Source organism: Erythrobacter sp. JK5 (assembly GCF_018205975.1).
Taxonomy (GTDB): Bacteria; Pseudomonadota; Alphaproteobacteria; order Sphingomonadales; family Sphingomonadaceae; genus Erythrobacter.
Genome location: NZ_CP073577.1, coordinates 3,161,276 through 3,215,770 on the forward strand (window position 1 = coordinate 3,161,276; position 54,495 = coordinate 3,215,770).

The 54,495-nt window shown below is 64.6% G+C and carries 60 protein-coding genes (2 of these 60 only partly in view); 25 read left to right on the forward strand and 35 right to left on the reverse strand.

All coding sequences use genetic code 11. The annotated features are described in order from the left end of the window. The 3 genes from yidC to KDC96_RS15430 all read left to right on the forward strand — a co-directional run. A protein-coding gene (gene yidC / locus KDC96_RS15420) for a membrane protein insertase YidC (protein ID WP_212449325.1) crosses the window boundary here: on the forward strand, window positions 1–1,137 show its 3' portion. It extends 654 nt beyond the left edge of the window; 1,137 of the gene's 1,791 nt are visible here — the last part of the coding sequence; the start codon falls outside the window, past its left edge; it ends in the stop codon at window positions 1,135–1,137. Window positions 1,138–1,258: 121 nt separating this feature from the next. Beyond that, window positions 1,259–1,927, forward strand: a complete 669-nt coding sequence (yihA, locus tag KDC96_RS15425) for a ribosome biogenesis GTP-binding protein YihA/YsxC (protein WP_371815502.1) — start codon at window positions 1,259–1,261, stop codon at window positions 1,925–1,927. Between the two features lie 62 nt (window positions 1,928–1,989). Continuing rightward, window positions 1,990–2,196, forward strand: coding sequence for a dodecin (locus tag KDC96_RS15430; protein ID WP_212449329.1), 207 nt, complete (start codon window positions 1,990–1,992; stop codon window positions 2,194–2,196). A 21-nt stretch (window positions 2,197–2,217) separates the two neighbouring features. Here KDC96_RS15430 and KDC96_RS15435 read toward each other — a convergent pair whose 3' ends face one another. Next, on the reverse strand, window positions 2,218–2,637 hold the full coding sequence (locus KDC96_RS15435) for a VOC family protein (protein ID WP_212449331.1): 420 nt from the start codon (window positions 2,635–2,637) through the stop codon (window positions 2,218–2,220). Window positions 2,638–2,920: 283 nt separating this feature from the next. Here KDC96_RS15435 and KDC96_RS15440 point away from each other — a divergent pair, with 283 nt between their 5' ends. Next, window positions 2,921–3,583 (forward strand): glutathione S-transferase family protein, encoded by a 663-nt coding sequence (locus KDC96_RS15440; RefSeq protein WP_212449333.1) that lies wholly within the window; start codon window positions 2,921–2,923, stop codon window positions 3,581–3,583. Then, window positions 3,550–4,458 (forward strand): S1/P1 nuclease, encoded by a 909-nt coding sequence (locus tag KDC96_RS15445; protein ID WP_212449335.1) that lies wholly within the window; start codon window positions 3,550–3,552, stop codon window positions 4,456–4,458. The genes KDC96_RS15440 and KDC96_RS15445 overlap by 34 nt, the downstream gene beginning before the upstream one ends. Here KDC96_RS15445 and KDC96_RS15450 read toward each other — a convergent pair. Further along, window positions 4,455–4,922, reverse strand: a complete 468-nt coding sequence (locus KDC96_RS15450; RefSeq protein WP_212449337.1) for a cupin domain-containing protein — start codon at window positions 4,920–4,922, stop codon at window positions 4,455–4,457. The genes KDC96_RS15445 and KDC96_RS15450 overlap by 4 nt on opposite strands. Window positions 4,923–4,951: 29 nt before the next feature. Between KDC96_RS15450 and dapE the strand changes: the two genes are divergently transcribed. Both dapE and KDC96_RS15460 read left to right on the forward strand, forming a co-directional pair. After that, window positions 4,952–6,091, forward strand: a complete 1,140-nt coding sequence (gene dapE / locus KDC96_RS15455) for a succinyl-diaminopimelate desuccinylase (RefSeq protein WP_212449339.1) — start codon at window positions 4,952–4,954, stop codon at window positions 6,089–6,091. A 1-nt stretch (window position 6,092) separates the two neighbouring features. Beyond that, the gene (locus KDC96_RS15460) at window positions 6,093–7,418 is read left to right on the forward strand and encodes a dicarboxylate/amino acid:cation symporter (protein WP_212449341.1); all 1,326 of its coding nucleotides are present in this window, start codon (window positions 6,093–6,095) and stop codon (window positions 7,416–7,418) included. A 340-nt stretch (window positions 7,419–7,758) separates the two neighbouring features. Here KDC96_RS15460 and KDC96_RS15465 read toward each other — a convergent pair whose 3' ends face one another. The 4 genes from KDC96_RS15465 to dapB form a co-directional block, all read right to left on the reverse strand. Next, window positions 7,759–8,166: a hypothetical protein gene (locus KDC96_RS15465; protein WP_249171827.1), complete on the reverse strand. Its 408-nt coding sequence runs from the start codon at window positions 8,164–8,166 to the stop codon at window positions 7,759–7,761. A gap of 64 nt (window positions 8,167–8,230) precedes the next feature. Further along, the gene (gene nth, locus KDC96_RS15470; protein WP_212449346.1) at window positions 8,231–8,881 is read right to left on the reverse strand and encodes an endonuclease III; all 651 of its coding nucleotides are present in this window, start codon (window positions 8,879–8,881) and stop codon (window positions 8,231–8,233) included. A 10-nt stretch (window positions 8,882–8,891) separates the two neighbouring features. Continuing rightward, entirely contained in the window at window positions 8,892–9,407 is a 516-nt protein-coding gene (locus KDC96_RS15475) for a hypothetical protein (protein ID WP_212449348.1), read from the reverse strand. Beyond that, a complete protein-coding gene (gene dapB, locus KDC96_RS15480; protein WP_249171828.1) occupies window positions 9,404–10,150 on the reverse strand; it encodes a 4-hydroxy-tetrahydrodipicolinate reductase in 747 nt (248 codons plus the stop codon). Before dapB ends, KDC96_RS15475 begins: the two co-directional genes overlap by 4 nt. 29 nt (window positions 10,151–10,179) lie before the next feature. Here dapB and KDC96_RS15485 point away from each other — a divergent pair, with 29 nt between their 5' ends. After that, window positions 10,180–10,881 carry an NAD-dependent deacylase gene (locus KDC96_RS15485; protein WP_212449350.1) on the forward strand — a complete coding sequence of 234 codons (702 nt, stop codon included), beginning with the start codon at window positions 10,180–10,182 and terminating at the stop codon, window positions 10,879–10,881. A gap of 30 nt (window positions 10,882–10,911) precedes the next feature. Then, a complete protein-coding gene (locus KDC96_RS15490) occupies window positions 10,912–11,559 on the forward strand; it encodes a protein-L-isoaspartate(D-aspartate) O-methyltransferase (RefSeq protein WP_249171829.1) in 648 nt (215 codons plus the stop codon). Here the strand turns inward: KDC96_RS15490 and KDC96_RS15495 are convergent. The 5 genes from KDC96_RS15495 to mutM form a co-directional block, all read right to left on the reverse strand. Further along, on the reverse strand, window positions 11,556–12,323 hold the full coding sequence (locus KDC96_RS15495; protein WP_212449353.1) for a HesA/MoeB/ThiF family protein: 768 nt from the start codon (window positions 12,321–12,323) through the stop codon (window positions 11,556–11,558). The two genes, KDC96_RS15490 and KDC96_RS15495, sit on opposite strands and share 4 nt — an antisense overlap. After that, on the reverse strand, window positions 12,320–12,745 hold the full coding sequence (locus KDC96_RS15500; RefSeq protein WP_212449355.1) for a DUF983 domain-containing protein: 426 nt from the start codon (window positions 12,743–12,745) through the stop codon (window positions 12,320–12,322). Before KDC96_RS15500 ends, KDC96_RS15495 begins: the two co-directional genes overlap by 4 nt. Window positions 12,746–12,868: 123 nt before the next feature. Continuing rightward, window positions 12,869–14,329: a chromosomal replication initiator protein DnaA gene (gene dnaA / locus KDC96_RS15505; RefSeq protein WP_212449357.1), complete on the reverse strand. Its 1,461-nt coding sequence runs from the start codon at window positions 14,327–14,329 to the stop codon at window positions 12,869–12,871. 436 nt (window positions 14,330–14,765) lie between these two features. Beyond that, complete coding sequence (gene rpsT, locus KDC96_RS15510) at window positions 14,766–15,026, reverse strand: 30S ribosomal protein S20 (protein ID WP_212449359.1); 261 nt, start codon at window positions 15,024–15,026, stop codon at window positions 14,766–14,768. Window positions 15,027–15,174: 148 nt separating this feature from the next. Beyond that, complete coding sequence (mutM, locus tag KDC96_RS15515; protein WP_212449362.1) at window positions 15,175–15,990, reverse strand: bifunctional DNA-formamidopyrimidine glycosylase/DNA-(apurinic or apyrimidinic site) lyase; 816 nt, start codon at window positions 15,988–15,990, stop codon at window positions 15,175–15,177. Window positions 15,991–16,045: 55 nt separating this feature from the next. Between mutM and KDC96_RS15520 the strand changes: the two genes are divergently transcribed. Both KDC96_RS15520 and ubiB read left to right on the forward strand, forming a co-directional pair. After that, window positions 16,046–16,801 (forward strand): class I SAM-dependent methyltransferase, encoded by a 756-nt coding sequence (locus KDC96_RS15520; RefSeq protein ID WP_212449363.1) that lies wholly within the window; start codon window positions 16,046–16,048, stop codon window positions 16,799–16,801. Between the two features lie 4 nt (window positions 16,802–16,805). Further along, window positions 16,806–18,368, forward strand: coding sequence for a 2-polyprenylphenol 6-hydroxylase (gene ubiB, locus KDC96_RS15525; protein WP_212449364.1), 1,563 nt, complete (start codon window positions 16,806–16,808; stop codon window positions 18,366–18,368). On the opposite strand, the gene KDC96_RS15530 is transcribed toward ubiB, so the two are convergent. Then, a complete protein-coding gene (locus KDC96_RS15530) occupies window positions 18,365–18,772 on the reverse strand; it encodes a hypothetical protein (protein ID WP_212449365.1) in 408 nt (135 codons plus the stop codon). The genes ubiB and KDC96_RS15530 overlap by 4 nt on opposite strands. 253 nt (window positions 18,773–19,025) lie before the next feature. Here KDC96_RS15530 and KDC96_RS15535 point away from each other — a divergent pair, with 253 nt between their 5' ends. Beyond that, the gene (locus tag KDC96_RS15535) at window positions 19,026–20,753 is read left to right on the forward strand and encodes a phosphopantothenate--cysteine ligase family flavoprotein (RefSeq protein ID WP_212449366.1); all 1,728 of its coding nucleotides are present in this window, start codon (window positions 19,026–19,028) and stop codon (window positions 20,751–20,753) included. Beyond that, the gene (gene dut / locus KDC96_RS15540; RefSeq protein ID WP_212449368.1) at window positions 20,750–21,208 is read left to right on the forward strand and encodes a dUTP diphosphatase; all 459 of its coding nucleotides are present in this window, start codon (window positions 20,750–20,752) and stop codon (window positions 21,206–21,208) included. The genes KDC96_RS15535 and dut overlap by 4 nt, the downstream gene beginning before the upstream one ends. 106 nt (window positions 21,209–21,314) lie before the next feature. Here the strand turns inward: dut and KDC96_RS15545 are convergent, their stop codons facing one another. The 4 genes from KDC96_RS15545 to secB form a co-directional block, all read right to left on the reverse strand. Further along, window positions 21,315–21,986 (reverse strand): DUF4136 domain-containing protein, encoded by a 672-nt coding sequence (locus tag KDC96_RS15545; RefSeq protein ID WP_249171830.1) that lies wholly within the window; start codon window positions 21,984–21,986, stop codon window positions 21,315–21,317. Between the two features lie 186 nt (window positions 21,987–22,172). After that, window positions 22,173–23,192 (reverse strand): tryptophan--tRNA ligase, encoded by a 1,020-nt coding sequence (gene trpS / locus KDC96_RS15550; RefSeq protein ID WP_212449370.1) that lies wholly within the window; start codon window positions 23,190–23,192, stop codon window positions 22,173–22,175. 35 nt (window positions 23,193–23,227) lie between these two features. After that, a complete protein-coding gene (murJ, locus tag KDC96_RS15555) occupies window positions 23,228–24,793 on the reverse strand; it encodes a murein biosynthesis integral membrane protein MurJ (RefSeq protein ID WP_212449372.1) in 1,566 nt (521 codons plus the stop codon). A gap of 25 nt (window positions 24,794–24,818) precedes the next feature. Beyond that, entirely contained in the window at window positions 24,819–25,355 is a 537-nt protein-coding gene (gene secB / locus KDC96_RS15560; RefSeq protein ID WP_212449374.1) for a protein-export chaperone SecB, read from the reverse strand. Window positions 25,356–25,593: 238 nt separating this feature from the next. Between secB and KDC96_RS15565 the strand changes: the two genes are divergently transcribed. The 3 genes from KDC96_RS15565 to KDC96_RS15575 all read left to right on the forward strand — a co-directional run bounded on the left by KDC96_RS15565 (window position 25,594) and on the right by KDC96_RS15575 (window position 28,074). Continuing rightward, window positions 25,594–26,253, forward strand: a complete 660-nt coding sequence (locus tag KDC96_RS15565) for a Tim44/TimA family putative adaptor protein (RefSeq protein ID WP_212449376.1) — start codon at window positions 25,594–25,596, stop codon at window positions 26,251–26,253. Window positions 26,254–26,374: 121 nt separating this feature from the next. Next, window positions 26,375–27,532, forward strand: coding sequence for a murein transglycosylase A (locus tag KDC96_RS15570; protein ID WP_212452788.1), 1,158 nt, complete (start codon window positions 26,375–26,377; stop codon window positions 27,530–27,532). Beyond that, window positions 27,529–28,074: a Smr/MutS family protein gene (locus tag KDC96_RS15575; protein ID WP_212449378.1), complete on the forward strand. Its 546-nt coding sequence runs from the start codon at window positions 27,529–27,531 to the stop codon at window positions 28,072–28,074. The genes KDC96_RS15570 and KDC96_RS15575 overlap by 4 nt, the downstream gene beginning before the upstream one ends. A 48-nt stretch (window positions 28,075–28,122) precedes the next feature. On the opposite strand, the gene KDC96_RS15580 is transcribed toward KDC96_RS15575, so the two are convergent. Continuing rightward, the gene (locus KDC96_RS15580) at window positions 28,123–28,572 is read right to left on the reverse strand and encodes a DUF2306 domain-containing protein (RefSeq protein WP_249171831.1); all 450 of its coding nucleotides are present in this window, start codon (window positions 28,570–28,572) and stop codon (window positions 28,123–28,125) included. 246 nt (window positions 28,573–28,818) lie between these two features. Between KDC96_RS15580 and KDC96_RS15585 the strand changes: the two genes are divergently transcribed. Further along, window positions 28,819–29,619, forward strand: a complete 801-nt coding sequence (locus tag KDC96_RS15585) for a LytTR family DNA-binding domain-containing protein (protein WP_212449382.1) — start codon at window positions 28,819–28,821, stop codon at window positions 29,617–29,619. On the opposite strand, the gene KDC96_RS15590 is transcribed toward KDC96_RS15585, so the two are convergent. Together KDC96_RS15590 and KDC96_RS15595 are read right to left on the reverse strand one after the other, a co-directional pair. After that, entirely contained in the window at window positions 29,616–30,212 is a 597-nt protein-coding gene (locus KDC96_RS15590) for a hypothetical protein (protein WP_212449384.1), read from the reverse strand. The two genes, KDC96_RS15585 and KDC96_RS15590, sit on opposite strands and share 4 nt — an antisense overlap. Beyond that, window positions 30,199–30,825: a hypothetical protein gene (locus KDC96_RS15595; RefSeq protein ID WP_212449385.1), complete on the reverse strand. Its 627-nt coding sequence runs from the start codon at window positions 30,823–30,825 to the stop codon at window positions 30,199–30,201. Before KDC96_RS15595 ends, KDC96_RS15590 begins: the two co-directional genes overlap by 14 nt. Before the next feature lie 123 nt (window positions 30,826–30,948). Here KDC96_RS15595 and KDC96_RS15600 point away from each other — a divergent pair, with 123 nt between their 5' ends. Beyond that, window positions 30,949–31,416 (forward strand): hypothetical protein, encoded by a 468-nt coding sequence (locus KDC96_RS15600; protein WP_212449386.1) that lies wholly within the window; start codon window positions 30,949–30,951, stop codon window positions 31,414–31,416. Window positions 31,417–31,588: 172 nt separating this feature from the next. Here the strand turns inward: KDC96_RS15600 and katG are convergent, their stop codons facing one another. Both katG and KDC96_RS15610 read right to left on the reverse strand, forming a co-directional pair. Beyond that, window positions 31,589–33,790 carry a catalase/peroxidase HPI gene (gene katG / locus KDC96_RS15605; RefSeq protein ID WP_212449387.1) on the reverse strand — a complete coding sequence of 734 codons (2,202 nt, stop codon included), beginning with the start codon at window positions 33,788–33,790 and terminating at the stop codon, window positions 31,589–31,591. 165 nt (window positions 33,791–33,955) lie between these two features. Then, complete coding sequence (locus KDC96_RS15610) at window positions 33,956–34,528, reverse strand: hypothetical protein (RefSeq protein ID WP_212449388.1); 573 nt, start codon at window positions 34,526–34,528, stop codon at window positions 33,956–33,958. A 4-nt stretch (window positions 34,529–34,532) separates the two neighbouring features. On the opposite strand from KDC96_RS15610, the gene KDC96_RS15615 reads away from it, so the two are divergent. Next, on the forward strand, window positions 34,533–34,727 hold the full coding sequence (locus tag KDC96_RS15615) for a hypothetical protein (RefSeq protein WP_212449389.1): 195 nt from the start codon (window positions 34,533–34,535) through the stop codon (window positions 34,725–34,727). A 42-nt stretch (window positions 34,728–34,769) separates the two neighbouring features. Here the strand turns inward: KDC96_RS15615 and ahpF are convergent, their stop codons facing one another. From ahpF to aroC, 4 genes are all read right to left on the reverse strand, one after another. Continuing rightward, window positions 34,770–36,359, reverse strand: a complete 1,590-nt coding sequence (gene ahpF, locus KDC96_RS15620; RefSeq protein WP_212449391.1) for an alkyl hydroperoxide reductase subunit F — start codon at window positions 36,357–36,359, stop codon at window positions 34,770–34,772. Window positions 36,360–36,484: 125 nt separating this feature from the next. Continuing rightward, window positions 36,485–37,051, reverse strand: coding sequence for an alkyl hydroperoxide reductase subunit C (gene ahpC, locus KDC96_RS15625; protein ID WP_212449393.1), 567 nt, complete (start codon window positions 37,049–37,051; stop codon window positions 36,485–36,487). 170 nt (window positions 37,052–37,221) lie between these two features. After that, entirely contained in the window at window positions 37,222–38,625 is a 1,404-nt protein-coding gene (locus KDC96_RS15630; RefSeq protein ID WP_212449395.1) for an NAD(P)/FAD-dependent oxidoreductase, read from the reverse strand. A 41-nt stretch (window positions 38,626–38,666) separates the two neighbouring features. Then, window positions 38,667–39,749 (reverse strand): chorismate synthase, encoded by a 1,083-nt coding sequence (aroC, locus tag KDC96_RS15635; protein ID WP_212449397.1) that lies wholly within the window; start codon window positions 39,747–39,749, stop codon window positions 38,667–38,669. Between the two features lie 196 nt (window positions 39,750–39,945). Between aroC and ruvA the strand changes: the two genes are divergently transcribed. The 4 genes from ruvA to ruvB all read left to right on the forward strand — a co-directional run bounded on the left by ruvA (window position 39,946) and on the right by ruvB (window position 42,929). Beyond that, complete coding sequence (ruvA, locus tag KDC96_RS15640; RefSeq protein ID WP_212449399.1) at window positions 39,946–40,554, forward strand: Holliday junction branch migration protein RuvA; 609 nt, start codon at window positions 39,946–39,948, stop codon at window positions 40,552–40,554. 419 nt (window positions 40,555–40,973) lie between these two features. After that, window positions 40,974–41,519 carry a DsrE family protein gene (locus KDC96_RS15645; protein ID WP_212449401.1) on the forward strand — a complete coding sequence of 182 codons (546 nt, stop codon included), beginning with the start codon at window positions 40,974–40,976 and terminating at the stop codon, window positions 41,517–41,519. Further along, window positions 41,519–41,884: a hypothetical protein gene (locus KDC96_RS15650; protein ID WP_212449403.1), complete on the forward strand. Its 366-nt coding sequence runs from the start codon at window positions 41,519–41,521 to the stop codon at window positions 41,882–41,884. Before KDC96_RS15645 ends, KDC96_RS15650 begins: the two co-directional genes overlap by 1 nt. Next, complete coding sequence (ruvB, locus tag KDC96_RS15655) at window positions 41,877–42,929, forward strand: Holliday junction branch migration DNA helicase RuvB (RefSeq protein ID WP_212449405.1); 1,053 nt, start codon at window positions 41,877–41,879, stop codon at window positions 42,927–42,929. The genes KDC96_RS15650 and ruvB overlap by 8 nt, the downstream gene beginning before the upstream one ends. Window positions 42,930–43,082: 153 nt before the next feature. Here the strand turns inward: ruvB and KDC96_RS15660 are convergent, their stop codons facing one another. From KDC96_RS15660 to KDC96_RS15685, 6 genes are all read right to left on the reverse strand, one after another. After that, window positions 43,083–43,460 carry a hypothetical protein gene (locus KDC96_RS15660; RefSeq protein ID WP_212449407.1) on the reverse strand — a complete coding sequence of 126 codons (378 nt, stop codon included), beginning with the start codon at window positions 43,458–43,460 and terminating at the stop codon, window positions 43,083–43,085. A gap of 348 nt (window positions 43,461–43,808) precedes the next feature. After that, window positions 43,809–44,717, reverse strand: a complete 909-nt coding sequence (locus KDC96_RS15665) for a hypothetical protein (protein WP_212449409.1) — start codon at window positions 44,715–44,717, stop codon at window positions 43,809–43,811. Between the two features lie 61 nt (window positions 44,718–44,778). Further along, a complete protein-coding gene (locus KDC96_RS15670) occupies window positions 44,779–45,333 on the reverse strand; it encodes a rhodanese-like domain-containing protein (RefSeq protein WP_212449411.1) in 555 nt (184 codons plus the stop codon). A 51-nt stretch (window positions 45,334–45,384) separates the two neighbouring features. Next, complete coding sequence (locus KDC96_RS15675) at window positions 45,385–45,858, reverse strand: rhodanese-like domain-containing protein (protein ID WP_212449413.1); 474 nt, start codon at window positions 45,856–45,858, stop codon at window positions 45,385–45,387. A gap of 7 nt (window positions 45,859–45,865) precedes the next feature. Then, window positions 45,866–48,538, reverse strand: a complete 2,673-nt coding sequence (acnA, locus tag KDC96_RS15680) for an aconitate hydratase AcnA (protein WP_212449415.1) — start codon at window positions 48,536–48,538, stop codon at window positions 45,866–45,868. 161 nt (window positions 48,539–48,699) lie between these two features. Continuing rightward, on the reverse strand, window positions 48,700–49,605 hold the full coding sequence (locus KDC96_RS15685; RefSeq protein WP_212449417.1) for a DMT family transporter: 906 nt from the start codon (window positions 49,603–49,605) through the stop codon (window positions 48,700–48,702). Window positions 49,606–49,818: 213 nt separating this feature from the next. Between KDC96_RS15685 and KDC96_RS15690 the strand changes: the two genes are divergently transcribed. Beyond that, on the forward strand, window positions 49,819–51,144 hold the full coding sequence (locus KDC96_RS15690) for a L,D-transpeptidase family protein (protein WP_371815565.1): 1,326 nt from the start codon (window positions 49,819–49,821) through the stop codon (window positions 51,142–51,144). Between the two features lie 6 nt (window positions 51,145–51,150). Here KDC96_RS15690 and KDC96_RS15695 read toward each other — a convergent pair whose 3' ends face one another. From KDC96_RS15695 to KDC96_RS15705, 3 genes are all read right to left on the reverse strand, one after another. After that, on the reverse strand, window positions 51,151–51,648 hold the full coding sequence (locus tag KDC96_RS15695; RefSeq protein ID WP_212449422.1) for a hypothetical protein: 498 nt from the start codon (window positions 51,646–51,648) through the stop codon (window positions 51,151–51,153). Window positions 51,649–51,651: 3 nt separating this feature from the next. Beyond that, the gene (locus KDC96_RS15700) at window positions 51,652–52,350 is read right to left on the reverse strand and encodes a murein L,D-transpeptidase catalytic domain-containing protein (RefSeq protein WP_212449423.1); all 699 of its coding nucleotides are present in this window, start codon (window positions 52,348–52,350) and stop codon (window positions 51,652–51,654) included. Between the two features lie 95 nt (window positions 52,351–52,445). Further along, complete coding sequence (locus KDC96_RS15705) at window positions 52,446–53,897, reverse strand: NAD(P)-binding protein (protein ID WP_212449424.1); 1,452 nt, start codon at window positions 53,895–53,897, stop codon at window positions 52,446–52,448. A 71-nt stretch (window positions 53,898–53,968) separates the two neighbouring features. Between KDC96_RS15705 and KDC96_RS15710 the strand changes: the two genes are divergently transcribed. Next, window positions 53,969–54,454: a hypothetical protein gene (locus KDC96_RS15710; protein WP_212449425.1), complete on the forward strand. Its 486-nt coding sequence runs from the start codon at window positions 53,969–53,971 to the stop codon at window positions 54,452–54,454. 10 nt (window positions 54,455–54,464) lie between these two features. Here KDC96_RS15710 and KDC96_RS15715 read toward each other — a convergent pair whose 3' ends face one another. After that, a protein-coding gene (locus tag KDC96_RS15715) for a TIGR02281 family clan AA aspartic protease (RefSeq protein WP_212449427.1) crosses the window boundary here: on the reverse strand, window positions 54,465–54,495 show its 3' end. 491 nt of this gene lie beyond the right edge of the window; only the last 31 of its 522 coding nucleotides appear in the window; the start codon falls outside the window, past its right edge; its stop codon occupies window positions 54,465–54,467.

Genomic DNA, 54,495 nt, shown 5'->3' on the forward strand with positions numbered 1-54,495 from the left:
ACGCAGGACCAGTTCATCATCCATTCGGGCCCGATCGGGGTCTTCGACGGCACGCTGCACGATCCCAACAATTACGAGGAACTGGCCGAGATCGGTCGCGATGCGCCGCAAGGCAGGGCCGCCTGGCTCGGCTTTACTGACCGCTACTGGCACTCCGCGCTGGTTCCGGGAGAGGGCGATACCGATACGGTCGGATTCCGTTCGCTCGGCAACCAGCTGTTCCGCAGCGATCTGATTTATGACGCGCAGACCGTTCCCGCGGGTGGATCGCTCTCCCAGTCCACCCGGTTGTTCGCCGGGGCCAAGGACAGCGTCATCCTCAACCGGTATGAAGACAGCGGCATCACCTATTTCGGCAAGGCGATCAGCTGGGGCTGGTTCGAATGGTTCGAAAAGCCGATGCTGTGGCTGCTGCGCACCCTCAACGGGCTGATCGGCAATTTCGGCCTCGCGATCATCGCGCTGACCTTCATCATTCGCGGGCTGATGTTCCCGATCGCGCAGAAGCAGTTCGCGAGCATGGCGCAGATGAAGGCCGTGCAGCCGAAGATGAAGGCGATCCAGGAACGCTTCAAGGACGACAAGCAGAAACAGCAGCAGGAAATCATGAAGCTGTACAAGGACGAGAAGGTCAATCCTCTCGCCGGGTGCCTGCCGCTGATCATCCAGATCCCGATCTTCTTCGCGCTTTACAAGGTGCTGATGCTGGCGATCGAGATGCGGCATGAGCCGTTCATCTCGTTCTGGATCAGGGATCTTTCCGCGCCCGATCCGTGGACGATCCTCAACCTGTTTGGCCTGCTGCCGTTCGAGGTGCCCGGGTTCCTCGGCATCGGCGTGCTCGCGGTGCTGCTCGGGATCACGATGTGGCTGACCTTCAAGCTCAATCCGAGCGCGATGGACCCGGTTCAGCAGCAGATTTTCAACTTCATGCCGTGGATCCTGATGTTCGTCATGGCTCCGTTTGCCGCCGGGCTGCTGATCTACTGGGTGACCTCGAACCTGTTGACGCTCGCGCAGCAGACCTACCTGTATTCGAAGCACCCGCAATTGCGCGCGGCGGCGGAGAAGGAGAAGGCCGAGATGGCAAAGAAGAAGGCGCGCGAGGACGCGGACAAGGCGAAGGGCGGGGCCTAGTTTCCCGATTCGAAAAACCCGTTCGTGCTGAGCCTGTCGAAGCACCGCTCTTCTTCTTCTTGAGCAACGGTCCAGATAGAAAGGGCGGCCCTGCGACAGGCTCGGGGCGAACGGTGGTTTGGTGGACGACGAGAAAGCACAACAGAAGCGCGAAGACGCCGCCTCCCGGCTTTTCTCCGGGCGGGTGGAATTCCTGCTGTCCGCGCCGCAGCTGAAATTCCTGCCCGAACCGACCGTGCCCGAAATCGCGTTTTGCGGTCGCTCGAACGTGGGCAAATCCTCGCTGCTCAACGCGCTCACCGGGCGCAAGGCGATCGCCCGCGCCTCGGTGACGCCGGGCCGCACGCAGGAATTGAACTTTTTCGAAGTCGGCGAGCCCACGAAATTCCGGCTGGTCGACATGCCCGGCTACGGCTTTGCCAAGGCGCCGGTAAAGGTAGTCGAGCGCTGGAAGAATCTGGTGAAGAGCTACCTGCGCGGGCGGCCGGTGCTGGCGCGCAATCTTGTCCTGATCGACAGCCGTCACGGCATCAAGGATGTCGACCGCGAGATGATGAAAATGCTCGACGAGGCGGCGGTCGGATACCGCATCGTCCTGACCAAGACCGACAAGATCAAGGCGAGCGAGCTCGAGAAGGTCGCGGCGAAGGTGGCCGAGGAAGCGAAGAAGCACGTCGCGGCCTATCCCGAACTGCACCTCACCAGCAGCGAGAAAGGCATGGGCATCGCGGCGCTAAGGGCGGCGGTGGTGGCGGATGCGCTGGGCGAGGAGTGGCTGCGCGAGGTCTGACGGTGCCATCTCGCCGCTTCGTGCGTTGGAACAGGTGAAACCCCAAAACGGAGGAGAGCACCATGTCCGACAATACCTACAAGATCATCGAAATCGTCGGCAGTTCGACCGAGTCGATCGAAGACGCCATCCGCGGCGCAGTGAAGAAGGCTGCGAAGACCGTCCACAATCTCGGCTGGTTCGAAGTGGTCGAGACGCGCGGCCACATCACCGACGGCGACGTCGCGCATTTCCAGGCGCATCTGCGGGTTGGCTTCACGCTCGATTGAGGTGGCTGTCGGTCGTTCGCTCTACGTTGCAAACAGCAGCGCTACATCCGCGAACGCCTTGAACTCCAGGGCATTGCCCGCCGGGTCGCGCAGGAACATCGTCGCCTGTTCGCCGGGCTTGCCCTTGAAGCGCACCGTCGGCTCGATCACGAACTCGGTGCCCGCCGCGCGCAGCCGATCAGCCAGCGCTTCCCAGTCCGCCATGTCGAGCACCAGCCCGAAATGCGGGACGGGGACGCCGTGGCCGTCCACATGGTTGCTGGCACGGTCCCCGGCTTTGCCCGGCGCGAGGTGCGCAACGATCTGGTGGCCGTGGAAATCGAAGTCGATCCACTCCTCGGACGAGCGCCCCTCTGCGCAGCCCATCACGCCGCCATAGAAGGCGCGCGCCGCAGCGAGATCGTCGACCGGGAAGGCGAGGTGGAACGGCGGCATGCTCATGGCCAGGCTGTCTATCTCCAATCGCGCGAACGCCAAACCGATTTCCTACACGGCGTCAATCGGACATACACGGGCCTGCCCGACCCGCCGAAAAAAGGAAAAGTGTCGGAGAAGTGTCAATTTCGATTTTTGGGCACTAGTTTCTGAAAACAAATGGAGAATTCCTGATTCCTCCGATTGACACTGTGTCATGTGTGTCAACTTTGCCGTTCAGGCTCGACAGCGAAAGGCTGAATATCTAGGGATTCTCCCATCGCAGTCCCGCAAGGTGGAGCAGGCAGGCATGAAACTGATTGTCGGCAACAAGAACTATTCGAGCTGGTCGCTGCGCGGCTGGCTCGCGACCAAGCAATCGGGGCTGCATTTCGAGGAGATCACCGTCCCGATCCTGGGCGAGCACTGGGACCAGCAGAAGCAGGAAATGGGCGACGTCCAGCCTTCGAGCGGCAAGGTCCCGATCCTGTGGGATAACGAGATCGTCGTGTGGGACAGCCTCGCGATCCTCGAATATCTGGCCGACAAGGTCGGGCGCGAGCGGTTCTGGCCCAAGGACGATGCCGCGCGCGCCATGGCCCGATCGATGGTCGCCGAAATGCACTCGGGCTACACCGCGCTGCGCAACGACCTGCCGATGAACGTGCGCCGCCGGGTTCAGCTCGAGGAGATTTCCGAACAGGCGAAGCACGATATCGTGCGGATCCTGGGCCTGTGGGCGGAGGCGCGCGCGCGCCACGGCAAGGCCGGGCCATATCTGTTCGGCACCTACGGCGCGGCGGATATTTTCTTCGCCCCGGTCGTTACGCGGTTCATTACTTACGGCATCGGTGTTCCCGGTTTCGCCCAAAGCTACATGCAGGCGATCTGGGAACATGACTGGATGCAGGAATGGATCGGCGCGGCAGAGGAAGAAGAATGGGTGATCGAGCAATACGAGACCATCGGCTGATCCGCCTGCTTGCCGCGCTGGCCGCGCTCGCGATTCTCGTTCCGGCACCGGCGCACGCGTGGGGGTTCTACGCGCACCGGAAGACCGCCGCGATCGCCGAAGCCAACGTCTCGCCCGAAACGCGCGCAAAGATCCGGCGGCTGATGCGGTCCGAGCGGCTGCTGGGTACGCCCGAATGCAAGCTGGCCACGATCGCGGATGCAAGCGTCTGGCCCGATTGCGTACGCCGCAGCTTCTGGCGCTGGGGCTACACCGCCGCATGGCATTATCGCACGACACCGATCTGCGAGGCCTACGATCCGCGCGCAAACTGCGCGGGCGGGAACTGCGTCACCGCGCAGATCGAGCGCAACCATCGCATCCTTGCCGATGAGAGCCTGCCCGATCACATTCGGCTGGAGGCGCTGGCATTCATGGTCCACTTCGCCGGCGACATTCACATGCCGCTTCATTCGGGCGACCGCGACGATCGCGGCGGCAACGATCGCGAGACCGACTACGGGATCGTGCCGAGCCTCAACCTCCACTGGATCTGGGACGGGCCGCTGGCCGAACGCGCCATCAGCGATCCGGCCGACCCGGTGGTGCGGCGTTATTCTTCCGCCGAGCGTGCCGATCTCGGCGGGGGCGTGGCCGCCGACTGGGGCCGCGAAAGTTGGGCGATCAGCCGCGATTTCGTCTACCCGACCGCCTTCGATACCGAGGATGTGTGCGGGCAGGACCTGCCAATGAAGACCGCCTTGTCGCAGGAGGACATCGTTCGCGGAGTGCCGATCGCCAGGCGCCGCGTGCAGCAAGCGGGGGTCCGGATCGCCGAATTGCTCGAAAGCGCCTTCGCGCCGGGGCCTTTGCCTGTGGCCGAGGACGAGCGCTAGGGTATGCGTTCGGTATCGTACCGAGACCCGTCCTTGCGGGCATATCCTTCCGCGTCGAACACCATGTCGATATCGGGATATTCGCCGCTGTCTGCCTCGCGGTCGCCGCCGCTGATCGCCACGAACACGCACGGCGCATTGGAGCGATTGTGCAGCCGATGACCGTTCTCGACCCCCGCCGCCCAGGCGAGAATGTCACCGGGGCGCACGGTTGTTTCCCCGTCATCCTCGATCAACACCGCCTCGCCTTCGAGCATGACCACCAGTTCGTCCTGCCCGCGATGCCAATGCCGCTGCGACGAAGAGGCTCCCGGCTCCAGCACGACATGGCTGGCACCGAGGTTGGTCAGACCCGCCACCGGGGCGAGCCGCCGATACCACCGGCCCGCGACATCGGCATCGAACGGCGCGGGGTAACCCGTCGCATTGGATTGAAGAATCGCATCGAGATCGAGCTTGGGCATCGGCAAATACTCCTGCTAGACGGCACATGATGTCCGAGGTTCTCGATTTCGCCAAACAATTGATTGCCGCGCCCAGCGTCACCCCGGCCACCGGAGCGGTGTTCGATGCACTGGAGGCGATGCTCGTGCCGCTCGGTTTCGCCATCCACCGCTTCCGGCGCGGCGACGGACCGGAAGGCAGCGACGAGGCTCCGGTCGAAAACCTGTTCGCAATCCGGCGCGGCCCGGAAGGATCGAAGCACTTCGCCTTCGCCGGGCATCTCGACGTGGTGCCTCCGGGGGAGGGCTGGGCGAGCGACCCGTTCGAGCCGACGACCCGCGGCGAATTGCTTCACGGTCGCGGCGCGGTCGACATGAAGAGCGCGATCGCGGCGATGGTGCGCGCGGTCGCCGATGTGCCGCAGGATGCCGGAACGATCAGCTTCATCATCACCGGCGACGAGGAAGGTCCCGCGCTGCACGGCACCCGCGCGCTGATCGACTACATGAACGCGGAGGGCATCCAGCCCGACCTGTGCCTCGTCGGCGAACCCACCAGCGTCAATCGGCTGGGCGACATGATGAAGATCGGGCGGCGCGGCTCGGTCAATATCTGGATCACGGTCGACGGCACGCAGGGCCACGTCGCCTATCCGCACCTCGCCGACAATCCGATCCCCAAGCTGGTGGCGATCCTTTCCGAGCTCGACGCGCTGATGCTCGACACCGGGACCGAGTGGTTCCAGCCGAGCAATCTCGAAATCACCGATCTCGAAGTGGGCAACACAGCGCACAATGTCATCCCGGCGCAGGCCAAGGCGCGCATCTCGATCCGTTTCAACGACCTCCACACCGGCAGCAGCCTGTCCGAACGGGTCTGCGCCATCGCCGAGCGACACGGCGGGCGCGCGCTGCCGATCATTTCGGGCGAGCCGTTCCTGACCGAGCCGGGCGCCTTCTCGAACATGCTGGCCGCCGCGATCGAGGCCGAAACCGGTATCAAGCCGGAGCAGTCGACCACTGGCGGGACCTCCGATGCGCGGTTCCTGCGCGCGGTCTGCCCGGTGATCGAATTCGGCCTGTGCAACGCGACCATGCACAAACGCGACGAGGCGGTGGCCATCGCCGACCTCGATACGCTAGCCCGGATCTACACCCGCGTGGCGTTGGCCGCGCTCGAAGGACACTGACATGAGCGATACCGCACCGCCGACTTCGACCGCCGCCGACGGAACGGCCCACAAGCCGAAACGCGGCCTCTTTGGAAGCTGGTTCGCGATCTCCTTGTGGCAGCGGGTAATCGCTGCGCTGATCCTCGGCATCATCGTCGGCTATGTCTGGGGGCCGGGCGCGGAGAGCATCAAGATCGTCGGCGACGTCTTCATCGCCTTCATCAAGATGCTCGTCGTCCCGCTGATCTTCTTCAGCCTCGTCGCCGGGGTCGCCTCTATCGGCGATCTCAAGAAGCTCGGCAGCGTCGGCTGGCGGGCGCTGCTGCTGTTCGTGGTCACGGGCCAGATGGCCGTGTGGCTGGGCCTTGCGCTTGGCACGTTGGTGCAGCCGGGTTCCGGCCTCGATGCGAGCGGGATGGACCTCGATGCGGCCGCGCTCGAACGCGCGCAGGAGCGGCAGGAAACCGGCGTCACGATCCAGCAGATGATCCTCGAAATGGTCCCGTCCAGCCCGGTGCAGGTGATGGCAGACGTCAACGTCCTGCCGCTGATCATCTTCTCGCTGCTGATCGGGATCGGCATCCTGATGGCGAAGGAAGAGGGTGAGCCGGTCCTGAAGATCTTCGATAGCGGCAGCATCGTCATGCAGAAGGTGACGATGATCGTCATGGAACTCACCCCGTTCGGCGTCTTCGCGCTGATGGCGTGGGTCGCGGGCACGCTCGGGATCGAGGCGCTGCAGGCGCTCGGGATCGTCGTGATCCTCAACTATGTCGGCTGCTTCCTGATCATCGGCCTGATCTATGCCGGGATGATCAAGTTCATCGCGCGCCTGCCGGTGATCGATTTCTTCCGCGGCATCGTCGATGCGATCGCGGTGAGCTATTCGACCGCGAGTTCGAATGCGACGCTGCCGGTGACGCTGCGCTGCGTGCGCCGCAACCTCGGCGTATCGAATTCGGTGGCGAGTTTCGTGGTCAGCCTCGGCGCGACGATCAACATGAACGGCACCGCGATGTATCTCGGCCTTGCGACGCTGTTCGGCGCGCAGGTGTTCGGGGTCGACCTCAGCTGGGGCGACTACGTGATGATCTCGGTACTCGGCACGCTCGGCGCGATCGGCGCGGCGGGCATTCCGGGGGCGGGCCTGATCATGATGGTGCTGGTGTTCGGCGCGGTCGGCGTACCGCTCGAAACGATCGCGCTGGTCGCGGGGATCGACCGGATCATGGACATGATGCGCACCACGACCAACGTCAGCGGCGACGCGGCGGTGGCAACGACGGTGGCAGCGCTGACGGGCGAGATCGACCGGGCCGAGATGATCTCGGCCGATGACGTCTAGTGGCTTGTCCAAATTGCGAGGCCTACGAGGAGCCGATCGAAATTCGGAGCCCCGAGCATCTGACCCGAGCGATTCGCCTTGCCAGAAGTGCTGTCGATGCGCGGCATCTGGCTGAAGTCCCTCACAGCGGCAGGTGGGGCGCGCACTTTTGCGAGGTCAATCCAGAGGGCCCGTGGGACGATCTCATGTCGCACGATTTCAAATGCACTGTCTGCGGCCAGCAATTCAGCCTGTCGGCCGAAACCTATCGCGGCAGGGGCGGGGGATGGGGAACCGCCACATCGCAGGGTTAGCGCCGTCGCCCGACGACTCATCGCCCCGTACGGGACTGGAAGACGCCCTAATCGTCTTCGACTTCCACATACTCCACCGGCACGAACCGGCCCAGCCCGCAGCCGGGGCCGCGACTGAGCTTGCCGCCGATCTCTTCGAGCACGTAGATGATCTCGGGCGTGCACAGCTGGTTGGTCGAGGTGGTGTAGGTGAACGCCTCTTCGAATCCGAGCCGCGGACAGGGGCTGCGCAGCACGTTGCGATAGGTCTTGCCGCCGAGCATTTCGAAATCGATCACCTGATCGCTGCGCACCAGCGTGTTGCGGATTTGCGAGCGGCTGATGCAGCTTTCGGCCTCGCCCACAACCTTGACGGCCGGCCCGGCGAGGGCGGGGTCGGCGCGGCTTGCGGGGTCGACCGGCGCGCAGGACATGGCGGCGGCAGCTGCGGTGAACAGGACAACAGTGCGGATCATCGGGAATCTCCCTCTCAATGACCACCCCGCGCGCATCTAACGCCCACGCACCTGAACCTCCGGTTTAGCGCCCCTTCGGCTTCTCCAGCACCTTCTTTCTGAAACTGCACAGGTCGACTACCGGGCACCGCCAGCATTCGGGCGTGCGCGCCTTGCAGACATAGCGACCATGCAGGATCAGCCAGTGGTGCGCGTGGAGGCGGAACGGCTCAGGGACGCGCTTCTCCAGCTTCGCCTCGACCTGCTCCGGGGTCTTGCCCTTGGCCAGCCCGGTGCGATTGCCGACCCGCAGGATATGCGTATCGACCGCGAAGGTCTCTTGCCGGAACCAGCAATTGAGCACGACATTGGCCGTCTTGCGCCCCACGCCGGGGAGCCGGACGAGGTCGTCGCGCGTGTCCGGCACCTCGCCGCCATAGTCGTCGATCAGTAGCTGCGAGAGCGCGATCACGTTCTTGGCCTTGGAGTTGAACAGCCCGATCGTCTTGATGTGTTCGATCAGGCCCTCAAGGCCCAGATCGAGCATCTCCTGCGGGGTCTCCACCTTGGCGAACAACGCGCGCGTCGCCTTGTTCACCCCGACATCGGTCGCCTGCGCCGACAGCGCGACCGCGACGACGAGCTGGTAGGCATTGCCATATTCCAGCTCGGTTTCGGGTTCGGGATTGTCTTCGGCAAGACGGCGGAAGAACTCGAAAATCTGATCTTTGGTCATCTCCTGCGTGTTAGCGCAGCCAGCGGATCATGGAAGGGTAAGGGTGTTTGCCCGCAATCCCGTGAGGGTCGGTCATGCCGAAATAGCCCAGCATAGGTGCGCCGATATAACCCTGGTCGGCAAAAGCGGTGCGCAAGGTTTCGCTCTCACCGCGATAGCCGCCATCGTGAAACAGCTGTTCGAGGCTGACGTCGCAAGCGCACGCGGCGGCATAGGACCACGCGATGGCGGCCATTTCGTCTCCGCCATCGGGCCCGATCGGTCCGAGCGATGATCGCTCTTCCGGCGCAGCGATCGCGATATGCCCCGCCTCGTGCAGCAGGTCACCGGGCCAGACCGCAATGGCGGGATCGATCAGCAACCGCCCGCCGACAATCGCAAGCCCATCGAGCAATTGCGCCTGCTCGTCGCCAATCGGTGCGCATTCGATCCCGATCCCGGTCAGAAAGTCGAGACAGCGCGCGGCGACCGCATCCCCGCCGCCATGCTCGCGCCAGCGGAACCGCGCCGCATCGATGGTGGTCACAACCCCAGCACGTCTTCCATCCGGTACCGCCCCGGCTCCCGTCCGATCAGCCACGCCGCCCCGCGCACCGCACCGCGGGCGAAGATTGCGCGGTTCTCGGCCGAATGCGACAGCGTCAACCGCTCCTCGACCCCGGCGAAGATCACGCTGTGTTCGCCCGCTACCGTGCCGCCGCGCAGCGTGGCAAAGCCGATCGCGCCCTCGCGGCGTGCACCGGTGTGGCCATGGCGGCCGCTTTCCATGTGGCTCGAAAGCTCGATCCCGCGCGCTTCGGCGGCCGCCTGGCCCAGCAACTTGGCGGTGCCCGACGGCGCATCGACCTTCGCGCGATGGTGCATTTCCAGCACTTCGATATCCCAGTCCGGTCCCAGCTTTGCCGCCGCCTCGCGCACCAGATGCGCTAGCAGCGTCACGCCGAGCGAGGTATTGCCGGTTTGCAGGACCGGGATCGAGCGCGCCGCTTCGGCGAGCTGGACGAAGTGCGTTTCTTCGAGTCCGGTGGTGCCGACGAGGATTGGCACGCCCGCGACCTTGGCTGCATCGAGATTGGTCTTGAGCGCCTGCGGGACCGAGAAATCGACCAGCACATCGCATTGCGCGGCCAGCGGACCGGGATTGCCGCCTTCGTCGACGCCGACCTGCAGGACGTGCCCTGCTTCCTCGATCGCCTCGGCGATTGCCTGGCCCATCCGGCCCTTGTGCCCGATCACTCCGAACCGCTTGTCCGACTGCGACATTGCCATGCCTCCACCATCCGTGTTTCAACACGTTCATGACAGGAATCAACCGCATCGTCATCCTTACCGGCGCCGGAATTTCGGCCGAGAGCGGGATCGATACCTTCCGCAGCGCGGGCGGGCTGTGGGAACAGCACCGCGTCGAGGATGTCGCGACGCCCGAAGGCTTCGCCCGCGATCCGGACCTGGTGCTGGGCTTCTACGATATACGGCGAGAGGCGCTGGCCAAGGTCGAGCCCAATCCGGCGCATCGCGCGCTGGCGCGGCTGGAGGCGGAGTTTGCGGGCGAATTGCTGCTGGTCACGCAGAACGTCGACGATCTGCACGAACGCGGCGGATCGAGCCGGGTGCTGCACATGCACGGTGAGCTCAAGAGCGCGCTGTGCCTCGCCTGCGACATGCGATCCGCATGGGATGCGCCCATGGCGCACCACCCGCCATGCCCGGTGTGCCGGTCGCCCAGCCTGCGCCCCGACGTCGTGTGGTTCGGCGAGATGCCGTACCAGATGGAGCGGATCTACACTGCGCTGACCGCGACCGACCTGTTCGTCAGCATCGGAACCAGCGGCGCGGTCTATCCGGCGGCGGGGTTCGTGCAGGAAGCGCGCATGGCGGGCGCACACACGCTCGAACTCAATCTCGAGCCGAGCGAAGGCAGCCACTTCTTCACCGAATCGCGCCACGGCCCGGCGGGGCGATTGGTGCCCGAGTGGGTGGATGAGCTTTTGGGCGGCTAGCGACCCCGGCGCGTGTGCTATCGTTGCGGGGTGACTACGGCGATGGAGCAGCTGCGCGAACGCATGGTGGATCGCCAGATCCGCGCCCGCGGGATCGACGATCCGCGCATCCTCGCGGCGTTTCGCGAAGTCCCGCGCGAGACCTTCGTGCCGGAGGAGCTGCGCGAACCGGCCTATCATGATGGCGCGCTGCCGATCGGCGCGGGGCAGACGATCTCGCAGCCCTATGTGGTCGCCGCGATGATCGCGGCAGCGGCGATCAGGCCGGGCGACAGCGTGCTCGAAGTCGGTGCCGGATCGGGCTACGCTGCGGCGGTGATCGCGCGACTGGCCCGCAGGGTCCACGCGATCGAGCGGCACGAAACGCTTGCCAGAGCGGCCGCAGAACGGATCGCGGCGCTGGGCTGTTCCAATTGCACAGTCATGGCGGGCGACGGGATGAAAGGTCTGCCCGAACACGCGCCGTTCGATGCAATTCTCGTGCCCGCTTCGAGCGACCACGTACCCGAAGCGCTCAAGCGGCAGCTAGCGCTCGGTGGCCGGCTGGTCATCCCGCTCGGCAACGATACGATGCAGGAACTCACCTGCATCACCCGCACGGGCGAGGACAGCTGGGAACGTCGCACATCCGGCCCGGTGCGATTCGTCCCGCTCTTGCCCGGGATCGTGAGCGGCTAGGAGCCGCACGCCTTGCAGCCCGGATCCTTGGCGATGCGGAGCGTGCGCAAGCCGGGTTTCAGTCCGTCGAGCAGGTGCAATTCGCCCCATTGCGGTTTGCCGAACGTGCTGACCCCGGCCAGCAGCACCCGCACCGCCTGCATCGCCGCGAAGCTGCCGGTCCAGCCCGCCATCGCGCCCAGCATGCCGTCCTCTGCGCAGGTGTCGCAATCTTCGGCATCGAACGCGTCGCCGACGAAGCAGCGGTAGCAGGGCTCACCCACCAGATGCCCCGCAAATGCGCCGACCTGACCCTGGAACCGGCCCACGGCGGCCGACAGCAGCGGAGTGCGTTCGGCGACGCAGGCGTCCGATACGGCGAGGCGCGTGGCGAAATTGTCGGTCCCGTCGAGCACCAGGTCGGCCCCGGCGATCAGCTCCCCGATATTGTCCGGGCTCACGCGTTTGTCGCTGATCGCAACCTCGAGCGCGTCGTCGAAATTGGCGAGCCACCGCCGCGCGCTGGTGGCCTTGCCGTGGCCGATATCGCGCGCCGTGAAGATCGTCTGGCGCTGGAGGTTGCTGGCATCGACCGCATCGTCGTCGACCAGCGTAAAACGTCCGATCCCGGCCCCCGCCAGGTATTGCAACGCGGGGCTTCCGATTCCGCCGAGGCCGATCACCGCGACATGCTTGCCCGCCAGCGCAACCTGGCCTGCGCCGCCGATCTCGGGCAACACGATATGGCGCGCGAAGCGATCGAGCCGGGCCGGGGAAAGGCTCATGATTCCTGCGTCGGCGCGGCGCGCCGTTCCTGTACGAAGGCTCCGATCCCGTGCCACCACAGAAACGCGATGACGCCGCCCTTGGTCGGTTGCAGCATCGCCATCAGCAGCACTACCGCGACCGGCAGGATGATCGCCAGCGTCAGCCACGCGGACAGCCCGAATGCGCCGATCATCGCGATCACCACCGGCGCGAGCAGGTGCCCGACCACGAAAATGCCGATGTAGGCGGGAAAATCGTCGGCCTGCTGCACCGACCAGTCGTGATCGCAATGCGCGCAGCGTTCGACCGGCTTCAGCCACTTCCGGAACAACGGCGCCGCGCCGCAGCGCGGGCAGCGCGCGCGCAGGCCGCGAAGCAGCGCTGCACGCAGCGAGCCCGGCAAGTCGGCGGCGGCGGGAAAGAGCTGTTCAGAACCCATGGAAAGGGTGTTTACAGCCTGTGCACCCGCTGTCGACAAGCCTGTGGGCAGGCTTGTCGACAAACGGTGCAGTCACTGTGATGTCCCTGGGGACGCGATCCGAAGGTGCTGCGGGTTATCCCATCAACTTTCGAGCTGTCTCAACAGGCTGCGCACATCGCCATCCATGTCGGCATCGCGCTGGCGCAGATCCTCTATCAGCCGCACCGCGTGGATCACGGTCGAATGATCGCGCCCCCCGAACTTGCGCCCGATTTCCGGATAGCTGCGCGGCGTGAGCACCTTGCTGAGATACATCGCGACCTGCCGCGGGCGAACCACGGCGCGGGCCCGGCGCTTCGACGACATCTCGCTGCGGTCGATGCGGTAGAACTGGCAGACGGTGCGCTGGATCTCGTCGATCGTGATGCGGCGGCGGTTGGCCGAGAGGATGTCGGTCAGCTGCTCTTCGGCGAGCTGCAGCGACACTTCCTGCCCGGTCAGCTGGGCGTAGGCGATCAGCTTGTTGAGCCCGCCGACCAGCTCGCGCACGTTGCGCGTGATCGTGCGCGCGAGGAAATCGATCACGTCGTCGGGCACGGAGAGCGGGGCAAAGCGCTGGAGCTTCGATTCGAGGATCTTCTTGCGCAGTTCGATATCGGCGGCCTGGATATCGGCGACGAGACCCATCGAGAGGCGGCTGAGCAGGCGCGGTTCGACCCCGTCGAGCGCCTGCGGCGCGCGGTCGGCGGCGAACACGAGCCGCTTGCCTTCGGCCAGCAGCGCATCGATCGTGTAGAGCAGCTCTTCCTGAGCCGACGCCTTGCCGATGATGAACTGGATATCGTCGACCAGCAGCAGGTCGAAGCTGCGCAGGCGCGCCTTGAATTCGATCATCTGGTTGGCTTTGAGCGCCTGGACGAATTCGACCATGAATCGTTCGGCGGAACAGTAGAAGATTCGCGCGCGGGGATGCGCCTGCAGGAAGGCATGGCCGATTGCGTGGAGCAGGTGCGTCTTGCCCTGGCCGGTCGCGGCCTTGAGGTAGAGCGGCGAGAATTGCGGCTGCTCGGTCGCGGCCATGCGCTGCGCCGCGTTGCAGGCGAGCACGTTGGCCTCGCCAGTGATGAAGGCAGCGAAGGTCAGCGACGGATCGAGACCGACCGAGCTGGTAAAGCCGGCATCGCCGATCGTGCCGGCAGCGACCGCGATGGCGCTGGCACCGTCGTTGGCCGGGCGGCGACCGTCGTCAAGCCGGAGTTCGGGCAATTGGCGACGTCCCGGGTGCACCTGGATGCGAACCTTGCGCACCTCGCTGCGGGCGATCTTCCATGCGAGCTGAAGGCGATCGTGAAAGCGGTCCTTGACCCAGTTGGCCGAAAACTCGGTCGGCAGGAACAGGTCGAGCGTTCCGGTGTCTTCATCGATGCTGCCGACCTGGATCGGCTTGATCCACTGGCTGTGCAGCTGGTGCCCCAGATCCTTGCGGAGACCCTGACTGATATCGGCCCAGTCGGCGGCGAGGTTTACGGCTTCGGCATCTTCCATCAAGTCGTCGTCCGAGTGGCGGCGCGTGGACCGCGCCTTGTCGATTTTGTGCACCATTGAATCCCCAATTCCCTCTTGTCCCCGGAGCCGCGATCCGGAGGGCATATTTACCATTCGACAGACAAATCTTCCCCGTCCCGCGAAACCGCTGTTTCGCAGGCGCCCCCTGTCGACCAGACTGTAAGAACCCGGGCTGTCCCGCCCCGAGTGAGACGCAAATAAACGATGCATCGGGGCCAAGCGCAAGCACGGAATTTTAAAAAAAGTGAAATATTCCTGTTGACTCGGCTGCAACCCGCAGGCGTGCGTTCAAGCGACTGATTCAGCGTTAAATTTGCATAAATGGCCACGCGAATCGCGGGGAATCCTAGCGTTTGCGGATTTCGCCGGAGTTACATTTGCCACCAACGAAAAGAGCCGCACCTTCGCGGCGCGGCCCCTGATCCCGTCGTTCGTCGGAAATGCGAGCGAACGGGAAGCGAATCGGTGCGAATCAGAGCGCGGCGACGCGCTTCGACAGGCGCGACATTTTCCGCGCGACCGTGTTCTTATGCATCACCCCGCGCGCAACCCCGCGCGCCATTTCCGGCTGGGCTGCCTTGAGCGCGGCGATCGCAGCGTCCTTGTCGCCAGCTTCGCATGCGGCTTCGACCTTCTTGACGAAACCGCGAATGCGGCTGACGCGCGCGCCATTGATTTCGGCACGACGGTTGTTGCGACGGATGCGCTTGCGGGCTTGCAGCGTGTTGGCCATGTGTGTCTCTGTCTCGCGTTCTGTGTGGCCGCGCGTGGGCGGGCCGGAATATGTCTAGGCTTGCTCGAAAACGACAGCCGGCGTCATTCGCCGAGCCATCGGAAAGCGGGGCACATAGTTGGCTGGAGCCGAAAGGTCAACGATTCCCTCACTTCTGGCACTTCGCGCAATACCAGGTGCTGCGCCCACCCTGCGCGATCCGGCGGATCAAACCGCCATCCGCGCGGCGACACGGTTCGCCGGTGCGATCGTAGACGTCGAAGCGGGTGGCGAAATAGCCGAGCTCGCCGGTCGGCGCGGCATAGTCGCGCAGGGTCGAGCCGCCATCGCGGATCGAGGTTTCGAGCACGTCGCGGATCGCCGGGATCAGCCGTTCGAGCTGCGGCCCGGTCACCTTTCCCGCAGCCTTGGTCGGGCGGATGCCTGCGCGCCACAGCGCTTCGCAAACATAGATGTTGCCGAGCCCGGCAATGATCCGCTGATCGAGCAGGCACAGCTTGATCGACTGGGTCTTGCCCCTGAGAGCCGCCTTGAGATGCCCCGCTGTCAGCCCGTCTCCCAACGGCTCCGGCCCGAGCGCGGCAAATTGCGGCCAGGCATCCAGCGTGTCGGTCGCGACGAGGTCGACCGATCCGAACCGGCGCGGATCGCAGAGCGCAAATCGGTGGCCCGCAGTCTCCATCACCAGATGATCGTGGATATGCGCAACTTCCGGATCGATCCGCCAGCGCCCGCTCATTCCGAGGTGGAAGACCATCGAGCAGCCGCGGTCGAGATGGATCAATCCATATTTGGCCCGGCGGGAAAGCCCCGTAACCTGAGCGCCCGTCATCACCTGGACCAGTTCGGGCGGGAACGGGCGTCGCAGATCCGGGCGGTTCAGAACCACGCGGGTGATGCGCTCGCCATCGAGGAACCGCGCAAGGCCGCGGACCGTTGTTTCTACTTCCGGTAATTCTGGCATTTGCCGCGCTCTAACACTCTAGGCGCACGGTGCAATTGTCTCTAGGGCACCCGCCATGACAGAAACTGCAGACGACACCGTTTCCTTCGGCTACGAAAATGTCAGCCCCGAGGAAAAGACCCGCCGTGTCGGCGAGGTCTTCACCAGCGTCGCGCGCAAATACGACATCATGAACGATGCAATGTCGCTCGGCATGCATCGCGGGTGGAAGGATCGCTTCGTCAAGCGCGTGAAGCCGCAGCCGGGCGAGCAGATCCTCGACATGGCGGGCGGCACCGGCGACATCGCCTTTCGCATGGCCGATCGCGGCGCGAACGTCACCGTTGCCGACATCAATCAGGACATGCTCGATGTCGGCGCCGAACGCGCGATGGAGCGCCGCGAGACCGACGAGACCGGCAGTCTCGTCTTCACCCGGCAGAATGCCGAGGCCGTCACCTTCGCATCGAACACCTTCGATGCCTACACGATCGTGTTCGGCATCCGCAATGTCACCTTCAAGGACAAGGCGCTGGCCGAAGCCTACCGTGTGCTGCGTCCCGGTGGCCGGTTCTACTGCATGGAATTTTCGACCACCGAATGGTCGGGCTTCCGCGAGATCTACGATGTCTATTCCGAGAAACTGCTGCCGCGCATGGGTCAGGCGATCGCCGGCGATGCGGACTCCTATCGCTATCTGGTCGAATCGATCCGCAAGTTTCCGACCATGCCCGAATTCGAACGCATGATCCGCGAAGCAGGGTTTGTGAATACCAAATACGAATCGATCCTGGGCGGCGCTGTCGCCATTCACTCGGGGTGGAAAGTCTAGACGCGTGACTTCACCTGTAGTGCATCTGTCTCGCCTCGCACGATGGGGCACGACGCTGGCGCGCCGCCGCGCGTTGGTGGGGATCGAGAACGATCCCAACGCGCCGACCCCGGTCAGGCGGCTGGTCAAGCTGGCGCGCTGGGCGACCTTTACCGGCAAGCGGGGCACGCGCGATTATTCCGGCGCGTTCCAGGCGATCGGCCCGGCGGCGATCAAGCTCGGCCAGTCGCTGGCGACCCGGCCCGATCTCGTCGGCGAGGAAGCGGCGAGCAACCTGCTGAGCCTGCAGGACAGCCTGCCGCCGGTGCCTTTCAAGGAGATCGAGGCGTCGATGGCGTCGAGTTTTGCGCAGCCGCTCGACACGCTGTTCTCCGAAATCGACCCCGAACCGGTCGGCGCGGCCTCGATCGCGCAGGTCCACCGCGCGGTGACCTCGGACGGACGACAGGTTGCGGTGAAGGTCCTGCGGCCGGGCATCCGCGAGAAGTTCGCGCGCGATATCCAGACCTACGAATGGGCGGCCGCGCATGTCGAGGCGATGGGCGGCGAAGCGACCCGGCTGCGCCCGCGCCTGACGATCGCCAATTTCAAGCGCTGGACCAATTCCGAACTCGACCTGCGGCGCGAGGCGGCTTCGGCCTCCGAACTGGCCGAGCAGATGTCGGGCGTCGGCGGCTATCGCATCCCGGCGATCGACTGGGATCGGACCAATGGCCGGGTCCTGACGGTGGAATGGGTCGACGGGATCAAGATCTCGAAGCGCGACGAGCTGGTCGCCAAGGGGCACGATCTCGAGGAAATCGCCGAACGGCTGGTGATATCGTTCCTGACGCAGGCGATCAGCGCCGGGTTTTTCCACGCCGACATGCACCAGGGCAACCTGTTCGTCGAGGACGACGGCACGATCGTTGCGATCGATTTCGGGATCATGGGCCGGATCGACCGGCGCGCGCGGCAGTGGCTGGCGGAAATCCTCTACGGTCTGACCACCGGCGACTACCAGCGCGTCGCCGAAATCCATTTCGAGGCGCAATACGTCCCAAGCTATCATTCGGTCGGCGAATTCGCGACCGCCCTGCGCGCCGTTGGCGAGCCGATGCGCGGCAAGCCGGTCAGCGAGCTTTCGGTCGGACAAATGCTCGACGGGCTGTTCGCGATCACCCGCGATTTCGACATGCAGACCCAGCCGCACCTGCTGCTGCTGCAAAAGACCATGGTGATGGTCGAAGGGATCGCGACCCAGCTCAATCCCGATATCAACATGTGGGATACCGCTGCGCCCTATGTGCGCAGCTGGATCCGCGACGAGCTCGGCCCCGAGGCGGCGCTGGCCGACCGGCTCAAGGAAGATACCGAGACGCTGCTGCGCCTGCCCGGCCTGATCCGGCGGCTGGAGGAGAAATTCCCGCCCAAGGGCGGCGCGCCCGAACCGCCGCCGCTGCCCGAAATCAGGCTGATGACCGATCGCAGCGGGGGGACAGGCGGCGGATGGCTTCGCTACCTGGTCGCAGGGCTGGCAGGCGCGGGCACGCTCTGGGCGCTGATGACGCTCGGTTGGCTGGGCTAGAGCGTTTCGGCCGCGTCGGGCACGAGCGCCGAGTGCGGCAGCACGCGGCTGCCGAACAGCGCCACGATCACTGTGAACGCCTCGACCGCCATCGGCATCGTCCAACCTTCGTAGAACCCGTCGAGCGCCAGGCTCAGCCCGCGCACGGCGAGCGTAATGCCCATCAGCGCCGCCGCCACCAGCAACAGATCCCCGTTGCGCTTCCACGCACCGATCACGAGCGTACCGCCCGCGACCCAGAAATAGGCGGTGAAATCGGCGCGGATCGTCGACAGCCCCTGCGCGCCCTTGGCGACCAGGCCGAAATCGCCGCCTTGGATCGCCGGGTCGATCAGGAACGATGTGCCGATCAGAATGAACACAAGGCCCACCAACGTCAGCACTGCACGCATCACCAGGATCATGGCGTTTTCCCTCCCCACCTTCGAGCTTTCGTCCCTATGCCCTGCATGGCCCGGTCGGCTCAACCGAATTCGGCGGGCGGCGAACCGTGCGATTTAAGCGCGATGTTAACCAAGCAGGCGCATGAGTTGCGGCTTGGACTTGGCGCGAGCGCGCGGGGCAGCTAGGTTCCGCGCGTCGTATCCCGCTGTATTGGTGCTGCATGGGAGTTGAGGAAAGCATGAGCCGCCGGATTGTCCTGCGCGCCGGTCCCGCATGGGGGAACGCACGGTGAGCAAGTCGGGACCGAAGATCCTGTTGGTCGTGGGCGGCGGTATCGCGGCCTACAAGTCGTGCGAACTCGTCCGGCTGATCCGCAAGGGCGGCGGCGATGTGACTTGCGTCGTGACCAGGGGCGGGCAGCAATTCGTCACTCCGATGTCGCTCGCCGCGCTCAGCGAGAACCAGGTCTATACCAGCCTGTTCGATCTCAAGAACGAGGTCGAAATGGGCCACATCCAGCTTTCGCGCGAGGCCGACCTGATCGTCGTCTGCCCGGCCACCGCCGACCTGATGGCGAAAATGGCGGAAGGGATTGCAGACGATCTCGCCACCACGCTGATCCTTGCGACCGACAAGCCGGTGATGGCAGTCCCGGCGATGAACGTGCGGATGTGGGAGCACGCATCGACCCAGCGCAATGTTGCCAAACTGGTCGAGGCGGGGGTCGCCGTGCTCGATCCCGACGAGGGACCGATGGCGTGCGGCGAGTTCGGCTATGGCCGGCTGCCCGAGCCCGAGGCGATCTGGGCCGAGATCGCCAGACACTTCGGGATCGAAGTAGAGGATCCCGCCCCGGTCGTCGCCGCAAACGACGAGGCCGATCTGGCCGACGAGCCCGAACACGCGGTCGCGGACGATGCTGCTGCGGGCGAACCCGAAGAGCCCGAAGCCAAGGCCGGCGGGCTCGGCGGGCTGTTGTCGATGATCATCCCGCGTTCGACGCCCAAGCGCAGTCACGAGGATATCGAGGCCGAATTGCTCGAGCCCGAAGAGGCCGCCGAACCGGCCGAAGCAGCGGACTGCGAGGGCGGCGAGGACATCGCGGAAGACGAGACGCAGGGCGAAGAGGAAGAGATCGAGTTCAATCCCGATCTGGACGGCTCGCCGCTCGCATCCAAGGGTGCGGCAAGCGCGGCACCGCCGCTCGACCCCGCGGCGATCAACCACGAGGTCGACGAGCGCAAGCCTGCTCCCGAGACCGTGGCAAAGCGCGACGATGCCGGAATCGAGACCGTCGAGGAAGACGCGCTCGGCGGCGCGGGTTTCGGCATTGCCGCGGATTACCGGCCGCTCAAGGGGCGGCATGTGCTGGTTACCGCCGGGCCGACCTGGGAAGCGATCGACCCGGTGCGCTACATCGCCAATCGTTCGAGCGGAAAGCAAGGGTTCGCGATCGCCGCCGCTGCGGCCGCGCTGGGGGCCGAAGTGACGCTGGTCGCCGGCCCGGTCGCGCTCAAGACCCCCGCCGGGGTCAAGCGCATCGATGTCGAATCCGCCGAACAGATGAGCAAGGCGGTCAAGCAGGCGCTGCCGGTCGATGCGGCGGTGATGGTTGCCGCGGTCGCCGACTGGCGGCCCAAGACGTATGAGGACGAGAAGATCAAGAAGCGCGGTTCCGCTCCGCCGGCGCTGATGCTGACCGAGAACCCCGATATCCTCACCAACATCGCCGCCGGTTCGAACCGGCCCGAGCTGGTGGTGGGATTCGCTGCCGAAACCGAAGATGTGATCAAGAACGCCACCGCCAAGCGCAAGCGCAAGGCAGCCGACTGGATCGTGGCCAACGACGTATCCGGAGACGTAATGGGCGGCGACCAGAACACCGTCCACATCGTCACCGCCGAAGGTGTCGAAAGCCTCGAACGGATGCCCAAACGCGTGGTCGCGCTCGCGCTGGTCGAGCGGATCGCTGCCAGCCTCAAGGCCGAGGCCGCCGAGTGAGCTCAACAGTCAACGTGGAAGTGAAGCGCCTGCCGCATGGCGACGGACTGCCGCTGCCCGCCTATGCGACGGACGGCGCAGCGGGAATGGACGTGGTGTCCGCCGAGGACGTGACGCTCGATCCCGGCGCGCGCCATCCGGTCGCGACCGGGCTGTCGCTCGCAATTCCGCAGGGTTACGAAATCCAGGTGCGCCCGCGCTCGGGCCTTGCGCTGAAGCACGGCATCACCGTGCCCAACACGCCGGGCACGATCGACAGCGATTATCGCGGCGAGCTCAAGATCATCATGATCAACCTCGGCAGCGAACCCTTCGCGATTGCGCGTGGCGACCGGGTGGCGCAACTGGTGCTGGCCCCGGTGGTGCAGGCCGCGTGGTCGGAAGTGGCAGAGCTGGGCGCGACCGCCCGCGGTGCCGGCGGGTTCGGGTCAACCGGCGGTCACGAGAAGCTGTAACAGATCGGGATGGCGCTGCGCCCGGTGCTGGATACAAAAAGGCGGCACCGATCCCATGGCGCCGCCCTTTCGTCCCATCCAAGGGTGAGTGCTATCTCACGCGACCCTAGTCCGTGCGCCTGACTACCTTTTCATCCGGATTGATCGTGATGCGCAGGGTCTCTCCGGAATTGCCCGGAAAATCGGTGAACATTGCATCGACGAGGTTCGGCACCAGCTGCTGCAGCCGATTGGTGCGCGACACGGCCTGCGCCTTGCCTTCGAACAGCCGCTCTCCGCTGGTGGCGGAATCGATCTTCACATCGATGCCGCTGGTGTAGACGGTGTAGCTGGTCACATCCGGCCCGGCGAGCCACGGGTCGTACAACCCGAAGGCGTAGCCGCGGCGGAAGCCGTAGCCGCGAAAGCCGCCCCACGGCCCGAAATACGGATCGTAGAAGCCTCGTCCGCTGCTGCGCACCCGCTCGCGGCCGTTGTCCACCCCGTAATCGAAGCGGACCAGCAGGGTCGCGTTTTCGGGCGCCGCTTCGGTGTAGCCGAGCCGTTCCATCTCGGCCTCGACCATGTCGGCATAGAGCGCGAATTCGAGTCCGCCGGCAAGCTTGGGGTCCTCTGCAACGACCGCAAAGGTTTGTCCCGAAGGGGCCGGAAGCTGGCTCTGGAAGCGTGAAACGTCCGCTTTGAAGGACGGGGCACAGGCGGCGAGGCCGGTAGCCAGCGCCAGCGAGAGTGCAATGCGTCCGAGGTTCCTGCGTGCATTCATCTGAGGAATAGTCATGGCATACCCTTTGTCAGTTCACCAGTGACTTCGTGCGTTCCCCTCGCGTGAATGCCGCGATCCGCAAGGTACGGCCGCCTGTCGAGCGACGCGGATCGGACAATCTGACCATCACGTCATCTCGTCACCAGAGCGGCTCATATGCAAAACCAGGCATGAACCGGCTTTGAACGCAGTTTGAACCGGTTAACCCCGCACCAGGCCGAGCGCCTTGTAGGCGGCATCGAGTGTGGGCACGCCGCGTTCGCGGGCGCGGGCGGCACCGCGCGCGAGAATCGCGTCGAGCGCTTCGCGGTCCTGCTTCAGTTCGAGGAACCGCGCCGAAATGGGCGCGAGGGTCTCGATCAGCAGCTCGCCCAGCGCCGGCTTGAACGTACCGAAACCCTGCCCGCCATATTCGCTCAGCACCTTTGCCACGTCGCATTGCGCGAGCGCGGCATAGATGGCGACGAGGTTGGCCGCTTCGGCGCGACCTTCGAGCCCCGCGTCCTCGCTCGGCAGCGGTTCGGGATCGGTCTTGGCCTTCTTGATCTTTTTCATGATCGTATCGGCATCGTCGACCAGGTTGATCCTGCTCATTTCCGACGGGTCGGACTTGCTCATCTTGGCCGTGCCGTCGCGCAGCGACATGATCCGCGCGGCGGCGGGCGGAATATAGGGTTCGGGCAAGGTGAAAAGGGGCGCGTCTTCGGGGCAGAAATCGTTGTTGAATTTCTGCGCGATGTCGCGCGCGAGTTCGAGATGCTGCTTCTGGTCCTCGCCCACCGGCACATGCGTCGCCTGGTACAGCAGCACGTCGGCTGCCTGCAGGACCGGATAGGTGAACAGCGCGATCGACTGACCTTCGCGGTTTTTCCCGGCCTTGTCCTTCCACTGCGTCATGCGGTTGAGCCAGCCCATCCGCGCGGTGCCGTTGAGCAGCCATTGCAGTTCGGCATGGGCGGGGACCTGCGCCTGGTTGAACAGCACCGTCTTGCCCGGATCGACCCCGCAGGCGACCAGCGTCGCCACCATCTCGCGGGTCGCGGCGGTCAGTTCTGCCGGGATGTGCGGCATCGACAGCGCGTGGAGATCGGCGAGGAAAATGAAGCACTCTCCACCCGAAGCGTGCGCTTCGTCCTGCAGCTTCACGTAATTGACGATCGCGCCGAGATAATTGCCGAGATGGGGCGTGCCGGTCGGCTGGATGCCGGAGACGACTCTCATGGAATCGGGGCGCATGTCGTAACTGTCTCTCTGTTTCAGGCGGTTTTTCGGGTGAGCCTGGCAATGCGTTCGCGATCGACCGCACCAAGCAGGAAGGCTGCGGCGAAATAGACGATCATCGCCGCGCCGACCAGTGCGATCAGCGCGAACAGCCGTTCGAACAGCCCGGCCGAGTAGAATTCGGTCAGCAGCCCGCGCGTGTAATAGAGCGCCGCGCCCATCGCGGCAGCCGCGACGAGCTGGCGCGCGATCCGGCCGAACAGCGGCAGGGGCATGCGGTAATAGTCGCGACTGACAAGCACGACGTAGAGGTAGCCGACATTGAGCCACGCCCCGATGACGCTGGCCATTGCGACCCCGACAACCCCGAGCTGCGCGACGAACACGATGTTGAAGATCACGAACACCGTCAGGGAGGTGAACGCGGCATAGACCGGCGTTTTCGTATCCGCCCTCGCGTAGAAATTGGGCACCAGCACCTTCACCATCACATAGGCGGGAAGGCCCATCACCAGCGCCGCCAGCACGGCGCCGGTCATGGCCGCATCGGCGAGATCGAAGCGTCCGCCCTGGAAGATCATGATCACGAACGGTTCGGCGCAGATCGCCAGCGCTACGGCGGCGGGCAGCGTCAGCAGCATCGACAGCTCGATCGCGTCAGACTGGATCTGCTCCGCCCCTTCGCGATTGTCGCTGCCGACGAACTTGCTCAGCGTCGGCAGGATCGCGGTCGACAGCGCGATCCCGATGATCCCCAGCGGCAACTGGTTCAGACGGTCGGCGTAATTCATGTAGCTGACCGATCCGCTTTCGAGCTGGTTGAGGAAGTAGAGCTGGACCAGGGTGTTGATCTGGTACGCCCCGCCGCCGATTGCCGCAGGCAGGGCGATGATGCTCAGCCGCTTCACTTCGGGGGTGATTCGCGGCCAGCGCATCCGGACCTCGAACCCTTCGACCCGGACCCAGTAATACAGCCACGCGAGCTGCATCACCCCCGCGCCGGTCACCGTCCAGGCGATGCCGTAGGCCACCTGTTCGAGGCTCGCGCCGGTCGCCATCCAGCGCTCCCCGATCAGCAGCACCGCGATCAGGATGACGTTGAGGATGATTGGAAAACTCGCTCCCGGCGCAAACCGAGAGACCGAATTGAGCATGCCGGTGAACAGCGTGACAAGGCTGACCAGCAGGATGTAGGGGAACATGATCCGCGCGAAATCGACCGCCAGCGGAAAGGTCTCGGGATCGACCGGCTTTTCCGCGAGCAGCCAGATCACGCCGGGCATGATCAGCTCGAACAGCGCGACCAGCGCGATCAGTACCGGCAGGAACACGCTGAGAACGTCGGCGCTGAACGAGCGCGCCTCCTCGATCCCGCCTTCGCCGTGCAGCCGCTTCGAGAACATCGGCACGAACGCCGCCGAGAATGCCCCCTCGGCGAACAGCCGACGAAAGACGTTGGGGATGATGAACGCCTGGAACCACGCATCGGTGACCGCATTGGCACCGAGCACGCGCGAAAAGATCATCTCGCGCGCCATCCCGGCGATGCGGCTCACCAGCGTGAGCGAACCGATCGTGCCGACGCTCTTTAGCAGGCTCATGGCTCAGGCCCGTCTGGCGCGCTGGTTACGCGTCGCCTTCGGCGGGCGGGGTCGCGCCCGGAGCGGCGGTGCCCTGCTGGCGGCTGGCCTGCAGCTGCTGGACGTAGAGGCCGTTGAAATCGACCGGATCGACCATCAGCGGCGGGAAGCCCGCATCGCGCACCGCATCGGCCACCACGCGGCGGGCGAACGGGAAGAGAATCCGCGGCGCTTCGGCGAACAGGTAGGCGTGCGCCTGGTCTTCTGGAATGTTGCGGATGCCCACCAGCCCGCAATAATCGAGCTCGACGATGTAGACCGTGCCCTTGTCGGTGCTGGCGGTGATGTTGATCTTCAGCGTGACCTCGGTCACTTCCGCGTTCATCGGCTCGGCACCGATGTTGAACTGCACGTCGATCTTGGGCTGGTCCTGCCATTGATAGACATCGGGCGCGTTGGGATTTTCGACCGACAGATCCTTCACGTACTGGGTGATGATCCCGGCGGTCGGCTGGGTGTCCGCGCCGTTGCCGGCGCCGGGCTGGGAGTTGAGATCGGTGAGAACGTCGCCTTCTTCGGCCATGGTCTGTGTCTTTCGAATTTGGGTAGCGGAAATCGCGCGCCGCGCACGACGCACTGTCGGCGGCGCGCCTAGCAGGCGCAAAGCGTGCTCGCAACCAGACGAAACACGCGCAAAATCCTCCGAAGTGCCCTCGCATGGTCGTTGTCGAATTGTATTTAGCGCCTATTTAGGGCACGGAGGAATGCTGGAACCTTGCGATGCAATGCGCGTAGGCTCCGATGACAACCGGGTAGATATCGTGATTCTAGAAATCGTCATTCTCGCCATGATCGCCGCGTTCCTCGGACTGCGGCTCTATTCGGTGCTGGGCCGCCGGGCCGAGCACGAAGAGGAATCGGTGCCGCAGCGCTTCGATCCGGGCGAGAAGCAGCCCCCGCAATCCGAAGCGCCGCAGCAGGCAGCGCCGCTGCCGACTCCGCGCGTCACCCGCATCGAAGGGGTGATGCCAGCAGTCGAGCGCGGCATTCGAGAGATTGCCCAGGCCGACAGCCGCTTCGATCTCCATGCCTTTCTCGATGGCGCGAAGGGTGCCTACGAAATGGTGCTCGAAGCCTTCTGGGACGGCGATCGCGAAACGCTTCGCGAGCTGTGCGACGACGATGTCTATGCCGGGTTCGACGCGGCGATCACCGCGCGCGAGGATGCCGGGCACACGCTCGACAACACGTTGGTGCGGATCGAGGAAACGCGGATTCATTCGGCCTCGCTCGACGGCAAGTTCGCACGGATCGCGGTGCTGTTCGTGTCCGACATCGCGGCGGTGACCCGCGACGAAGACGGCAACGTCGTCGCCGGTTCGCTCGACGATGCGTTGGAAAGCCGCGACGTCTGGACGTTTTCGCGCAACGTTGCATCGCGCGACCCCAACTGGCTGCTCGACGAAACCGACGAAGGCTAGGCCGGTGCGTTCCGGGGCAGGCCGTTTGCCAGATGTGATCCGGCTCGGCCCGGTCGCGCGCGCTACCCGCCGCCCCCAATCATCCCGCTTTCGCTCCGGACTGGCGCTGTCGGCCCTGCTGATGCTGGCCGGATGCACGATCATTCCCAAATCCACTGCGCCCGGCCCGCCCGTCGCCACGCCGCCAACGATGCCGTCCGCCACCACCGCCGCTTTCGCCGGGGTCGCGCGCGGCCCTAGCGTGGGTGCGCTTTCGGTGTCGGCGGGCGATGCCGCATCCGCGCTGGCAAGTTTCGTCGAATCCTGCCCGCAATTGCTGCGGCGCGACGATGCCAGCGGATTGACCGTTGCCGCCGACTGGCGGCCCGCCTGCGCGGCGGCGCGCGGCTGGGACGCGGCCCGCGCCCGCGCGTTTTTCGCGACCCATTTCGAAGCCGTGCGGATCGGCGACGGCCGGGCCTTTGCCACCGGCTATTTCGAACCGGAAATCGCCGGAAGCCGCACCCGAAAGCCGGGCTATGCGCCGGTTTACGCGATGCCGCCCGATCTCGAGCGCGGCTGGCCCGATGACGTGCCGCAGGCCGAGCGCAGTGGCCGCGCTCCGCTGTCGCGCCGTCTGCCCGATGGATCGTATGTTCCCTATTTCGAGCGCGCCGAGATCGAGGACGGCGCGCTGGAAGGACGCGCTCCGGTGATCGCCTGGGCAGCCGACCCGGTCGAACTGTTCTTCCTCCAGATTCAAGGATCGGGCCGCATCCGCACCGAGACGGGCGAGGTGATCCGCATCGGTTATGCCGGGCAGAACGGACGCGGTTACACCGGCGTCGGCGGCGTCATGCGCGAGCGCGGGCTGCTGGGCGACGGCCCTGGGCAGTACCCCGGATCGATGCAGGGCATCATGGCCTATATCCGCGAAAACCCGGAGGAAGGGCTTGCACTGATGCGGCTCAACAAGAGCTGGGTGTTCTTCCGCGAGCTGACCGGAGACGGGCCGCTGGGCGCGCTCGGGGTGCCGGTCCGCCGCGAAAGCTCGGTCGCGGCCGATCCCAATTTCGTCCCGCTCGGAGCGCCCGTGTGGCTCGAACTTGACCGGCGCGAAGCCAACGGGCTGTGGATCGCGCAGGACACCGGCGGCGCGATCAAGGGGGCGAACCGGTTCGACACGTTCTGGGGCGCGGGGGCCGATGCGCGCGCGATCGCGGGTGGGATGAGCGGGCGCGGCACTGCACTGGTATTGCTGCCCAAGGGCGCGGTCGAACGGCTCACCTCCGTACGATGAGTGTACCGCGCGGTCTCACCGCAGGGGAACAGGCGGCGTGGGCACGGCTCGCGGAAAGCGTCACCCCGCTCGAGGGGCGGCGCGCTCCAACGGTCGCCGCGGACCCGATCACTTCGTCGCCCGAACCCACCCGGACGCGCCCGCGCCAGACCGCACCGATCGCTCCCGCGCCGCCGGCGAGACCCGCTGCACGAACCGGCGGCCTCGATTCGCACTGGGACCGCAAGCTCAAGGCCGGGCAGGTCAGCCCCGACTACACGCTCGACCTGCACGGCCACACGCTCGACCGTGCGTACGACCGGATCACCACCGGTCTGGATCAGGCGCGGGCGATGGACGCACGGCTGGTGCTGGTGGTCGCGGGGCGCGAGCGGCCGGTCGATCCCGCCGACCGCGCGAGCCGACGCGGAGCGATCCGCGCCAAGCTGCTCGACTGGCTCGCCGCGAGCCATCACGCCGACAGCATCGCGGCCGTGCGCCGCGCCCACCAGCGGCACGGCGGAGACGGCGCGCTGTACCTGGTGCTGAAGCGGCGACGCTGACCCGCAGGCCCGCGCCGCCGCCCTTGCGGTGAGGGTTGTCGCATCCGCTCACCAGAACAGCCAGACATTCATCAACCGCCCGGGAATCGCAAAGGCGACAATGCCGGGGATTGTCAGCGCGCCGAGATAGAAGCCGAGGATTTCCTTTCTGTGACCATCAAGATCGCGTGCGCGGGCGGTCTGAATCGTCTTCCATGATGTCCAGAACGTCAACGGAACGAACAGATGTATCCAGCTGAAATCGCGACCGATGAAGATTGCGCAGGTAGCCGTCACGAGCATCAAGCCGATCCAGACCTTGCCGAGCGACTTGTGGCGCGGCCCGCCCTTGCGCGCGAGCAGAAGATAGCCGCCGAGGGGAATGGCAGGCAGCACGGTCGCGACATGAAGCACGATCGCAAGCTCGCGGATGTTGGCGTGGGCCGGTGCGATCCCGGCCAGCCCGCGAATGATCGCAACAAATGAGATCGTGGTCATTATGATCGCGACGAGTGCCACCAGTGCGCGGGTTTTCGGCCCGATATCGAAACCGCGCGCGCCAGCAGCGTGCCGGACGGGCTGAAATGGGATTGCTGTGTGACTGGCCATGCAAAGCTCCGGGTTGTTGATCGGGGCTGAGCCTGGCACCTGCCGATTCGCAGGCAATGCGAGCTTCGTATTCCGGCAACTTCTTGCGTGAAACCCGCCGTTTTTTGCGGGTTTGCCACTTTACGAAGCGCGAACGGGCGCTAGGCTCGGCGGCTCATGAGCGAGCTGCCATCTGAATCGACGACCCTCCGGCTGCGCCAGCTGGTGGTCGATCTCGCGATCATGGCGATAATCGGATTTGGCCTCGCACTGCTCGGGCCGTTCGGCAGTTACATGCAGCCGCTCGAGATTCGGTTCCTGTACTGGGTTGTGCTGAGCTTCGCAGGATACCTGTGCTATGTGCCGGTGGCGGGTTTGGTGTTGAGCTTCGGGCGCAGGCTCGCCTTGCCCGATTGGACATTGTGGGTCGCCGCGGTCCTGATCGGGACCGTCCCGATGACGGCCATCGTCATTCTGGTGAACCAGCTGCCCGGGCCGTTCGTCGTCCCGCGCTACGGCGCGATTTCACAGACATACGCGCATGTGCTGGTGATAGGCGCGGTGGTGGTGATCATCTTCCAGCTTCTGGAGAAGCGGTCGCCGCCCAAAGCGACTACGCTAGGCTTCGTCGCCGCATCGCCGGTAGCCGCCGGTCCTGAGCCGGTACGCACTCCCCTTCTTGATCGCCTGCCAGCCGACTTGGGAACCGACGTGATCGCGCTCGAGATGGAAGACCATTATGTCCGGGTGCACACCGCGCTCGGTTCGGAACTGGTGCTGCTGCGGCTGCGCGATGCGATCGCCGAGCTGGACGGGATCGAAGGGCGGCAGGTCCACCGCAGCTGGTGGGTTGCGCGCGGCGCGGTAGAGGAGGTGGTGCGCGAGGGGCGCAATGTCCGGTTGAAGCTGCCGCGCGGGATCGAGGCTCCGGTCGCCCGCGCGCAGGTCGGCGATTTGCGCGACAGCGGCTGGATCTAGGGCGCGGCGGCGGGTGCGTCCGGTTCGCGCTCCGGCACGGGGATCCGCGCCTCGCGATCCAGCACCGCGGTCAGCTGCGTTCCTTTGGGGATCACCGCGCTCTTGCCGGTCACGAACATGAACATCCCCAGCGAGGCTGTGGCTACCAGTGTGGCGAGCTCGGTCTGGTCCTCTCCCGCCTGCACCAGCGGACCGGTGATCCGCACCGGTCCGCTCGGCAGGTCGAAATAGAGCGTGCGCGCCGATAGTTTGCCGCCTTCTCCCATAAAGCCCTTTTTCTGCGCGAAGGTGATCTCGCCCAGGGCCGATGTCCCGGCGGGAACCAGGACGTCGCCTTCGAACAAGAGATCGTCCCGCAGCGCCAGTTTGATGAGATCGCCCTTGCGGGCGCGGCGGCTCGAAATCTCTTCGCTGGTCACGAACACGAGACGGGACTTGACCGGCAGTATCACCGCGTCGCCGCGCATGATAGCACCCGTCGGGCTGGTTGCGACAGGTTGCGAAGGACCCAAGTCCTGCGCCGCCTGCTGCGCCGCGAGCGGTGCGCCGATCAGCACCATCGGCGCGAGGATGGCCAGCCTACGAACCGGCATCGGACGGATTGTCCAGCATCACGTCGTCGGCGACAAACGCGGTCATCTTTTCGCCGGCCTTCAGCTTGGCATTGTTGCCCTTGGCGAACAGGCCGAGGACTCCGAGGCCGATCACGCCCATGATCGTTTCGCCCTTGCCCGATTTGCCATCGGCGCTGGCTTCGCCGTCGATAGGGATTTCCCGTCCGTCGAGGTCGATGTGGAGCAGGCGGGCTGAAAGCTTGCCGCTCCTGCCGACATTGCCGCTCTTCTCGGCTGTCAGCAACTCGCCCCAGGCGATCGTGCCGACCGGGATCACTTCCTCGCCATCGACCAGGACCGGCGCATCGACGCGCAGCTTGAACTTGTGCCCGGGTTCGTGATCCTTGGTCGAGACTTCGTTGAGCACCATCAACCGCACCGGCGTATCGCGGGGGATATCGGGCACGGGTGCCGGCTGGATTATCGGCCCGGAGGGCGCTTCGGCCTCCGCGGCTGCCGGATTCGCGCCGGTGTTGAGCGTGGCTGGATCGCCGTCCCCGGCGGCTTCCGCAGCAGGATCAACCGCGAAATCGGGTTCGGGCGGGACATCCGCCGCTTGCAGCGCCAGTCCCAGAACTACACCTGAAATCATGCGACCCCCATTGCCGTCTCTGCGCGGAGTGGAAATTTCCTTGCGCCTTGGCAGAACGAATTGACACTAGCGGGGAACCGTTCGATTGTTCAAACGGCATTTTCGCCAACCATGGGGGTCGTAATGAAATTCAGATTGTGTGCCGCCGCGCTGGTCGCGGTTTCGTTGACTGTTCCCGCGCTGCCGGTGCTCGCCGACGACCACGAGGAATTCGTGGTCGTGAACGAGGAAGTCGGCGTGCCGGTGTTCCCGTACGATATCACCGACAAGCCGTACAAGATCGTCGGCCCGGTTTCCGCCGGCGTCCGCAAGGCGACGATTTTCAGCAAGGAACCTTCGCAGGACAAGATCTACAACGAGGTGTGGGAACGCGGCGAGAAGATGGGCGCCGATGCAGTTGTCAACGTCACCTACGGCGAGAGCAAGGTCAGCCTCGACAGCTGGGGCAAGACGCGCGCGCTAGGCATTGCGATCCGTTTCCTGACAGAAGAGGAGATCGCTGCCGGGGTCGAGGGTGAAACCGCGCCCGCACCCGAGACGTTCGACAAGGACATGTTCAAGGACGCGAACAAGAAGCCGCAGGACGACTGAGGCGCGTCCCCGGACGCAATGGGTCCGGGTAGTGCGACACAGGGGGCCGCGGCGCAGCGCCGCGGCCCTTTTTCGTGCCTGCGATAAGAAAGGCCCCGGCAGTGCATGCCGAGGGCCTTGTGCGATCCGGCCTTGAGGGGGCGCTGGCCGGATCGGCGTCGATGCGCCCGCGCTACGCGTGATACTTCGCGCAGGTCACGTCGAAGCGGTCGGCGTTCATCACCTTGGTCCACGCGGCGATGAAGTCGTTGACGAAGCGTTCTTCGTTGCCGCTCTCGGCATAGTGTTCGGCCTGCGCCCGCAACTGCGAGTTCGAGCCGAACACCAGGTCCGCGCGGGTGGCGCGGTACTTTTCTTCGCCGGTCTTGCGATCGGTGCCGACATATTCCTCATCGCCGCTGCCATCGACCGGGGCCCACTTGGTCCCCATGTCGAGCAGGTTGGTGAAGAAGTCCGGCGTCAGCGTGCCCGGACGGTCGGTGAAGACGCCGTGCCCGGTGTTGCCGCTGACCGCGCCCAACGCGCGCAAGCCGCCGACCAGCACCGCAAGCTCGGGGATCGACAGGCCGAGCAGGTGCGCCCGGTCGATCAGCATGTCTTCGGTGCGGACATTGGCCTTGGTCTTGAGGTAGTTGCGGAACCCGTCGGCAAACGGTTCCATCGGCTCGAAGCTTTCCGCGTCGGTGTGCTCGTCGGTCGCATCGCCGCGCCCGCCGAGGAACGGGACGGTGACGTCGAACCCGGCTTTCTTCGCCGCCTGTTCGACCGCTGCCGAGCCGGCCAGAACGATTGCGTCGGCCATCGACAGATCGCCGCGCAGCTCGTCGATCTTCGCGAGGACCTTGGCCAGCTCGTCAGGATCGTTCGCTTTCCAGTCCTTTTGCGGGGCGAGCCGCACCCGCGCGCCGTTCGCACCGCCGCGATGGTCCGAGTTGCGATAGGTCGAAGCCGAAGCCCAGGCCGCCTTCACCAGCTCGCTGGTGGTCAGGCCGCTAGCCAGGATCGCTTCCTTGAATGCCGAGACAGCACCATCGGATGGCTTGGTGCCAGCCGGAACCGGGTCCATCCAGATCAGCGTTTCCTCGGGCACTTCAGGACCCATGTAGCGGACCTTCGGACCCATATCGCGGTGGCAAAGCTTGAACCAGGCGCGCGCGAAGGCGTCATCCAGCTGTTCGGGATGCTGGTGGAAACGCTCGGAGATCTTGCGGTATTCCGGGTCCATCTTGAGCGCCATGTCGGCGGTGGTCATCATGGTCGGAACCTTCTTCGAAGGATCGCGCGCATCGGGGGCGAGGTCCGCCTCCTCGGGATTGATCGGGGTCCACTGATTTGCGCCTGCCGGACTTTTCACCAGCTCGAACTCGTATTTGAACAGCAGCCGGAAATAATCGTGGCTCCACGCAGTCGGATTGTTCGACCACGATCCCTCGATGCCCGACGTGGTGATGTTGCCCTTGGCGATCTCTTCCTCGTCGTTGAGCCAGCCGAAGCCCTGCAGTTCGAGCACTTCACTCTCCGGAGCGCCGCCGAAGGTGTCGGCGGGGTGCGCACCGTGCGCCTTGCCGAAGGCATGTCCGCCAGCGGTCAGCGCGACGGTTTCCTCATCGTTCATCGCCATCCGGGCGAAGGTTTCGCGCATGTCGCGCGCCGATTGCATCGGATCGGGGTTGCCGCCGGGGCCTTCGGGATTGACATAGATCAGCCCCATCTGGATCGCGGCCAGCGGGTTCTCGAGCGCCTTGCCCTCATCGGGGATGATGCGCGTGGCGACGCCTTCATTCACCCACTGCTCTTCGGTGCCCCAATACACGCTTTCGGGCTCGAATACGTCGGCGCGGCCGCCGCCGAAGCCGAACACCGGTCCGCCCATGCTTTCGATCGCGACGTTGCCGGTGAGGATGAACAGGTCGGCCCAGCTGATGTGCTTGCCGTATTTCTGCTTGATCGGCCACAGCAGGCGGCGGGCCTTGTCGAGGTTGCCGTTGTCCGGCCAGGAATTGAGCGGGGCAAAGCGTTGCTGGCCCGAGCCTGCGCCGCCGCGTCCGTCGCCGGTGCGGTAGGTGCCTGCGGCGTGCCACGCCATGCGGATGAAGAACGGGCCGTAGTGGCCATAATCCGCCGGCCACCAGTCCTGGCTGTCGGTCATGAGCGCAGTCAGGTCCTGCTTCAGCGCGGTGTAATCGATCGCGTTGAAGGCTTCGGCATAGTCGAAATCCTCGCCCATCGGATTGGCGCTGCGTCCACCCTCGGTCAGGATGTCGAGCTGCATCGCTTCGGGCCACCAGTCGCGGTTGGTGCGTCCCAGCAGCGAGCGCATTGCGCCATCGCCGTGGAACGGGCAGCCACTCATTTCTCCGGTCTTCGCGTCCATTGTCGGGGTCTCCTCTCTCGTAGGGACTCGGACATTATCCGAGCCTGATGACAGGAGAATGATGGATCGTCGGTAATCAGTCCAATCGATTAATACGCGAAGATTGATTGAGGGAAACGATCACGGACCTTCGTCGATCGAGCCGCTCGCGCTATCGCTTTGGTCCTACTCGAAATCGATCGAGAGCAGCGTGAAGCGTGCATCGCCGGTTGCGGCGACACCGTGGCTGCGCAGCAGCGGTGTGCCGAAGGCGAACCCGAACCGCGCGGTGTCGCCGAGCGCGGCGTCGTATTCGCGCGGATACTCGGTGTTGGGTCGGTGCGCGACATTGGTCCAGCGATCGTCGAGCCGGATCGAGATCGTGTGCACGCCTGGCGTGATCGGCATCAGCTTATGCGCGGGCGCATACCAGCGATACGAGGCGTATTTGCCCCGCGCCGTCCAGTTGTCGCGGGCGCGCTGGAAGTAGAGCGAGATGGTGGGTGCGGTTTCGGGGTCATCGACCGCGACGAAGCGCGTGCCGGGCGCGGCATCGATGCGATAGCGCACGGTAACGCGCTCGAACCGTTCGAGCGGATATATTCCGGTGGTGAGCGCATCCCATTCGCCGCGACCAGCGCGGGGGAAATCGACCACGAGGCTGCCGTCTGCGCCTTCGCTCGGAGAGGCTGGCATACCGACCGAATAGTTCTTGCCGCGCGCCCACGGGCCGATTTCCCAATCGCTGGCGGGAGGCATTGCAATGGCCGCGCTGGAGAGAACAGCGGCGGCACCAAGCGTGATTGCGACGAATTTCCTGACCATGACGTCTTATCTAGCAGAACAGGGCTTCCGCCTGGTTGAACGCACGTTTCAGCCAAGAGAAAGCTTCAAACCGATGCGCAGCATCCGCAAGCGCGACTGCGCGTCCGCAGCGATGCGATCCTTGATCGCGTGAGCGAGGATGCCGGGATGCGGATGCATCCCGGCTCGCAAAAAGCTACGCTGCCTTCGCTACATCCTCGACGGGCTCGTTGCGGATGAGGTAGTCGAACGCGCCAAGCGCAGCCTTCGAGCCTTCGCCCATCGCCACCACGATCTGCTTGTGCGGCACGGTGGTCGCGTCGCCCGCGGCATAGATACCGGGCAGGTTGGTTGCGCCTTCCTCGTCGGTGACGATCTCGCCGTATTGCGACAGGTCGAGACCGGTGCCCTCGAGCCACTCGGTGTTCGGCACGAGCCCGATCTGTACGAACACGCCTTCGAGTTCGATCCGGCGTTCATCGCCCGATTTACGGTCCTTCAGAACGAGGCCGTTCACGCGCGAAACGTCGCCGGTCACTTCGGTGGTCTGGCCGCTGGTGACGATCTCGACATTGGGCAGCGAGCGCAGCTTGCGCTGGAGCACCTCGTCGGCGCGGAGCTTGTCGTCATATTCGATCAGGGTCACGTGACCGACAATCTTGGCAAGGTCGATTGCCGCTTCGACGCCCGAATTGCCGCCGCCGATCACCGCGATGCGTTTGCCCTTGAACAGCGGGCCGTCGCAATGCGGACAATAGGCCACGCCCTTGTTGCGATACTCGGCTTCGCCCGGCACACCGAGATTGCGCCAGCGAGCGCCGGTGGCGAGGATCAGGGCGCGCGTCTTGAGCACCGCGCCGTTGGCGAACGTCACTTCGTGCATTCCGCCCGCTTCGCTCGCGGGCTTGAGCTGTGTGGCGCGGGCCAGGTCGATCAGGTCGATTTCGTTGTCGGCGACCTGCTTCTTCAGGTCGTCGGACAGCTTCGGTCCTTCGGTGTAGCCGGTGCCGGGCAGGTTCTCGATCCCGAGCGTATCCTGCAACTGCCCGCCGAAGCGTTCGGCAGCGATGCCGGTGCGGAAGCCCTTGCGCGCAGTGTAGACGCCTGCCGCAGCGCCTGCGGGTCCGCCGCCGACGATCAGCACCTCGAACGGATCCTTGGCGGACATCTTCTCCGCCGCCTTGTCGTCGGCCCCGCTGTCGAGCTTCGACAGGATCTCTGTGAGTTCCATCTTGCCGTTGTAGAAGCTTGTCCCGTTGAGAAACGTCGCCGGAACCGCGAGCACGCCGCGCTCCTCGACCTCATCCTGGAACGTCCCGCCTTCGATCAGGGTCGCAGTGATGTGCGTATTCTCGAGCGCCATCAGCGTCAGCGCCTGCACCACGTCCGGGCAGTTATGGCAGCTTAGCGAGAAATACATCTCGAATTCGTAATCGCCTTCGAGCGCGCGGACCTGTTCGATTAGATCGGCATCGACCTTCGGCGGATGGCCGCCGGCCCACAGCAGCGCGAGCACCAGCGAGGTGAACTCGTGCCCCATCGGAAGGCCGGCAAACCGCACCCACTTGTTCGCATCCGAAGCGCGGCGGATGATGAAGCTGGGCTTGCGCGCATCGGTGCCGTCGAAGCTCGCGCTGACATGCTCGTGCAATGCGGCGATCTCGCTCAGCAGCTCGCGCGTCTGTGCTGATTTCTCGCTTTCGTCCAGGGATGCGACGAGCTCGATCGGCTCGCGCAAATTGGCGAGATATTGCTTGAGCTGGGTCTGCATGGTCTGGTCGAGCATGACGGTGCCTTTCCTGAAAGCGTGAAAATGACGGATTTGCGCAAAAAGCCCGGGGCGTCGGGAGGGGGGGAGGACGGCCCGGGCTTTCCAGCGACCCGAGGAACTCGGGCTCTTAGGGGATCAACTCAGATCTTGCCGACAAGATCCAGCGAAGGGGCGAGCGTGTCGCTGCCTTCTTCCCACGCCGCCGGGCAGACCTGGCCTGGATTGGCGCGGACATACTGTGCGGCCTTGATCTTGCGGGTAAGTTCGTTGGCGTTGCGGCCGACGCCCTCGCAGGTGATTTCCATGATCTGGATCACGCCGTCGGGGTCGACAACGAAGGTTGCCCGGTCGGCCAGGCCAACGCCCTCGCGCAGCACGCCGAACTGGTTGGCGAGGACGTGGTTCTGATCGCCCAGGAACGGGAACTTGAGCTTGCCGATCTTTTCCGAGCTGTCGTGCCAGGCCTTGTGGCTGAAATGCGTGTCGGTGCTGACGGCGTAGACTTCCACACCCATGCTCTGCAGCATGTCGTACTTTTCGCCCATGTCCTCGAGCTCGGTCGGGCAGACGAAGGTGAAGTCGGCCGGATAGAAGAAGAACACAGCCCACTTGCCATTCAGATCTTCGTCAGTGACGTCGAAGAAGTCTTTGCCGGCCTGGAATGCGGTCGCCTTGAACGGCTGGATGGTCGAACCGATGATACCCATTGTGTTGTTATCCTTTGAATTGGATGTGTTGAACTGATGCAGCGCAGATAGTGCCTGCTGCAGCGCAAAAAAGACGATTTGTGCGATTGCGAAAATCGGAATTTTCAATCGAAATAACGGGAACGTTTTGAATTGGTTCCCCGCGGTGCAGGATGTGTTGCAGTTGCGCTCTAATGCAGCTTCAGCTTCGGCCGCACGATCCGGTTCACCCGGCCGATCAGCATCAGTCCCAGGCCCTTGAGCCAGCCGTGGATGCCGATCAGGTGCATGCGATAGAGCGAGGTGTAGATGAAGCGCGCCATCCGCCCTTCGACCGCCATCGCCCCGCCGACGAGATTGCCCATCAGGCTGCCGACGGTCGAAAACCGGCTGAGCGACACAAGCGAACCCTGGTCGCGATAGGTGAAGCTCCTGAGCGGCTTGCCTTTCATGATCCGGCAGATGTTGTCGAACACCGTGTCGGCCATCTGGTGCGCGGCCTGTGCGCGGGGTGGGACCGGGCGGGTTTCACCGGCGGGGGTGTAGGAAGCGCAATCGCCGAGCGCGAAGATGTTCGGATCGGTGACGGACTGCATCGTCTCGGTAACTATCACCTGGTTGTTGCGATTGGTTTCGAGACCCAGCCCGCTCAGGAAATCGGCACCCTTCACACCCGCTGCCCAGACCATCAGGTCGGCCTCGATATCGTTGCCATCGGCAGTGATGAGGCCCCACTTCTTCGCTTCGACCACCTGCGTCTCGGTCCAGACCTCTACGCCCAGCGTCTGCAATTCATGGGTCGCCGCATTGGAAAGCCGCTCGGGCAGAGCAGGCAGGATGCGTTCGCCGGCCTCCAGCAAGGTGACCTCGAGCCGGCTCTCGTCGAACACTTCGAGGCCGTAGTGCCGCAGTGCCGCCGCCGCGTTGTAAAGTTCGGCCGCCAGTTCCACCCCGGTCGCCCCGCCGCCGACAATCGCCACGCTCACCTTCTCGTCCGCCTCCGGATCGGCCATCATCGCGCGGCTGACGCGCAGGCAGTGGTTGAGCAGCCTGGTGCGGAACTTGTCCGCCTGTTTGCGGGAGTCGAGATAGAGGCAGTGTTCGGTCACGCCCGGCACGCCGAAATCGTTCGATACCGAACCGACCGCGAGCACGAGGTAATCGTACCGCATCGTGTGGCTGCCGACCATTTCGTCACCCTGATCGTCGAGCACCGGGGCGAGCCGGATCGTCTTCGCTTCGCGGTCGATCGCCTCAAGACTGCCTTGGAAGAAGCGATAGCCCCAGCGGTGGCAGTGCCCGCGATAGCCGACCTCGTCGAGATTGGCGTCGAGCGATCCTGCCGCGACCTCATGCAACAACGGCTTCCAGATATGCGAGAGGTTCTTGTCGACCAGGATGATGTCGTGCTTCTTGCGCCCGAACTTCGCGCCCAGCTTGCGCACCAGCTCCAGCCCGCCCGCCCCGCCGCCGACCACCACGATCTGCGTCTTGCGCTTATCCGGATTTACCGGCGCGTTGGGCAACACATCGGAAGCGCGCACGCGCTGCTTGTAGAGCGCGGCCGAGGCTTCGAGGCGGGGGTGAACGGTCATGGTTTTGGATACTGCTCCTCGTCAGGTACCCAACAACTCAATCACGAATTGGTTGCGCCACACTGAGCCCGGTGCAGCAGCTTGTGGTCCGCCAGCACCAGCGCCATCATCGCTTCGACCACCGGTGTGCCGCGGATGCCGACGCAGGGATCGTGGCGGCCCTTGGTGCGGACTTTGGTCGCTTCGCCGTCGGCGGTGATCGACGCGACCGGTGTGAGGATCGAGGAAGTCGGCTTGAACGCCACCCGGCACACGACCGGCTGCCCGGTCGAGATACCCCCCGCCGTGCCGCCCGCATTGTTCGAGGCATAGACCGGCTTGCCATCTTCGCCCGGCGCCATCGCGTCGGCGTTCTGCTCGCCGGTCAGCCGCGCGGCTTCGAAGCCTGCGCCGATCTCGACGCCCTTCGTGGCGTTGATCGTCATCATCGCGGCGGCAAGGTCGCTGTCGAGCTTGGCATAAACTGGTGCGCCCCATCCGGCGGGCACGCCCTCCGCGACGCATTCGACCACCGCGCCCAATGACGAACCGTCTTTGCGTGCCTGATCGACTTTCTCCTCCCAGCGCTTCGCCGCCCAGCTGTCGGGGCAGAAGAACGGGTTCTGGTCGATCTGGTCGAAGTCGATTGCCTCGCGGTCGATCTTGTCCCCGCCGAGTTCGCAGACATAGGCGGTGATTGTGACTTCGGGGATAATCAGCCGCGCGACCGCGCCCGCTGCCACCCGCGCCGCCGTTTCGCGCGCGCTCGATCGCCCGCCGCCGCGATAGTCGCGGATGCCGTACTTGGCGTCATAGGTGTAGTCGGCGTGTCCGGGGCGATAGGACCGGGCGATCTCCGAATAGTCCTTCGATCGCTGGTCGGTGTTCTCGATCATCAGGTGGATCGGCGTGCCGGTGGTCGTATCCTCGAACACGCCCGACAGGATCTTGACCAGATCGGCTTCCTTGCGCTGGGTGGTGTACTTGCTCTGCCCCGGCTTGCGCGCATCCATGAACGGCTGGATATGCTTTTCGGTCACCGGCAGGCCCGGCGGGCACCCATCGAGCACCGCGCCAAGGCCCGGCCCGTGGCTCTCCCCCCAGGTGGTGTAGCGCAGCACGCGTCCGAATGTGTTCCAGCTCATTCGCGCTGCAATAGCGAAAAGCGCAGGCCTGTCGAGATTCCAGCGCGTTCGCCGCATCGCCATCCTTCGTCATTGCGAGCAACCGAAGGTTGCGCGGCAATCCGGCTACGGAACTGGATTGCTGCACTTCGCTCGCAATGACGATAAATCAGGGGGCGCTCTGGCAATTGTGTCCGGTTTGTTCCAACACTGGCACATGATTGCAAAGCTATCCGGCCGCCTCGACGAAACCGGCGAGGACTGGGCGATCGTCGACGTGCAGGGCGTCGGTTACCTCGTCCATTGTTCGACCAAGACGCTCGCGGCCTTGGGCGAAGTGGGCGAGGGCTGCACCGTCCACACCGATTTGCAGGTGAGCGAGAACGACATGCGCCTGCTCGGCTTTGCCGAAAGCGCCGAGCGCGACTGGTTCCGGATGCTGACACAGGTGCAGGGGGTGGGCAGCAAGGTCGGCCTCGCGATCCTCTCGGCGCTGTCGACCGGCGAACTGCGCGATGCCTGCGCTTCCGGAGACGCGGCGAGCGTGGCGCGCGCGAACGGGGTCGGGCCGAAGCTCGCCGGGCGGATCGTCAACGAGCTGAAGGACAAGGCCGGGGCGCTGCCGGGCGGTGGAGCTGCGGGGATGCCGGTTGGTGCGGTATCGGCAGCGGGCGGTGCGAGCGCCGACGCGGTGAGTGCGCTCGAAAACCTTGGTTTCAAGCCAGCCGTAGCAGCGCAGGCGGTGGCCCGCGCACGGGCTGAACTGGGCGAAGATTCGGGCGAGAGCGACCTGATCCGCGTGGCGCTGAAGAGGGCTGCGGGGTGAAGAGTGATCTGCCTAAATACCCGCCAAGCTAATTGGATGGATATATACGCTCGCGGTATTTCTCTTGGCTATTCGCAGTTTGTTTTCCGAAGAACCAGTTACTTGGATATTTGGCTCATTGATGGTTATTTGGATGGCGGCTCCAATAGCCGCTGGAGCGGGGATGGGTCGCAGGTTCGGCACAGAATGGGTGTCCGTGATACACTACTCTATAGTGCTCGTAATCGCCGTGGTTGGGTTCTACTGGCAATGGCACGACATGTTTCTGCTCCCACCCGACGCACTTAGCGCAATCGCTTTGATTGTTGTGCCCTGCATCCAGTGGGTAGCTGTGTTTGTAGCTCTCGCGATTGGTCACTTGTTGGAAAGCCATGCGGGCTGATCCCCTCCAAAATCAGCATGACGAGAAAAGGAAAGAAATGCAGCGCCTAGCAGTCCTAACCACCGCGCTTCTCCTCGCCGCGCCCGCTACTGCGCAGGACCTGTCGGCGTTCAACACCGGCCCGGTGTTCGAGGAGTTCGGCCCGCACGCACCGATCGAGGGTCAGGACTTTGCGATCCCCGATGGCATGGACCTCTTCGTCGCCTTCGACACCGCGACGCCCGCCGAGGGGGGGCGCATCAACCGCACCATTGAAAGCGCCGCGCGGTTCGTGAACATGCATGCCGCCGCCGGGGTCGAGCCTGCCCGCGTGCGCGCCGCCGTTGTGGTGCATGGCGGGGCCGCGGTCGACTTGCTGACCGCCAAAGCCTGGACAGCGAAGGGCAAGGAAGGCTCCAACCGCACTGCCGGGGCCATCCCCGCGCTGCTGGACAACGGCGTGCGGATCATCCTGTGCGGGCAGAGCGCGGCTGCGCAAGGCATCACGAAAGACGATCTCGTACCCGGCGTGGAACTGGCGCTCTCCGCGATGACCGCTCACGCGGTGCTCCAGCGGCAGGGCTACACGGTGAACCCGTTTTGATGAGTGAGAACAAGAACATGCGATACCTTGCTGAAACAAATGCACTCGCTAATTGGATTGTGCGTTGGTTTGAAGCGGTCGCTATTTGTGCCCTTCTAGGTGTGGCGGAGGCGAGGACAGGTAGCTGGCTAGTCGGAATACTCTTCGTCGTTTCGTTGCTACCGCCGCTACTCATTTCCTTCACAGGAATAGCGAGATTGATTGAGCTGGTCGCCGAGAAGATTGGCATAGATGATGAGACCGAATTCAGTGGGCGTGCAGTTGGGTGGATAGAAATCGGCGTGAAGACTGTCGCAATGGCCATCACTTTCCTTGTGCTATTCACCGTTCGTGACCTGATTGTAGCCGATCTGCCAAATGACTGACCCCGTCCCCCTCCACACGCCTGACCGTCAGCCCGACGATCCCGATGTCGCGCTGCGGCCCAAGTCGCTGGCCGAGTTCATCGGGCAGGAGGCGGCGCGCGACAATCTCGGGGTGTTCATCGAGAGCGCGCGGTCGCGCGGGGAGGCGATGGACCACACGCTGTTCTTCGGTCCGCCGGGGCTGGGCAAGACCACGCTCGCGCAGATCGTCGCCGCCGAACTCGGCGTGGGCTTTCGCGCGACCTCCGGCCCGGTGATCGCCAAGGCGGGCGACCTCGCGGCGCTGCTGACCAATCTCGAGCCGCACGACGTGCTGTTCATCGACGAGATCCACCGCCTCAATCCGGTGGTCGAGGAAGTGCTCTATCCCGCGATGGAGGACCGCGCGCTCGATATCATCATCGGCGAAGGGCCATCGGCCCGCAGCGTGCGGATCGACCTGCCGCCTTTCACGCTGATCGGGGCAACCACGCGTCAGGGGCTGCTGACGACGCCCTTGCGCGATCGGTTCGGGATTCCGGTGCGGCTCAACTTCTACTCGCACGACGAGCTCGACCTGGTCGTCTCGCGCGGCGCGCGTCTGCTGGGACTCGATATCGACAAGGACGGCGCGCGCGAGATCGCCCGCCGCTCGCGCGGGACGCCGCGCGTGGCCGGGAGGCTGCTGCGCCGCGTGCGCGACTTCGCCCACGTCGGTGGCGAAGGCCGGGTAACCCGCGCCATTGCCGACCGCGCGCTGACCCGGCTCGAGATCGACCGGCTCGGGCTCGACGCGATGGACCGCAAGTATCTCGCGATGATCGCCACCACCTACAAGGGCGGGCCGGTCGGCGTCGAAACGCTCGCGGCGGGCCTCGCCGAGCCGCGCGACACGGTCGAGGACGTGATCGAGCCCTATCTCATCCAGCTCGGGCTGCTGGCGCGCACCGCGCGCGGGCGCGTGCTCAACGATGCCGGATGGGAACATCTTGAGCTCGCTCCTCCGGCTGGAAACGTCACCGGGCAGTCGAGCCTGTTCGATGGCGACGGCGACGCAGCCGGTTAACGGCAGAGCTAACCCCGGCCTCTTTTTCGGTGTCAAAACGGGACAGCCGCCCCGAAAAACCACGAAATTCGTGGGGTTTGAGCGACTCGAGCCGTCAGAAGATGGTTAATCGCATTGCCGAGCGGCCCCTTACGCAAGCATGACAACCTTGGATTAGGCGAAGGTGCGGGTGGGCCGCATCGAGCCGCCACAGGCAACCAAGGTTCGATCTATGTCGCTGAAAATGGCAATCGCAAAGCTTTCCGCCGCCGCTGCCGGCGTCGCGCTCATGCAGGGCGGGGCGGTGCGCGTGGCCGAGCCGATGAACACGGACGAGCCGCAATACACCACCGATGCGAACGGCAAGCTGGTCGAAATCGATCCGCTGCCGGTGCCGCAGCAGACCAAGTACATCAAGACGCGCCAGCGCGAACTGCCGCAGCCCGAAGACCGGCGCCGGCGAATCGTCGAGCGGACGATCGAATGCCAGCCGCTTCCCGGCGGGTACGGCCCGGCCGGAACCGACGCAATCGCCGCCGCACCGCTGCCCACCGGTGCGACTGCGGCGTATTACGATCCGGCCGAATGTCCGCCGATCGCGCAGGTCGCCTATGCCCCGGCTCCGCTGCCCCCGCTTCCGCCCATCCAGGGTGGCGGCGGCGCGGGACCGGTCATAATCGGTGGCGGACTCGGCGGTTTCGGTGGCGGGTTTGGCGGCGGCTTCTTCGGCGGCTTTTTCGGCGGCGGCGGTTCGTCGTCGGGCGATGTGTCCGTCGTCAGCACTACCACGACCGGCGGCGGCGAACCGACTTCGTCCGGCGGTCCGATCGACATCGATATCGACATCGACAACTCGACCTCGACAACCTCGTCTTCGGGCCAGATCAGCTCGTCGACCGGTCAGGTCTCGACCTCGACATCGACCGGACAGGTTTCGACCAGCACCGGCGCGATCTCCAGCACGAGCTCGACCACGTCGGGCAATGTATCGAGCTCAACCGGCGCCGTCTCTTCGAGCACCGGCGCGGTTTCGACGTCGTCGGGTAACGTTTCGACGTCGTCAGGCAACGTTTCGAGCTCTTCGGGCAACGTCTCGAGCAGCAGCTCGTCCTCGTCCTCGTCATCTTCGAGCTCGTCGAGCTCTTCTTCGAGCAGCAGCTCGTCAAGCGGTGGCGGATCAAGCGGCAAGCCCGGCAAGCCCGGCAAGCCCGGCAAGCCGGGCGGTGGTTCCTCGGGCGGTTCCGGCTCGTCGAGTTCGGGATCCTCGTCCAGCAGTTCGGGGTCTTCGTCTTCGGGCGGTTCGAGCGGTGGCATGACCAGCACGGGCGGTTCTTCGGGCGGCTCGTCGTCTTCCAGTTCGTCGGGATCGTCGAGCGGCAGCTCCAGCTCGTCGGGCGGATCGAGCGGCGGCATGACCAGCACCGGCGGTTCGTCGGGCAGTTCGGGTTCGTCGTCCTCCTCCAGCGGTTCATCCTCGAGCGGTTCTTCGTCTGGTGGTGCCACCAGCGGGGGCAGCACCTCGGGCGACATGACCAGCAGCACCAGCTCGTCGTCGAGCAGCTCGTCGAGCTCCTCGTCGTCGTCCTCGTCCTCCGGCTCGACCGGTTCGTCGGGCTCGTCGGGAAGCAGCGGCTCGTCCTCGAGCTCGGGCTCTTCCTCGAGCTCCAGCAGTTCCTCGTCCTCATCCTCGTCAAGCGGCAGCTCTTCGAGCACGGGCGGGACCAGCTCGGGCACCGAGGTTCCCGCTCCGCCGATGGTCGCGCTGTTCGGCCTCGCCGCAGCGGCGATCCTGCGGAGGCGCAAGATCAAACCGAAGCCGGGCGCCTAAGCCCACTCCAAGACGTTTCGGTACCCGGGAAGCGGCTCCGTCCTATTGGGCGAGAGCCGCTTTCTCGTTGCTGGTGGCGGCCAGCTGTTCGGTGAGCGGACTGACCCAGCCCACGTCGGCGATCGCAACCGTGTCGCCCAGTTCCCACACATTGGTGTAGCCGTAGCCGACGAGGTTGATGAAAGTCGGGATATTGAGGGCAAGCGGTGCCTTCTTGAGCGCCACCGGGACGACGTCGTCGCTGAAATTGTTGTTGCAATAGATCAGGATCGTGCGGCCCTTGTCCTCGCCAATCACCTCGCGCAAGGTCTCTTCGGTGAAGTCGGAAAAGGGCAGGTTCACCGCGCCTTCGAGGTGGCCCAGCTGAAAGGCTTGGGCGGAGCGGGTGTCGAGAATCAGCGAACCGCTTTCGGCTGCCCTGGCGAAGAACGCCTCGGCCCCGAGCAGCCGTGCGGCGCGGATCTCGGCAACCTCGTCGGTCAACTCGGCAAATCCGCGATAGTCGATTTCGACGGCCTCTCGCGGGACATCCTGTGCGGCAGCGGGGATTGCGAGCGCGAGCGGCGCAGCGGCAACCATGGCGACAATCAACTTCATGGCAATTCCTCCCGTGAAGGAGATCATGCGCGCCCGTCGCTTTCGCGGGGGTTAATGTCCGGTTGTGGCCTGTTGTGTTGCGCCGCCGGCTTCCTTCCAGGCGATGATTCCGCCCGCAAGGTGTGCGGCCGGTTTGCCGGTGTAGGCTGCCAGCCTCTCGCCAACGATGCCCGAACGACGGCCCGAGCGGCAGTACAGCACCACGTCGCGGCCACCCGAATCCCCAAGCGCGGCGGGATCGAAATCGTCCATGGCGATGTGCTCGGCTCCGGGAATCACCCCCTCGGCCACTTCTTCCGCCGTGCGCACATCGATCAGGCGGACATTGCCGGCCGCCAGCATCTGCCGAAGCTGGTCCACCGTAAGATCGACCACCTTTGCCGCGTTCGGAGCAGCCGCGGCCTTGGCCGCGGCGAGCTCGTAGCCGGGGATGGGGCCGTGCGGGACGCTGTCCTTGCCTTCGCCCTCCGGCGCGCAGGCGGTCAGCCCGAGCGCCAGAAGCGAAAAGAGAAGCGCGGCCCGCATAGTGCGATCACGCCGCCAGCTTACGCAGCACGTAGTGAAGGATGCCGCCATTGCGGTAATACTCCATCTCGTTTGCGGTATCGATCCGGCACAGGGCGGTGAAGCTGAAGGTCGAGCCGTCGGCGCGGGTGACTTCGATCTCGACATCCTGCCCGGGGGCGAGGTCGGCCAGACCCTTGATCGAGAAGGTGGAATCGGCATCGAGGTTCAGCGTGTCGCGTGTGTCGCCATTCTTGAACTGCAGCGGCAGCACGCCCATGCCGACGAGGTTCGAGCGGTGAATACGCTCGAAGCTTTCGACAATGACGGCGCGCACACCGAGAAGGATCGTGCCCTTCGCCGCCCAGTCGCGGCTGGAGCCGGTGCCGTATTCCTTGCCGCCGACCACGATCAGCGGGGTGCCGTCGGCCTTGTGCTTCATGGCCGCGTCGTAGATCGGCATCTGCTCGCCGTTGTAGGTGGTGACACCGCCTTCGACGCCCGGAACCATCTCATTCCTGATGCGGATATTGGCGAAGGTGCCGCGCATCATCACGTCATGATTGCCGCGACGCGATCCGTAGGAGTTGAAGTCCTTCTTCGCGACCTGATTGCTCTTCAGGTAGGAGCCGGCGGGCGAATCTTCCTTGATCGCGCCAGCCGGCGAGATGTGGTCGGTGGTGACCGAGTCGCCGAGAATCGCCAGCGGCTTCGCGCCTTCGATATCGGCGATCGCATCAGGCTCCATGCCCATGCCCTCGAAGTAGGGAGGGTTGGCAATATAGGTTGAGCCTGCGCGCCATTTGTAGGTGTCCGACGGCTCTACAGTGATCGCCTGCCAGTGCTCATCGCCGTCATAGACGTTGGCATAGCGGCTGACGAACATCGAACGGTCGATATTGGCCGCGCGGTGCTCGGCGATTTCGGCATTGGTCGGCCACAGGTCGGCGAGCATGACATCGTTGCCGTCCTGATCCTGACCCAGCGGGGTGGTGGTGATGTCCTCGGTCACCGTGCCCTTCAGCGCATAGGCTACCACCAGCGGCGGCGAGGCGAGGAAGTTGGCGCGCACGTCCTGCGATACGCGGCCTTCGAAGTTGCGGTTGCCCGACAGCACCGATGCGGCGACGATATCGTTGTTGTTGATCGCAGCCGAAATCGGCGGGGCGAGCGGGCCGCTGTTGCCGATACAGGTGGTGCAGCCATAGCCGACGAGGTCGAAGCCGATCGCGTCGAGATCGTCCTGCAGCCCCGATTTGACGAGGTAGTCGGTGACCACCTGAGAACCCGGTGCGAGCGAGGTCTTCACCCACGGCTTGGGCTTCATGCCGCGCTCGTTCGCCTTCTTGGCGACGAGTCCGGCGGCGATCAGCACGTCGGGGTTCGAGGTATTGGTGCAGCTGGTGATCGCAGCGATCACGACATCGCCATCGCCGATGTCGTGGTCCTTGCCTTCGACCGGGGTGCGGACGGGAGCGTCCTTCTTGTACACCGTCTTGAGGTCGCCGTTGAACAGCTCGTCCACCTCGGGAAGGATCACGCGATCCTGCGGGCGCTTGGGTCCGGCAAGGCTCGGGACAACGCTGGCAACGTCGAGTTCGAGCGTGTTCGAGAACACCGGCTCGTTCGCCGGGTCGAACCACATGCCCTGTTCCTTGGCATAGGCTTCGACCAGTGCGAGGCTTTCCTCGCTGCGACCGGTCAGGCGCATGTAGTCGATCGTCTTGTCATCAATGCCGAAGAAACCGCAGGTCGCGCCATATTCGGGTGCCATGTTGGCGATGGTCGCGCGGTCGGCGAGGGTGAGGTTGGCAACGCCTTCGCCGTAGAATTCGACAAAGCGGCCGACCACGCCGACTTCGCGCAGCATCTGCACGCAGGTCAGCACCAGGTCGGTAGCGGTCACGCCTTCGGCCATGCGGCCGGTCAGCTTGAAGCCGACGACTTCGGGGATCAGCATCGAGATCGGCTGGCCCAGCATCGCCGCTTCGGCCTCGATCCCGCCGACGCCCCAGCCCAGCACGCCCAGACCGTTGATCATGGTGGTGTGGCTGTCGGTGCCGACGCAGGTGTCGGGATAGGCGACCAGTGCGCCGGTTTCGTCCTCGCTCGACCACACGCCGCGGCCGATGTATTCGAGGTTCACCTGGTGGCAGATTCCGGTGCCGGGAGGCACGGCGGTGAAGTTCTCGAAGCTTTTCGAGCCCCATTTGAGGAAGTCGTAGCGTTCGGCATTGCGCTCGTATTCGAGCGCCATGTTGGCTTCCATCGCCTTGGGGTGGCCGAATTCGTCGACCATGACCGAGTGGTCGATCACGAGGTCGACCGGAACCTGCGGGTTGATCTTCTGGGTGTCCCCGCCGAGCTGCTTGATCGCATCGCGCATCGCCGCGAGATCGACCACGCAGGGAACGCCGGTGAAGTCCTGCAGCAGCACCCGCGCCGGACGGTACTGGATTTCATTGCCGGTGACGGGATTGTTCTGCCAGTCGACGATCGCCTGGATATGCTCGCGCCCGACAGTGAATCCGCCATCTTCGAACCGCAGCAGGTTTTCGAGCAGCACTTTCATCGAGTTCGGCAGCCTGGAGATATCGCCGAGTTGCTCAGCCGCCTTGGCGAGCGAGTAGTAAGCGTATTCCTTGCCGCCAACGGTCAAAGTCGAGCGGGTTGCGAGCGTATCCTTGCCGATAGCAGTCATCGGGGTGTCCCATCCTTTTTGGCTGTTCCCCCGGCCAAGCCGTTACTCGGGAGGGGGAGGGTCCGGGTCCTCGGAACCCGGGTGAAATTCACGTTGTCGCACCTGCTAGACCTTGGGGCCGAGGTCAAGGAAAACACGGCCCGTCGAGGGCGGAATTCGGCCTATTGGCGCGAGGGTTTGTCCACGCTCGCCGGCGGCTTGCGCGTGGCGATCCAGCACCCGGTTACGATCAGCGCGGTCCCGGCGATCGTCGGTGCCGTAACGGCTTCGCGGAAGAACAGCCAGCCGAACAGGCTGGCCCACAGGAATGCGGAATACTCGATCGGGACCAGTGCCTGCGCTTCCTCGCGCGCATAGGCCCAGGCCAGCGCCATCGCCGCTGTGACCGTCAGGCCGGCGCCGATCGTGATCGACCCGAGCGGCTCGAGCGCGGGTGTAACCCAGAAGAACGGAGCGAACAGCAACAGCACCAGCCCGCCGATGCCGCTGTGAAAGGTCGCCACCTCGAGCGGCCCGGCGACCTGCGACTGGCGCCGGATAACCACGAAATTGTAGGCGTAGAGCAGCGCTGAAAAGATCAGTGAGGCGAGCCCCAGCAGCACGTCCGGCGACAGATCGCTGCGCCCCAGACGGCCGCCGACGATCACCAGCGTTCCGGCAAGGCCCAGCACGCTGGCGAACACCGCCTGCCGCCGGATTTGCTCGCCGAGCAGGACCCGCGCGAAGTAGAGCGCGATCAGCGGCGCGATGAAGCTGATCGCGATCGCTTCGGCAATCGGCAGCCTGGTCAGCGCAAAGAAGAAGCTCAGCGCCATGAAGGCCGAAATGATCCCGCGCTCGATATGCAGCTTGAGCGCCGGTGGTGACGGCCAGCGCCATCCACGAGCCAGCCAGAACGGCGCGATCATCGCGGCGCCGATCAGGCTGCGCAACAGCGTCGCGGTGTAGACGCCCGCAACCAGCGCCGCGCTTTTCATCACCGCATCCATCAACGACAGCGCCGCCACCGCTGCGAAAGTCGCCGCGAAGGGTATCAGGCGATGAGAGACGGCAGCGGGCGATGACATGGCAAGCACGCCCTAGTTGCGCGCGCCGGCCCGGTCACCTGTTTCCCGATACGCACCTGTGGGGATTCATCGCCGCGAAAGCACATTCGGTTGATAGATATCGCGATTGCGGGGTATGCTCACCGCGACAGGCATGCGCTCCGGGCGCACAAGATAGGGTTGTTTGAGGCAGATATGCGTAGCTGGTTGAGTATTTTGGTTGGTGGCACGGCAATGGCGGCGATTGCGACGGGAGGAGCACTCGCGCAGGACGAATCGCCATCGCAACCGGCGCAGAGCGAGGATTCGTCTTCGTTCGATGAAGCATTTCCGGAAATGGTTTCTGGCGAAGTGGTACAGGGCGATCTCGCCCCTCCCGGGCCGCTGGTGCAACCGTGGTCGATCGCCAGCGCGACCGCGTTGATCGCCGTCATCGAAAAGATCGATGCCGAAGGCCTCGACCCCAAGGATTACGACTTGCAGGCGCTCAAGGTGGCGCTCGCCTCGGGCCCGTCGGAGGAGCTCGACAAGCTTGCTTCGAAGAATTTCGTGTGGCTGGTCGAGGATCTGCGCGACGGGCGCACCCCGATGGATGCGCGCGAGCAGTGGTTCGTGGTCGATCCCGACCGCGACCGGTTTCGCACCGCCGATCTGCTTGCGCAAGCGCTTGAAAGCGGGGATGTCGCGGGTACCCTGGCGACGCTCAACCCCACCCATCCGGATTATGCGCGGCTCAAGCGGGAGCTTGCCAAGACGCCGGCTGGCCAGACGGCGAAGCGCAAGCTGATCCGCGCCAACATGGATCGCTGGCGCTGGCTCGCGCGCGATCTCGGCACACAATACCTGATCACCAATGTTCCCGAATACCAGCTGCGGCTGACCGTCGGCGACAAGATCATCAGCACCTATCGCACGATCGTCGGCAAGCCGGGGCGCACCGCGACCCCGCAGCTGGCTGAAAAGATCGAAGGCGTGGTGTTCAACCCGACCTGGACAGTGCCGCAATCGATCGTGAAGGGCGAAGGGCTCGGCGCGAAAGTGCTCGGCAACCCCGCCTGGGCGAAGCGCAACGGCTATGTCGCGACACGCGGCGCGAACGGCTGGATCACGGTGGTACAGCAGCCCGGCCCCGGCAACTCGCTGGGCCGGATGAAGCTGGAAATGCCCAATGCGCACGCGATCTTCTTCCACGACACGCCATCGCGCCACCTGTTCGCAAATGACGACCGCGCGCTGAGCCACGGCTGCATCCGCACCGAGCGGGCGCTCGAACTGGCGATCACCATGGCGATCCTGGGTCGCGGCGCGACCAAAGACGAAGCTGTCGAAATCGCCACCTCGGGCAAGTACACCAAGGTGCCGATCGAGAAGGAAATGCCCGCCTACATCACCTATTTCACCATGGCGTCTGACATCAACGGCGAGATGCAGACCTTCAAGGACATCTACGGTCGCGACGCGCCGGTGCTGGCGAGCCTCGACAAGCCGCGCGTCCAGAACCGCAGCAACGTGATCGACGACGAGGTAATCGTGATCGAGGACGATTTGCAGGACAGCTGACGAGAGCTAGTCGCGGCGGCTGAGTTCACGGGCGACCACGACCGAGCGGCGGTAGAGGAGCCCGGCGGGGATCGCATAGGCGAGCGTCGCGGCGATGCCGTACCAGCTTTCGATCTGGCCGAGATCGAACCCGCTGCCCGTCAGAATCGCAGCGGCGAGACCCCCGGCAAGGAGCGCGGCAACCAACGCGATTGCCAGCCCGACCGGTCGCTCGATCCGCTCACCGAGCAGCATCGCCAGCGGCGCGCCGATCACTGCAATGTAGAACGCGCAGAATACCGTACCGATCAGCGTTCCGAGAAACATGACCAGAAAGACGAACATGATCCCGCCCGCTGCCGCCATCACGGTTGGTTCAAACAGCTCGATCGCGAAAACGACCGCCAGATAGGCAAGGATGAGCAGCGACCCGACGACCGCCGCCTGAAAACTGGCAGGCAGGATCGCGCGAAGGGGCGATCCGATGCTGAATTCGAACCCGGCAGCGGATGCCCGGTACCGCACGCTTTAGAACGATCCCGGCGCGTAACGTTGCAGGTCGCTTGGTTGCTCCGGCTGGAGCGGCTCGAGATTCATCGGCTGCAGCGAGCCGTCGTCCTGAAGGCCGAGACTGTCGGCGAACAGCAGGCGTCCGCCCGACAGGTTGAGCAGCGCGATGCGGAATTGCTCTTCGCCTAGCGCAAAACACCCATTGGAACGCCCAAGCCGGCCCCAGCGCTCGATATGCGAGGGTTCGGCATAGTTGGCGCGGTGCATGACAATGTAGCGGCGCAGCGCAGCCTCGTTGGTGGGATCGAGTCCGCCCAATCGCACCGAGGTGCCGTAGCGACCCTGATACCATTCCCACGTGACATAGGCACCCCGGCTGGTCGCGTTGGAGCCTTCGACGTTGGAATAGCGATTGAGCCAGCCGTCATGCTCCGGGTCCGAGCCGGTGCCGTGACTGACGTGGTAGCTCTGCACTTCCTCGCGATCGAGATTGACGAAGTGGAACCGGCGGGTGGCCGAATGGACGCCGAAATCGGCAATCCCCACAATGTCCTTTTTCCAGATCACGTTCCCGGCGCGGTCGAGCTCGCGCTTGGCGATATCGAACAGCGCGCGATCGCGCGGCGTGCCCTTGCGAGGGGAAGCCGCGACGCCAGCGGGCAGCGACAATGCTGCTCCTGCCGCAAGGCTGCCTTTCAAGAGATCGCGCCGGTTCATATCGCTAAGACTAATATAGGGTTCGTAACGTTCCAGTGAACGGAAATTTGCCAGAATTCCCGGAATGACGCAACGTCGGGGCGGTTCGTCGCAGACTAGGCCGCGCCTTCGTGGATCGCTTTCGCCTTCATGCCGAGCCTGATCACGCCGGGCATGTTCGCGCGGATCGTTTCGCCGATCTGGGCGAGACCGGCGAGCCGCGGATCGCCTTCGCGCATCATCTTGGCGATTGCCGGTCCGGTCGGGTGGAGACGGCTTCGAGCATTGAATTCATTGGTTTTCGGGTTGTTCGACAGGATGCCGGTGCTCATCAGGTTGGCCATCACCGCGTAAGGATATGTGTCGGTCGAATCCGTCAGCGGCGCAGGCGGGCACAGCGCGTTCTTTTCCGCGTCGGTCTCGAAATTCGCTTCGAGAAACGCCGCGAGCGCGGCGCTGTAGGGGACGAAGGGCGTCTGCGCGAGCTGGGGCGTGATCCGGTCTCCGTCGAAGAACGGGCGCTGGTTCTGGCGCGCCTCGAACGGCACCGCGGTCGCGGTGCAATCGATGAACAGGGTGTTTTGAGGCACTTCGACCGCTTCGTTGCGGAAATGGATCGTGCCGGGCTCGATCCGGACGACATGGCCCTGGCGATGAACGGCAGCGATCGAACGCAGCATGGCCACTTCCGCTTCGGAAATAACCGCGAAATGGAACATCTTGGGCGTGACCTGCTCGTCGATCCGCAGCATGACGCCGCGCTCGCCCAATTTCGCCATCATTTCGTCGCCGGTTTCCGATTCATTGGCGGCTTCGACCAGTGCGGTCTGGAATTCCATCAGCCCCTCGATCCGAGCATGCGCGGGCTGCAGCAGCGTGCGGTTGAACATCCATGAATCGCGCGGGCGGACCCAGCCGATCTTGTCCGCCGGAACGCCCGATTCGAGCAGCCACACCGCACTGTCCATCGCGGTCTTGCCGCCGCCGATCACCACATAGTGGTCGGGCAAATCCGCGCCGTGCTTCCACAGGCCGGGCAGGTCGCCGGGGATCGCGAACCGCGTGCCCTCGGCGATGTCGAAAGCGGGCTTGTGCGTCGCGGGGACCGAAGTCTGGAACCAGGTGCCGTCCACCAGCTTGCGCCGGACCTTCACGCTGTGCTCTTCGCCCGACAGGATGCCCCTGAAGCGATGTTCCCCATTCTCCCTGCCAAGATATTCGCTGAGCGGATGGTAGTCGACGCGGTCGGTCTGCAGCAGCCGTTCGTTCATCAGCTTGCCGTAATAGGCAAGGATCTCGGCATGCTTTGCGAGCGGATACATGCCCTTGTTGTGACCGATCGTGTCGACGGTATCCGGGCAGAGCTCGATAGAATTGACCCCGTAGGTCGCGCTCGGCTGGTGCAGGGTCACGAAGGAGTAGGCGTCGTTCCAGTGCCCGCCGGGCTTGGCATGCTTGTCGACAATGGTGATGCTGCAATCGGGGTCCTCGTCGATCAGCGTATCCGCGAAAGCGAGACCGACAGCTCCCGCACCGATGATCAGGTAGTCGGTTTCGTGCTCGGACATGGATGCGCTATTCCTTTTTGCTCGCGGGATCGATGAACGCCCGCGCGGATCGAATCGGAGGTAAGAAGGTCATGGACCTATCACGCAAGCGGGCAATTTTCGCCAGCGTTTGTGGCGGGCTGCTGGCGATTGCGGCCTCACCCGCGATCGGCGAGGATGCGTCATCGCCGACCACGGTGACGAGCGAACGCGATGCCGAGCGGCTGCGCACCGCGCAAGGGCTAACGCTGCAATGGATCGGTTGGGATCGACGCGGCAACGTGCACGTGGCGCGAGATCCGGACGGCGTCTGGCGGATCAACGGGACGCAGCGCGGCGACGGTGGCAGGCTCGCCGTCGATGGCACGATCACCGAAATCGGCGAGGATTATTTCCTGCTGGACGGTCGGATCGTTATTTCAGGCACACCCGATCGCGATCGGCTATGCGTCGAGGACAAGGTCTGGCGCTTCGCGGTCACGCAAGAGCGCGGCTATTATCGGCTGCGCGAATTCGAATGGTGCGATGGCCTTACCGATTATGTCGATATCTACTTTGCGCCGCGCCTGAAGGGATGACTTTCGTGGCCTAGCGGCTGCTCATGATCATCCGGTCGTCG

Excerpts from the sequence above, each read along its gene's own strand:
- KDC96_RS15430 (WP_212449329.1), top strand. The coding sequence starts at position 1,990 with ATGTCCGACAATACCTACAAGATCATCGAAATCGTCGGCAGTTCGACC.
- KDC96_RS15435 (WP_212449331.1), bottom strand. The coding sequence starts at position 2,637 with ATGAGCATGCCGCCGTTCCACCTCGCCTTCCCGGTCGACGATCTCGCT.
- KDC96_RS15440 (WP_212449333.1), top strand. The coding sequence starts at position 2,921 with ATGAAACTGATTGTCGGCAACAAGAACTATTCGAGCTGGTCGCTGCGC.
- KDC96_RS15445 (WP_212449335.1), top strand. The coding sequence starts at position 3,550 with ATGGGTGATCGAGCAATACGAGACCATCGGCTGATCCGCCTGCTTGCC.
- KDC96_RS15450 (WP_212449337.1), bottom strand. The coding sequence starts at position 4,922 with ATGCCCAAGCTCGATCTCGATGCGATTCTTCAATCCAATGCGACGGGT.
- dapE (WP_212449339.1), top strand. The coding sequence starts at position 4,952 with ATGTCCGAGGTTCTCGATTTCGCCAAACAATTGATTGCCGCGCCCAGC.
- KDC96_RS15460 (WP_212449341.1), top strand. The coding sequence starts at position 6,093 with ATGAGCGATACCGCACCGCCGACTTCGACCGCCGCCGACGGAACGGCC.
- KDC96_RS15465 (WP_249171827.1), bottom strand. The coding sequence starts at position 8,166 with ATGATCCGCACTGTTGTCCTGTTCACCGCAGCTGCCGCCGCCATGTCC.
- nth (WP_212449346.1), bottom strand. The coding sequence starts at position 8,881 with ATGACCAAAGATCAGATTTTCGAGTTCTTCCGCCGTCTTGCCGAAGAC.
- dapB (WP_249171828.1), bottom strand. The coding sequence starts at position 10,150 with ATGGCAATGTCGCAGTCGGACAAGCGGTTCGGAGTGATCGGGCACAAG.
- KDC96_RS15485 (WP_212449350.1), top strand. The coding sequence starts at position 10,180 with ATGACAGGAATCAACCGCATCGTCATCCTTACCGGCGCCGGAATTTCG.
- KDC96_RS15495 (WP_212449353.1), bottom strand. The coding sequence starts at position 12,323 with ATGAGCCTTTCCCCGGCCCGGCTCGATCGCTTCGCGCGCCATATCGTG.
- KDC96_RS15500 (WP_212449355.1), bottom strand. The coding sequence starts at position 12,745 with ATGGGTTCTGAACAGCTCTTTCCCGCCGCCGCCGACTTGCCGGGCTCG.
- dnaA (WP_212449357.1), bottom strand. The coding sequence starts at position 14,329 with ATGGTGCACAAAATCGACAAGGCGCGGTCCACGCGCCGCCACTCGGAC.
- rpsT (WP_212449359.1), bottom strand. The coding sequence starts at position 15,026 with ATGGCCAACACGCTGCAAGCCCGCAAGCGCATCCGTCGCAACAACCGT.
- mutM (WP_212449362.1), bottom strand. The coding sequence starts at position 15,990 with ATGCCAGAATTACCGGAAGTAGAAACAACGGTCCGCGGCCTTGCGCGG.
- KDC96_RS15520 (WP_212449363.1), top strand. The coding sequence starts at position 16,046 with ATGACAGAAACTGCAGACGACACCGTTTCCTTCGGCTACGAAAATGTC.
- KDC96_RS15530 (WP_212449365.1), bottom strand. The coding sequence starts at position 18,772 with ATGATCCTGGTGATGCGTGCAGTGCTGACGTTGGTGGGCCTTGTGTTC.
- KDC96_RS15535 (WP_212449366.1), top strand. The coding sequence starts at position 19,026 with ATGGGGGAACGCACGGTGAGCAAGTCGGGACCGAAGATCCTGTTGGTC.
- KDC96_RS15545 (WP_249171830.1), bottom strand. The coding sequence starts at position 21,986 with ATGACTATTCCTCAGATGAATGCACGCAGGAACCTCGGACGCATTGCA.
- trpS (WP_212449370.1), bottom strand. The coding sequence starts at position 23,192 with ATGAGAGTCGTCTCCGGCATCCAGCCGACCGGCACGCCCCATCTCGGC.
- murJ (WP_212449372.1), bottom strand. The coding sequence starts at position 24,793 with ATGAGCCTGCTAAAGAGCGTCGGCACGATCGGTTCGCTCACGCTGGTG.
- secB (WP_212449374.1), bottom strand. The coding sequence starts at position 25,355 with ATGGCCGAAGAAGGCGACGTTCTCACCGATCTCAACTCCCAGCCCGGC.
- KDC96_RS15570 (WP_212452788.1), top strand. The coding sequence starts at position 26,375 with ATGCTGGCCGGATGCACGATCATTCCCAAATCCACTGCGCCCGGCCCG.
- KDC96_RS15575 (WP_212449378.1), top strand. The coding sequence starts at position 27,529 with ATGAGTGTACCGCGCGGTCTCACCGCAGGGGAACAGGCGGCGTGGGCA.
- KDC96_RS15585 (WP_212449382.1), top strand. The coding sequence starts at position 28,819 with ATGAGCGAGCTGCCATCTGAATCGACGACCCTCCGGCTGCGCCAGCTG.
- KDC96_RS15590 (WP_212449384.1), bottom strand. The coding sequence starts at position 30,212 with ATGCCGGTTCGTAGGCTGGCCATCCTCGCGCCGATGGTGCTGATCGGC.
- KDC96_RS15595 (WP_212449385.1), bottom strand. The coding sequence starts at position 30,825 with ATGATTTCAGGTGTAGTTCTGGGACTGGCGCTGCAAGCGGCGGATGTC.
- KDC96_RS15600 (WP_212449386.1), top strand. The coding sequence starts at position 30,949 with ATGAAATTCAGATTGTGTGCCGCCGCGCTGGTCGCGGTTTCGTTGACT.
- katG (WP_212449387.1), bottom strand. The coding sequence starts at position 33,790 with ATGGACGCGAAGACCGGAGAAATGAGTGGCTGCCCGTTCCACGGCGAT.
- KDC96_RS15610 (WP_212449388.1), bottom strand. The coding sequence starts at position 34,528 with ATGCCTCCCGCCAGCGATTGGGAAATCGGCCCGTGGGCGCGCGGCAAG.
- KDC96_RS15615 (WP_212449389.1), top strand. The coding sequence starts at position 34,533 with ATGGCCGCGCTGGAGAGAACAGCGGCGGCACCAAGCGTGATTGCGACG.
- ahpF (WP_212449391.1), bottom strand. The coding sequence starts at position 36,359 with ATGCTCGACCAGACCATGCAGACCCAGCTCAAGCAATATCTCGCCAAT.
- ahpC (WP_212449393.1), bottom strand. The coding sequence starts at position 37,051 with ATGGGTATCATCGGTTCGACCATCCAGCCGTTCAAGGCGACCGCATTC.
- KDC96_RS15630 (WP_212449395.1), bottom strand. The coding sequence starts at position 38,625 with ATGACCGTTCACCCCCGCCTCGAAGCCTCGGCCGCGCTCTACAAGCAG.
- aroC (WP_212449397.1), bottom strand. The coding sequence starts at position 39,749 with ATGAGCTGGAACACATTCGGACGCGTGCTGCGCTACACCACCTGGGGG.
- ruvA (WP_212449399.1), top strand. The coding sequence starts at position 39,946 with ATGATTGCAAAGCTATCCGGCCGCCTCGACGAAACCGGCGAGGACTGG.
- KDC96_RS15645 (WP_212449401.1), top strand. The coding sequence starts at position 40,974 with ATGCAGCGCCTAGCAGTCCTAACCACCGCGCTTCTCCTCGCCGCGCCC.
- KDC96_RS15650 (WP_212449403.1), top strand. The coding sequence starts at position 41,519 with ATGAGTGAGAACAAGAACATGCGATACCTTGCTGAAACAAATGCACTC.
- ruvB (WP_212449405.1), top strand. The coding sequence starts at position 41,877 with ATGACTGACCCCGTCCCCCTCCACACGCCTGACCGTCAGCCCGACGAT.
- KDC96_RS15670 (WP_212449411.1), bottom strand. The coding sequence starts at position 45,333 with ATGAAGTTGATTGTCGCCATGGTTGCCGCTGCGCCGCTCGCGCTCGCA.
- KDC96_RS15675 (WP_212449413.1), bottom strand. The coding sequence starts at position 45,858 with ATGCGGGCCGCGCTTCTCTTTTCGCTTCTGGCGCTCGGGCTGACCGCC.
- acnA (WP_212449415.1), bottom strand. The coding sequence starts at position 48,538 with ATGACTGCTATCGGCAAGGATACGCTCGCAACCCGCTCGACTTTGACC.
- KDC96_RS15685 (WP_212449417.1), bottom strand. The coding sequence starts at position 49,605 with ATGTCATCGCCCGCTGCCGTCTCTCATCGCCTGATACCCTTCGCGGCG.
- KDC96_RS15690 (WP_371815565.1), top strand. The coding sequence starts at position 49,819 with ATGGCGGCGATTGCGACGGGAGGAGCACTCGCGCAGGACGAATCGCCA.
- KDC96_RS15700 (WP_212449423.1), bottom strand. The coding sequence starts at position 52,350 with ATGAACCGGCGCGATCTCTTGAAAGGCAGCCTTGCGGCAGGAGCAGCA.
- KDC96_RS15705 (WP_212449424.1), bottom strand. The coding sequence starts at position 53,897 with ATGTCCGAGCACGAAACCGACTACCTGATCATCGGTGCGGGAGCTGTC.
- KDC96_RS15710 (WP_212449425.1), top strand. The coding sequence starts at position 53,969 with ATGGACCTATCACGCAAGCGGGCAATTTTCGCCAGCGTTTGTGGCGGG.